The organism is Exiguobacterium sp. s152 (assembly GCF_018618335.1).
GTDB classification, from domain to species: Bacteria; Bacillota; Bacilli; order Exiguobacteriales; family Exiguobacteriaceae; genus Exiguobacterium; species Exiguobacterium chiriqhucha.
In genome coordinates, this window is record NZ_JACSLX010000001.1 from 284707 (window position 1) to 342377 (window position 57671).

A 57671-nucleotide genomic window follows, 5' to 3' on the forward strand; every position below is an offset into this window, starting at 1 on the left:
TGCTGCGAGTGAACGTGACACTTCATACGTGAAGTCGACGTGTCCCGGTGTATCGATCAAGTGAAGGATGTACTCTTCTCCGTCTTTTGCGGTATAGTTCAATTTAACGGCGTTCAACTTGATTGTAATCCCACGTTCCCGTTCGAGATCCATCGCATCGAGCGTCTGTTCTTTCATTTCACGCGCCGTGAGCGCACCAGTTCTTTCGAGAATCCGGTCAGCGAGCGTCGACTTCCCATGATCGATGTGAGCGATGATAGAAAAGTTCCGAATCTTCTTCTGACGATTCTCTAATTCTTGTTTATTCATATATGGGTTCACCTATCCTTCTCATGCATACCGTGTCATTATATCAAAATCCTAAGTTAATGTGTACGACCTACTTCAACAATACCACATATAGTTTTCAGAATAATCATCAAGTGGTTGCTTTTCGAATAAGCGTTTGCTACAATTGTGCTTGTTCTGTTGAATGATTACTTGAAGTAATAAGAACATACACTTTCTTGTTTCAGGGGGTGACAAAACAATGGCAAACATCAAATCAGCAATCAAACGTGCAAAAACTTCTGAAAAGCGTCGCGTCGCGAACTCGCAAGAGAAAGCAGCAATGCGTACAGCAGTGAAACGTGTTGACGCTCTCGTACTCGAAGGAAACAAAGAAGCTGCTCAAGAAGCTTTCGTCCTCGCTACGAAGAAAATCGACAAAGCTGCAGCAAAAGGTCTTATCCACCAAAACAAAGCTGGCCGTGACAAATCACGTCTTGCAGCTCGCATCGCAGCTCTCTAATTAGAGACTAAAACGAAACAGCCGCCTCCATTAGGAGCCGGCTGTTTTTTGGGTCCGCATGACGTAATGGTCGCCAATGCCTGGGATGTCAAAAGCGTCACCGACCGTCTCCAATCCGTTCCGTTCATAAAACCGGACCGCGATGGCTCGGGCGTTACACCACCAGTCGGCATCGAGCTCACGATGGAGCGCCTGCAAGAAGGCAGAGCCGATGCCCCTCCCGGCGACATCGGGAGCGGTCGCCATGCCGCGCAATTGAAACGGCACGCGGTCGCCCGCAAACTCACGGCTTTGCCGCATGACGGTCGCAATCGACACGACACGACCATCTTCGACCCAGGCGAAGTGACGCGTCGTCTCCGCGTCATCCCCTTCAAAATAACACGTCTCTACCGGCAACCCCGGCCGCAACACTTCATGCCGAAGCGGAATCACCGCTTCTAACCCTACTTCCTGTAACCCCATGTCCTCACCTCACAGTAATGTCAATTGGCAGACGAGCGTATCAAACACGATCTGCTTGTCACCCCGTCCCGTCTTCATCGCCTCATCCGCGTCGGCAATCAATGTCAGTGCCCGTCCGAGCTGAGCCTCGGAGAAATTTCGGCTCGCTTGCGAGGCCAGTTTCACCGTATACGGATGCGCCCCGATTTTCGAGGCGATTTGCTTCTCGCCATACCCCTTCTCCGTCAGCTGTTTCGCGAGATACATATTCCGATACTGTCGCGCGAGGAGTGCTAACAAACCGATCAGCTCTTGACCTTGCTTCTCTAAATCACGGACGAGCCGAAGCGCCGCATCCGCACGCCGAGCCACTAAGAATTCGGACAGTTGGAACACGTTGTCTTCGAGTGTCCGCGGGACAAGGTCGTTGACGATCTCAATCGGAATCTCTGCCCCTTCACTCGCGTACAGTTGCAACTTCTCGAGCTCGCGGACGAGTTTGCCCCAATCATCCTGACAGAGGAATAACAGCCGTTCGACGGTCGCCCGCTCCATCTTTTGGCCGCGCCGGTTCAATTCGTCGCCTACGTAGCGCATCAGCTCCGACTGGCTCGGCTTTTTCGCTTCGAGCACGATGGCCCGCTCTTTCAAGCGCTTGACGACTTTTTTCCGTTCGTCGAGCTTCTCCGCTTCGATAATAAAGACGAGTACGGAATAAGGCGCCGGTTGTAACGCGTATTCAGTCAATCGCTCGACGTTTTGCTTTTGCTTCTCTTTTGCCCCCGTCAAGAACTGCGCTTGTTTGACGATGACGGTCCGATACTCGCTAAAGAACGGCACCGTCTCCGCCTCATCGAGCGCCGTGTCGAGTGACGTCTCGTGCAAGTCGAGCTGCATGACATCAAAGTGGTCACCAGATGGGTTGGCCGCTTTGATGATGGCCCGCTCCCACGTCTCTAGCAAATATTTTTCTGTCCCAAACAGGACGTACACGTTTGACAACTTTCCGTTATGCAGCCACGGTTCATTCAAAACACACACCACTTTCACAATTTATTCTTATCTAAACATAGATTATCTTTCACTGATTCGCTATACTTAGGACGGAACCATTTCAAGGAGGGACTCACTATGCATATTAACTCTGTTCGCCCACAAAGCGAAAACCCGTTCGAGAACGACGTACAGTGCAAACGTAACGATGCCATCGATTCAGCAATCGGCTTCATCGTCCCGTTCGGCTTTTTCTTCACCATCTTCGCGATTGGTGTCCTCATCAAGTTCTTGAGCTTATAAGTCAGTCAGAAAGCGATTGCCCCGGGGGAGCAATCGCTTTTTTAGTTTATCATAGTTTTTCATGGCGGTACTGCCTTCGTCACAATCCCACGACACCGATTTCGTTCACAGATGACCATCCCGTCCTCGTCCGTCCGTAATACCCGCTTTCCCTCGAGACGTTGCAGCGTGTCAAGATGCGGATGTCCATAACGATTGTTCCTTCCGACACTGATGATGATCCACTCCGGATTGATTCGGTTCAACAGCGCCTCACTTGACGATGTGTTCGACCCATGATGCCCTAGTTTGAACACATCGACGTCAACGGTCGGAATCATATCTTCCCGCGTGTCCGGCAAATCCCCTGTCAATAAATACGTGAGCGCCCCGACCTGCATGAACAGCGACACCGAGTTCGCATTCTCGTCCTCGCCCGCCTCATCCGGTGCGACGATCCACATCCACGGGTACGGCCTGTCCCCGCTCGACAGGAGCCGGATGGGGACTTGATAGGTCTCCAGCTCGGCCAGTAACTCGTCTCGTTTGCCTTGATCCGCTACTTCCGCCGAGAGCCACACCTCATCGACTTCGATGGACGAGAGCAAACCGGACAGTCCGCCGACGTGATCATGATCGGCATGGGTAAGCAACAAGAAGTTGAGGCGCGTCTCCCCTCGCTTCCATATGTACGGGGCGACGACGTCCGCTCCCGGGTCATAGGTGGACCGTTTCGATTCTTTCGGGTCTTGAAACACTCCGCCGACATCGATGACGCCCGTGACCTCGCCGTATTCGACGACGACGGCATCGCCTTGTCCGACGTCTAAAAACGTGACGCGCGGCTCTTCGACCCATTCAAGGACGCCATGCATGAGCAAGAGCGCAATCACGGCAAGCCCCCAACCACTCCATCGTTTCCACTCAAGGAGCATCAATCCGCCCCACAGGACGACAGCGAGGCCAAGAGCGTGCCAAAACGTAAACTCATGCAACGGGAGCCAAGGTCGCCAGTCGTGATGCAGGGCGAACGTCCCATTCAGGCCATCGAGGATCGGATGCAGGAGTGGTTCAGCGGTCGGCACGATATACGCGAACAGGGCGAGCGGAATGACGATCCAGGAAATTAAGAAAGCGCCGACGACGTTATACACGGGTGCCAACACCGATATAATCGGTTGAACAGGCCATAACAAGATGAGCCCGAACCATTGAGCATATACGGCCAGCCCAAACGGTCCTGTCCAAATCGAACGAGTCACGAGCAAGAACAACGTCATCGCAACCGTCAACTGAAATCCTAAATTCCATAGCAAGTACGGTTGCAAGACGAGCAAGAACGCCGCGCACCAACTGAGCAACCGAATCGGGTCGCGGACACGGTAACCGAACAGTGACAGCCCGAGCAACACGTCGGCGACGAGCACGGCCCGCGCCACTGGCGGCGAAAACCCGGTCAACCATCCGAACAACGTGACCACAACGAGAATCAACATTGTCTTCGTCTCACGTCGCAACGGCAACGGCCGCGTCGTCCAACGCAATCCGAGCACGAGGAGCGCGATATGTGACCCGGAGATGACGAGCAGATGGAGCAGGCCGGTCACCCGGTAAGAGAACGAGGTATCCTCATCGAGTAACCGACTCTCTCCGAACAATAACGCCTCCATATAAAGCGCCACATCCGGCCGATACGTCGTCTCGATTCTCGCGAGCTGTCGTTCCTTCCAACGAAGCATCCGTCCACTCATGCCGTCACTCGGACGACACGCCTCGATGGCGACGTCACTCCCTTTGAACGCAAGTCCGGCCCCGTACGCCCAAGCCGCCTCGTCGAACCCACCCGTATTGCGCAACGGTGCGAACGGGATCTGCGTGAACGTGACGAGGCACGTCTCTCCGGGACGACCAAGCGAGAGGTCACGACCGGTTAATACACCCTTCTTTTCGTCGATTTGTCCATACAGCCGCGCCGATTGGCCATTGTCCCGCCGGCTCTCGATGGCGAACAGAGAGGGTCCGTCCTCCGCCGGCAACGGTTCGGCGTCAGAACGTACGAACACGAACAGGACGAGCAGGACGGCACCGACGTGCGCATAGACGGATTGACCACGCCAAGTGAATGCGATGGCTACAGACAACATGAGGCAGAGGGCGACTGATCCGTGTATCCCGGCAATAAATAGGCTGATTGGCAACAATGGATACAGTGGCATGTCATGGAACCAAGAGATAACCTTCCATGCTTTCTAACGTCTTCTCTCCGAACCCTTTGACGTTGCCGATCTCTTCATATGACTTGAACGGTCCATGCTGTTTCAAATGATTGAGAATCGCCTCGGCTTTGGCCGGACCGATGCCCGGTACGGTCATCAATTCGTCCTTCGTCGCACTGTTGACATGGACCCCGTTCGTCCCCCCGCCCGCTTCTTCAGCGGCCGGCACAACGACCGTCTCCCCTTTTTTCGGGACGCTCACTTTCGTCCCATCGACGAGCAATTGGGCCAAATTCAATTGTTCGGGATCAGCCTCGGCCGTCAAGACGGCGAGAGACAACACATCCCCGACACGGGCCCCTTGCGGCATCGTATACATATCGGGCGCCTCAACCGCCCCGGTCACATAGACGACGATTTCGGTCGGGACGCTCGGCTCGATTTCCGGCTCGGGTGTCGCCACGAACTGTTCGACCACCGGCCTCTCCGGTTCTTTCGAGTAAAACATATAGCCCACCCCAATGAATAATCCGACGAGCAGCACGACGACATACCGTCTCCACTTTTCCATACGTCTCCTCCTCGCGTGAGTCTTCCCTCTAGTATGAGCAAATAGACACCGGTGCGCCCGTTCCGCCTTTGACGTTTCTGACGCGCTTATGACCCTGATGGACGTGTGTCTCATCCGCTTCGAGACGACAAAAAAGAGACAAGCCGAAACTTGTCTCAGTGCTCTTCAAAATGTTGGACTTGACTCGCGAGTGCGGCGGCCTGCCCTTCTAACTCCTGCATCAAGGCGAAAATTTGATCGAAGCTCGCTTGTTGCTCTTTCATCGAGGCCGCGACTTCTTCATTGCCCGCCGCGAGTTCCTCGGTTACGCCGCTCACTTCCTCGACCCGTTTCAAGACGTTCGTGACTTCCGTGCTCGATGCGACCATCTCGCGCTCGATCGTCCCGACGAACGAGGCGACGTGGTCGGTCCGGTCATGGATTCGACTGAACGCCTGCTTCGTCAATCCGAACGCCTCTAGCTGTGCCGTCTGCTCACGACTCGACTCTTCGACCATGTCCGTCAAGCGGGCGACCTCATCGCGAATCGTCTGGACGACCCCGAAAATCGAACGTGTCGCCACGTTACTTTCTTCAGCCAGTTTCTTGACTTCGCTGGCGACGACTGCAAACCCTCGTCCGGCCTCCCCAGCCCGTGCAGCCTCGATGGCGGCGTTCAAAGCGAGCAGGTTCGTCTGGGCGGCGACGTCTTCCACGAGTTTTGCCATTTTTTCAATCTCTTCAGTCTTCCGGGCGAAGTCATCCATCCGATTGACGAGTGATGCGTTGCGCGCGCTCGAGCGCTCTAGAATCGCTTCCTGGTCCGTCAGCGTCTCGATACCGGCCGCGACTTCACGAGTCATCTCGGTCGTCTGTTCAGTCGTCTGCTTCGTCTGGTTCAAACTCGTCTCGAACGAGGTCGCCATGATGCCGACCGATTCGAGCGTCTCTTGCAGTTCCGTTGCAATCGACTGCGCCCCGTTCGCCATCTCATCGACCGCATTCGTGATGTTCGACGTCGTGCTGACCACGGCCTCGTTCTCGGCGGCCGCTGTCTCCGTCATATCGTTCACTTTCATCGACGTGACGCGAATGGACCCGATGACCGTCTGGAGCGACATCGTCATCTCTTGCATAGCCCGCTCTAACCGTCCGATTTCATCACGGCGCGTCGAATCCGGCAACGTAATTAACCGGCCGGCCGCGATCGCTTCCGCCGCCTCAACGTTTCGCTCGAGCGGATGGGTGATTGAGCGAGCGAAGAAGAAGTTATAGACACTGAGTGCGCCGATGACGAAGACCGTCAACAATACCGATACGAGCAAGAGACGTTTCGTCTCGCTCGCCGCCTCGGCCTGAAGCGCCTCATAGAACGTGCCATTTTTCAAGAGGAGTGTGTTCACATCGTTCAATACCCCTTCGAGTTTGGCGGCTTGAATCCGGGCCGCAATTCCGCCAGCCTCGGCCGTCTCCACTTCAGCTTCAATCCGTTCATACTTCGTCGTCGCCCGTTCAAGGTGCGTCGCGAACTCCGGAATCAGATATGTTTGTTCGAGCATCGCAAACGTTTCTCCGTTCGTCGCCCGGATGCGCTCGAGTTGCGTCAGCGTCGATTGACTCATCTGCTCACCGAGCGATGTCCAAAGCGACTGTTCCTGCAAGAGCGACGTCTCGAGCTGTGACAGCTCAATCATTTGCGTGCCGTATTGTTCATTGTACGTCTGTAGACGATTGAGTGTCGTCAAAACGTAACTCATCATCAACACAATCAACAAGACCGTGAACACGGTCGAAAAGATAAACCGTTTCCGTAAACTCATTTCAGCGTCCCCTCCATCAACTGTTTCTGAAACGCCTCAAACTGTTTTGTCTCTTCGTCATCCCACTGGACACGACGAAGAGCGGCCAAACCGACACCGCCTTGATCGATTCCGAGTTCGACGTGGGTGTTGAATGCCTCGTTCTCGAGTCGATTCGCGATTTCAACGATGGCCAAATCAACTTGTTTCAACATCGACGTGATGACCGCGTCCGGTGCAATCATCGATTGATCACTGTCGACACCGATGGCCTTCACACCGTTCCGCTCAGCTGCCTCTAGAACTCCGACCCCTGTCAGTCCTGCAGCGGCGTATAACACGTCCGCTCCGGCTTCAATCTGTTTCTCTGCCAATTCGCGCCCGATTTCAGGTGAGGCAAAATCGTTCGCATAGTCGACGAGCATCGTCACGTCATCGTTGACACTTTTCGCTCCGAGTTCGAAGCCAGTCCCAAACTTTTGAATTAGTTCGTTGTCAACGCCCCCGATAAATCCGATTTTGTTCGATTCCGTCTCGAGCCCCGCGACTGCCCCGGCTAGCGCACTGCCTTCCGTCTCTTTGAACGTCACGGACATGACGTTCGGTAACGTCGATACGGCATCAATCAACGCAAACTGTTGCTCCGGATGTTCGGCCGCTACCGCTTCCAAGTCCTCTTGACAAGCGAACCCGAGCCCGATGATGACGTCATGTCCGTCGGCGACGAGCTGTTCGAACCCGGCCTTGTACGTTTCCGTCTCATCCAACTCACGGTAATCGACGAACCATTCCCCCGTCTCACGGAGTTGTCCCATGCCGCGCATCGCAGCATCGCTGAATGACTGGTCCCCGAGACCAACATCAGACAAGACGACGCCCATCGATTGACGGGTTTCAACGGTTGCTTCCGGTTGGTCAATCACAGACTGACAACCTGGCAACCAAGTCACACATGCGGCCAACAAGCCGATGATGAGTGATTTCTTCATAATCGCTACTTCCTCTCTATAATGGTCTGACATCTCACTTATCGTCAGAAACCGATTGAGTTTGAAGCCTTTCGTTTCAAATTTAGGGGAATTTGAGTGAAACAAAAAAAGCCACAGACGATGACTTGTCTGTGGCTCCCTACTTATTCTTCCGTCGCGGCGAACGTTGACTCGCTCAACTCGCGATTCTCACTCGGCTGAACGTTGCCTTTTCCAGCAAAGTTGTCGAGTAAATCTTTCATATCGATTCCTGACGACGCTTTGAGCGTCTGTTGCAGCGATGCCATCAAGTCGGTGGCGTAACCCGTGACTTTGCCGGCTCCGCCGTCTTTGCCGCTGCCCGTATCGACGACCGTAATCTTGTCGATATTGCCAAGCGGTGCTGCGATTTGTTTCGCATAATCCGGAAGCATCTTGACGACCATGTCGAGGATGGCGGCTTGACCATACTGCTCGAACGCTTCGGCAATCTTTTGTTTCGCTTCGGCTTCAGCGAGACCCGTCAAGCGGATAATGTCGGCTTCAGCTTCCCCTTTGGCCCGTTCCGAATCGGCCTCGGCCACACCGGCGAGGCGGACCCGTTCGGCGTCGGCTTTCGCTTCCGCTTCGATGCGGTACTTCTCGGCGTCGGCTGCGGCGATTTGACGTGCCTTGTCGGCTTCGGCTGATTGCTCGATTGCGTAACGGTCGGCGTCGGCTTTCTTCTTCACTTCTGAATCGTACTGCTTCTCACGACGCATGATTTCTTTCTCTTCGAGCTCGATTTGCTTTTGACGTTCGATGATTTGGACCTGCATCTGTTGCTCGGTGACTTCTTGTTTGGCGCGGGCCTCTTCAAGTTCATACGCTTGGTCGGCGCGGGCCTTGGCGACGTCTTGTTCACGGCGATACGCCGCGATGCGAAGCTGATTCTCTTTCTCGGCTTCCGCGATTTCTGAAGCACGTTCAAGTTCTGCTTTCTTCGCGTCCTTCATCGCTTCTGCTTGTTTGATGCGCGTCTCTTTGTCCGCTTCGGCCGTGGCGATATCGGCATCTCGTTTCACTTGCGCGATTCGCGGCTTCCCGAGTGATTCAAGATAGCCGTTCTTGTCACGAACATCTTTGATGGTGAACGAGACGATAACGAGACCCATCTTGGCCAAGTCTTGTGAGGCGACGCGTTGCACTTCTTGTGAGAACTTATCACGGTTCTTATAAATCTCTTCAACTGTCATTGAACCGAGGATTGAACGGAGGTGACCTTCGAGCACTTCTTTCGCCTCGTTCTCGCGTTCGATTTTCGGTTTGCCGAGGAATTGTTCGGCCGCCGTGGCAATCTCACTGATCGAGCCGCCGATTTTGATGATGGCCGTCCCGTCCGCCATGACCGGTACACCTTGCTCGGTATACACTTCCGGCGTCGTCACTTCGAGCTTGCTCGAGAGAAGACTGAGTGGTTCAGCCTGCTGGAACACCGGCAAGACGAACGTTCCGCCCCCACGGATAATCTTCACGCGGTTGCCCGAAGCGTCGCTATGGACGTTCTTTTTTCCTAAATAGCTGCCGGTGACGATGAGCGCCTCATCTGGTCCGACCGTGCGATACTTCAACACGAAGACGAAAATCAAGGCGAGCAAAATCACCCCGACGATAATACTGGCTAAAATGGCTGTGTTCATACGTTAAAACTCCTTTCGGATTGTCGGTTCGTCATACTCCATGACGACCGCAATGTTTCGTTCGACTTCGATGATGACGACGCGTTGTGTCGTATCGATGGCTTTTCCGTCGACACTCTTGGCCGTTTTCAGTACGGATCCCGTCACCGATTCGACGAGCACTTCTCCAAACCCACCTTCTGGGACCGGGACCGTCAAGCGACCAATCAGGCCGACGAGGGATTCATCGGTCATCCCGATTGATTCTTCCGCGTTCGATAGCGGCAAGAGGACGAATAAGTACAGGAGCGTCGTGAGCGCGAATGAACCGACGAGGGCGACGGCAAGCCCTATCATCGGCGACACGTGGGCAAGCGCATTTAAAATCAATCCGATTCCCGCACCGAGTGCTAAAAAGGATAAGATGACGGCGGGATTGAACCAACCATCAAATACATCGAATGCATCTGAAAAAATCATGTACACGAATGTACCGAGACCCGCGATGATGAGTACCCACCAATACAGCTGATCTAACGATTCCATTACCACTCCTCCTCGGCGCGACGCTGTCGTTCGTACGAAAGGACGCGGCGCAAATGTTCGACTTCGAGCGCGAGCGCCTGTTCAATCGTGTCCCACTCTGCCAACGGTCGGGTCGGCTGATCGACCGACTGTCGGACCCGTCCTAACGTCTGCTCGAGACGTAAGCGATCATAGCGGTCGACCGCCTCCATCCGTTCTTGTCGCAGAAGTGACAAATAGTGATCGACTTCCGCTTGTAACGCAATGATTTGCTCGGTCGCCGCTTCCGACGAATCCTGCATGAGCAAGCGACGCACCCTGACTTGATGGGCGATCAGTTTTGCAATCCGAGCTTCTAGCTCGAGAATATGTTTATAGAGAGATTCTGCCTCATCTTCATCCGTGTCATCGCGCCACCACATCTCCGACTCACCTCGCTTCTTTCTTTACTCACTTGTCTATACGTTTAGAGCGAAACTTTGGTTTCAAAATATCTAAAAAAAATGTAAGATTGATTTGCTAACGTTAGAAAGGAAGTGCTCACATTGGGCAATCAAGTCATTAAATTATCAGCTACCGCCCAGGAGGAACTCATCGCGAGTTATCGGGCCCATTCAGTCAATCCTCCGCCACACGCACGATTCAGTGCCAAAACACCTCAGTGTGTGATTACGGTCTACAATTCGGGTAAAGTCATGTTCCAGGGACGCGATGCCGACACGGAAGCCGCCAAATGGGGAACGAGCATTAAAAAAGAACCGAGCGTTCCGAAAAATGTTCTGCCGGAAGGCTTTTCGGACTGGTCTGTCATCGGGAGCGACGAAGTCGGAAAAGGTGATTATTTCGGACCGCTCGTCGTCGTCGCCGCCTACGTGCCAAAAGAGAAAATCGCTCTCGTCAAAGAGCTCGGGGTCAAAGACTCCAAACTGCTGTCGGATACAGAGATCGTCCGAATCGCCAAAGACTTGCACGTCACCATCACCTATCAGAAGGCGACGTTACACAATCCGGCGTATAATAAAATGCAACGGACGATGACACAAGGCAAAATGACGGCCATCGCCCATAACGCCGCCTTGTCGGCCTTATTACAGAAGCTCGATGCGACACCGGACGCCATTTTAATCGATCAGTTCGCTGAAAAGAACATCTACTATAACCACCTTCGGTCCGAAAAAGCAGTCGTCAAAGACGACGTCTATTTCTCGACGAAAGCGGAAGGACTGCATGTCGCCGTGGCCGCCGCCTCGATTCTCGCTCGCGCCTTGTTCTTAAAAGAAATGGACAAGTTAAGTGCGACACTCGGGGTCACGTTACCGAAAGGCGCCGGCGCCAAAGTCGACCAAGTCGCGGCCGATTTGATTCTTCGTTATGGTCAATCCTGTTTGAACGAGGTCGCGAAAGTTCACTTCGCCAACACGAAAAAAGCAATCCGGTTGAGCGAGTTGAAACGATAGTTCTACATTTGTAGATATGGTATATTGTTTTTAGGGTTTAATGAACTTAAAAATTTTTGGAGGATAGCGTTCATGTTGCATTATAAAACGTACACATTAAGCGACGACCATCCTTGGGTCATCTTCATCCATGGCGCGGGTGGAAGTCTGTCGCATTGGTATCGTCAAATTCGGCCGTTCAAAAAGAAATATAACGTGCTCCTGCTCGACCTACGCGGACATGGCGGCTCTTACAACGCAGAACAGTCGTTGAATCAACCGCTGAACGCGTATACGCTCGATGTCGTTGTCGAAGACGTCGTCGAGGTCATGGACCACTTACAGATTGAAAAAGGCCACATGGTCGGCCTATCGCTCGGGACGATTGTCATTCAAGCGATGTTCGAGCACCATCCGGAACGAATCGCTTCAGTCGTGCTCGGCGGGGCCATCGTCAAGTTCAACGTCCGCTCGACGTTGTTGATTCGCCTCGGTAGCCTCGTACAGAGCTTCGTGCCGTACATGTGGCTATATCAGCTGTTCGCGTGGATTTTATTACCGAAGAAGCGTCATAAGAAATCACGCATGATGTTCGTCCGCGATGCGGCCAACCTGTGTCAACGCGAGTTCATCCGCTGGTTCAAGATGACCGAGAATATGAATCCGTTGCTTCGTCATTTCTCTTCGATCGAGACGAACGTACCGATTCTCTATATTATGGGTGACGAGGACTACATGTTCCTCGAAGCCGTCGAACGGACCGCGAAACATCAGCCGACGGCTCGTGTCCAAGTCGTCACTGACTCGGGCCATGTCGTCAACGTCGACCAACCCGATCATTTCAATTCAATCTCGATGGCATTCATCGATCAACAAGTTGGCTCACTTGCAGCCAGCACGTCTTAATACGAGACGATCCTTCATTGGGTCGTCTTTCTTTTTGAGCGGTTTTCAATTTTTTTCAAATTAATTTTCAGAAAATATTGATTATTGAAAAATATCATGTTACTCTTAGACAAATCTTAACAAACGGAGGAGCTGGCAATGATGAAAACCCATGCGCAACACGGCCTACTGATTATTATTCGACTGAGGGACTGAAAATCGACTCGATGACCGAGACGAATTTTTGGGCCCTTGTTTCGATGGTTTCGGACGAGGCGCTCATGGTATGACCGACGCGCCTATCCCATCCGGATAGGTTTTTTTATTGGATTGACACACATAGAGGAGATGATGGAAGTGAAACAGTACGCAATGGACCGAATGATCAAAATATCAGCAGGAATGGCAAGCGCCGTCCTCGTCACGCTCGGGGTTGGACTCTTGATTGAAACGATTGGGAAGATGGCCGGCATCGAGACACTCGTCTTGATCGGGCAAGTCGCGAAATCATTGCTCGCCCCGGCACTCGGTGCCGGTGTCGCTTATCAGCTCGGCGGCAATACGCTCATTTTGTTCAGCTCGATGATTGCGGCAACCGTTGGTGGTGCGGCGCTCCAAGCGACCGAGAGCGGGCTCGTCCTCGTGCCCGGTCAACCGATCAGCGCCTTGATTGCAGCAGCGGCTGCGGTCTGGTTAGGCAAACGTGTCCTCGGGAAAACGAAATTTGATATGATGGTCGTCCCGGTCACGGCTGTCCTTGGAGGCGGCATCGTCGGAGTCGGCGCAGCAGCCGTCACGACACCGCTCATCAACTCAATCAGCGCCAGCATCACCGCTTCGGTCAATACGTCACCAATCGCGACATCACTCGTCATCGCGCTCGTATTTAGTGTCATGCTCATGTCACCTGCTTCATCGGCCGCACTCGCCATCGCGCTTCAACTCGACCCGGTCGCCAGTGCCGCCGCGTTGATCGGATGTACGGCCCAGTTCGTCGGCTTCACGCTCATGGCATATCGTCAAACAGATCCGGGCGGTTTGGTCGCCTCGTTCTTCGTCACACCGAAAGTCCAGTTCCCGAACGTCGTCAAAAATCCTCGCGTCGTCATGCCGCCTTTCATCGCGGCGATGATCAGCGCGCCGATTGCGACGCTCGTCTTCTCACTCGAAGTCCCTTATGAAATAGCGGGACTTGGGCTCAACTCATTGATTGCGCCGCTCAACATCCTTGCCGCGCAAGGAATGGACGCGTTCCTCATCTTCGTTGGAACGGGAGTCGTCCTTCCGGCCGTCATCACGCTCGTCTTGTATAAAGTGACATGCCTCGTCGGTTGGACAAAGTTTGGCGACTTGGCGCTTGAAGTCCAGTAAACTCAAAAAAGGTGTCCACACGTGGTGGACACCTTTTTAGGTTATGCGCGAACTTCCGCACCGTGCGCCGCTTGAACGGCAGTGAGAATCGCTTCATACGACGCCGTCACTTCTTCATCTTGAAGGGTGCGGGTCGGATCTTGATACTTGAGCGAGAAAGCGATTGATTTCTCATCGACTCCTACGTTCTCCCCGATATAGACATCGAACAAGGCGAGGTCAATCAAGAGCGGTCCTGCTGCCTGTTTGATGGTCGCTTCGACTTGACCGGCCGGGATGTCCCGTTTCAACACGAGCGCCAAATCACGTGTGATGGATGGGAAACGTGGGACGTCTTCATAGATGAGCTCGGCTGACTGTTGCAACACGTCCAAGTCGAGTTCGAACACGTACACTTCTTTCAATCCATACACGTCTTTGGATACGCCTGGGTGGACTTGTCCGACGTAACCGATGACACGTCCATCGATGAGCACGTTTGCGGTACGACCTGGGTGCATATCCGCAATCACGGCCGCCTCATACGTCGCTTCGACACGTAGCGCAGATAAGAGCGTCTCAACGGCTCCTTTGGCGACGAAATAGTCGACCGGGACACGCGTACCTTGTGAACGGTGATCGTACCAAAGTCCTGTCAATACGCCGGCGACGCGTTCCGTTTCACGTGGCAACGTCTCGCCTTGTTCGACATAGACGCGCCCTGTCTCATACAATCGCACGTTCGCTTGTTGACGCGACGTATTGTAACGAGCCGCCTCCAACAGACCTGGGATGAGCGATGTCCGGAGTACCGAACGCTCTTCGCTCATCGGCATTGCCAAGTTCACTTGCGTCAAGTCGGCTCCACTGAAGCGCGAGGCGTTCCCGACGCTCGTGAGCGAGTACGTGATCGCTTGCGACAACCCTGCGCCTTGGAGGACGCGACGGACGCGACGTCGCAACACGTTTTCTTTCGGGAGGTAACCTTTCGAGTGTGACGCCGGAAGGCTCGACGGAAGACTGTCATAGCCGTAGAGGCGTGCCACTTCTTCCGTGATGTCAGCCGGCAACTCCAAGTCCGGGCGACGCGACGGTACGTGGACCGTCAACGTCTCGTCCCCGGTCACATCGAGACCGAGACGTTCCAAGATGCGGACAATCGTCGCTTGCTCGAGGTCCATTCCGAGTCGATGGTTGATATAAGCGACCGAGACATCAATCGTCCGAGCCGCAGATTCTTTGTCCCCAGCGACGACGATGTCGCTAATTGTGCCACCGCTCACTTCGACGATGAGTTCGGCCGCACGGTCAAGGGCCAATTGCAACCGTTCCGGGTCGACTCCTTTTTCAAAGCGGGCACTCGAATCCGAGCGTAAACCGAGCGTACGGCTCGTCTTACGGACCGATGCCGGTGCGAAGTAGGCCGACTCGAGGATGATACTCGACGTCGTCGCATCGACTTCGGTGTTCGCCCCCCCCATGACGCCAGCGATGGCGACAGGCTGCTCGCCGTTCGTGATGACCATCATCGAGGTATCGAGCGTTCGCGTCACGTCATCGAGTGTGACGATTTCTTCCCCGTCATGCGCTTGGCGAACAGCAATCGTCGTTCCGAGTTTCGCCGTATCGAACGCATGAAGCGGTTGACCGAGCTCGAGCATGACGTAGTTCGTCACATCGACGACGTTGTTGATTGGGCGAACACCTTCTGCGATCAAGATGTTTTTCAACCATTGCGGCGAGTCACCGATGACGACGCCGTCGACACGGCGTGTCGCATAGTACGGACAGTTATCTGTCTCGAGACGAACGCTGACCGTGTTCGCGACATCTGTCGTCACGTCGGCAGTCGGTAATGTGTATGGACGCTCGAGGATGGCCGCGACTTCATGAATGATCCCATAAAGGCTCAAGCAATCCGAACGGTTCGGTGTCAATCCGAGCTCGATCACTTCATCGTCGAGGTCTAACAGGCGGATGACGTCCGCACCGACTTCGACCGGTTCGCGGAACGTGTGAATGCCGTCCTGCTCGTCTTCGCGAATTTGTTTTTTCTCGAACCCGAGTTCCTCGAGCGAGCAAATCATCCCTTGCGACTCGACGCCGCGCAGCTTCGCTTTCTTGATTTTTAGTCCTGGGAGACGAGCTCCGACCGTCGCCACGATGACGTGTTGACCGGCGGCGACGTTCGGCGCGCCACAGACGATTTGAACCGGGCTGTCCGCACCGATATCGACCGTCGTCACGTTCAATTTGTTGGCCTCAGGATGCTTCTCGCAAGCGAGGACATGCCCGACGACGAGTCCCGACAAGCCTTCCGACCGGCTGACGACGCTTTCCACTTCAATCCCGTTTTTTGTAATTAAGTCGCCGAGCGTTTGTCCGCTCAAATCGGATACATCAATATATTGATTCAACCATTTTTTTGATAATAACATGTGTGATCCCCCTTAGAATTGCTCGATGAAGCGTAAATCGTTTGTATAGAAGTGACGGATATCGTCCACCCCATGTTTTAACATCGCCATCCGTTCGACACCGATTCCGAATGCGAATCCAGACATCTTCGTCGAATCATAGCCTGCCATCTCAAGCACGCGTGGATGCACCATCCCGCTACCAAGAATCTCAATCCAGCCTGTCTTCTTACAGACGTTGCAGCCTTTGCCGCCGCACTTGAAACAAGAGATGTCGACTTCGACCGACGGCTCCGTGAACGGGAAGAAACTTGGACGGAGACGAATCTCACGCGTCTCACCGAACAACTGCTTGACGAACGATTCGAGCGTCCCTTTCAAATCGGCCATCGAGATATGCTCATCGATGACGAGCCCTTCGATTTGCATGAACTGATGCGAGTGCGTCGCGTCATCCTCATCGCGACGGTACACTTTACCCGGACAGATGATGCGAATTGGTTTCCCTTCGGCTTGGAGCATCGTCCGCGCCTGGACAGGAGACGTATGTGTCCGGAGAAGCGTCTCGTCTGTCACATAGAACGAATCCTGCATATCGCGGGCCGGATGATCTTTCGGGAGGTTGAGCATCTCGAAATTGTATAAATCCGTCTCGACTTCCGGACCTTCGGCAATCGTGTAGCCGAGACCGACGAATAAGTCTTCCATCTCATCGATGATCTGTTGAAGCAAGTGGGTGTGTCCTGGCAGAGACGTCCGACCCGGGAGCGTGACATCAATCGTTTCCGCCGCAAGTTTCGCTTCGAGTTCGACTGCCTTCACTTCCTCGATTCGTGCCTCTAACGTGTCTTGGATTGTCGTCCGGACCGTGTTGACGAGTTCACCGACGGCAGGTCGTTCTTCAGGTGAGAGTTTCCCCATCCCGCGGAGCACCTCGGTCATCGGCCCCTTTTTTCCTAAATATTTGATGCGGATATCGTTCAACTCTTTTTGTGACGACGCCGCTTGAATCTCCTGCAACGCCTCTTGTTGTAATTGTTCCAACTGTTCTTTCATAATTTATTTCCTCCTCTACAAAAAAAGTCCCTTCAGTCGATGACTGAAGGGACGAATAATCGCGGTACCACCCTACTTGGCCGAAATCGGCCCACTTGAGAGCATCGGTATCGGGATGCTACCCCGGTGTTGTCTCCAACACGACTCGAGAGTGAATTCGGCGCCGACCAAGGCATCGGCTCGCAGTCTCGGCCCATGCTCCCTGTACTCGTTCGGTAGTTCGCGTACTATGCTCTTTCAACGTCTATCCATTATTTTGTTCGATGTAATTAACCTATCACGATTCGTCAGTGCTGACAAGGTTATTGTAGCGCGATCCGATACATGAGAATACCGGCCGCGACGGCCGCGTTCAACGATTCGGCATCGCCGAGAACCGGGATATGGACACGGGTATCACATAATTCGAGCACGTCGTGATGCACGCCTTGCGCCTCGTTGCCGATGACGAGCGCGACCTTCTCACTGAACTTGACTTGCTCGTAAGACGTCGCTTTCGCGAGCGCGGTGCCATAAATATGGAAGCCTTCGCTCTTCAATTCAGGCAACGTCTCGAGTAAATCGACCGAGCTCACATTGACGTGGAACAAGGAACCTTGTGTCGCGCGCACGACCTTGGCATTGAACGGGTCGACCGTCCCTTTACCGAGAAGGACCGTGTCAAAGCCGGCCGCGTCGGCCGTTCGAATCATCGTCCCGAGGTTACCTGGGTCTTGGATGCGATCGAGGACGAGCACATGATTCATCTTTCGTTCGACCGGGGCCATCTTGACGACAGCGAAAACACCTTGCGTTTTCTCTGTCTCTGACAATAAGTCAGCCACATGGTCGGATAGTTCGAGGACAGGCATCTCATCAAGGCGCCATGATCCTTTCGGGGTATACGACTCCCCCATAATCAGCTGGACGAGACGTCCGGCACGGATGGCCTCGTCGACCAAATGCTCGCCTTCGACCAAAAATTGTCCGGACTCTTGTCTGCCTTTTTTCGTCATCAAACGCTTTAAGCGCTTAATCGTCTCACTTTTCGTAGACGTGATTTTCGTCATATTATCCCTCTTTCAACCATTGAACCGTTTCGTGGTCGAGTCGTTTCGTGAGCGCTACGACCAAATCGACGGCTGCTTCATAATCTGCTTTGTGAATGATTGAGACATTCGTATGCAAATAACGGACCGGTACCGTGAGCGCGACGGCCGGCATCCCGACACCTGCCAAATGGAAGCGTCCAGCGTCCGTTCCACCGCCCGGCGTCAAATCCAATTGGTACTTGATGTCGTTCTCTTTCGCCACTTCGACGATCAAATCGATGAGGCGCGGGTTCGTGATGGTCGTCGCATCGAAGAAGATGACTTGAACGCCTTCCCCGAGTTTCGACAATCCTTCAGCCGGTGTCATCCCTGGTGTATCTCCTGGAATTCCCGTATCGACGGCGATGGCGACGTCCGGTTTGACCAGGTTGGCAGCCGTGACGGCACCGCGTAACCCGACTTCTTCTTGGACCGTCGCTCCTGTAAAGACGACACCCGGAACTTCGTCGTCTTTCAATCGTTTCGCCGCCTCGATGGCGATGGCACAACCGATTCGGTTATCCCACGCTTTGGCCATCAAGAAGTCTTCATTTTTCATGACCGTGAACTCACAGTGCGGGACGACCGTATCGCCCGGGCGAATGCCCCACTCCGCGATTTGATCTTTCGACGTCGCACCGATATCGAGGAACATGTCTTTAATCTCGACAGGTTTCTTGCGCGCCTCGAGCGGAAGCACGTGCGGCGGTTTCGCACCGATGACTCCAGGGATTTTTTCGCCCGAGCGTGTGACGACGTCCATGCGTTGCGCGAGCAATACTTGATTCCACCAGCCACCGAGCGCTTGGAAACGTAAGAAGCCACCTTCTTCGATTCGTGTCACCATGAAGCCGACTTCATCCATATGGCCGGCAATCATGACACGTGGGCCGTCTGCCTTGCCCGTCACCCGTCCAAACAGACTGCCTAGTCCGTCTTGTTCGAACGCTTCCACGTGAGGCTCCAAGTATTCGCGCATCAATGAGCGGACTTCTCCTTCATTTCCCGGGACACCGGTGGCATCCGTCAAGCGTTTAAGCATATGTAATGATTCGTTCATGGGACATCGCTCCTTCGTTTCGATTAGTAACCTTGATTTTGTCGCTCATGGTTCTTTTCATTTTTTGCCATATACGCCATCACCATCAACTCTTCGTTGATGCCGAGCGTATAGCCAAGTTCGAGATAAGCCGCCATCAGCGTCTCGTACATCGGTTCCGTCTTCGACAAACCAAAGTTCGTCACTTTGCGGAACACGTCTAAAAAAGCGTCAGTCGCATCAAGATACGAGCTACCTGTTGGGAACGAATCGCGTTCATACCCGAGGGCAAGACCGAGCGACAATAAGAAATGAATGCCGTCGACATACTCTTCTAAGATCACGTCTTGAGGCGACGGGCCCTTCGTTGACCAAAATTTAAAACTACGGGTCTCATTGGCGAGTTCACCAAGTTCGACGAGCAAAGCGAGCAGCCGCTCATCAAATTGGTTCCCGGATAGTTGATGTTCTTCTTTGATCCGCTCATCTAATTCACGCTGCCGATCAAATAATGTTGTCCAGTTCACCGGTTGCTCCTCCTATTCTGCATTCAAAGCAGTACTAAAATCATTAAAGACCAGCCGACTGCCAAAATCAATACTTGTATTTGAACGCTTTTTGGGGCATGAACCGCCTTTTTCCGCGTCAAATGAAGTCCGAACAGAGCACCGATCGCACCGCCGGCATAAGCATATAAGACGTTGAAATCACCTTCGCCGAGCGTGTAACGTTTCGCCTGCACGTATGTATAGACGTTCAAGACGATGAGTGCCAACGCGACGATGGCCAAGACAGATGGATTCATAGTCCGCCCTCCTTATCTTAAGTTTAAGGAATTAATCAGAAAAAAGAAAGCGCCGAGATAAGGTCTCGGCGCTGTCGATTGAACGATTACGCGTTCAATTTTGATTTAGCTGTATCAGCAAGTGACGCGAATGCCTGTGCATCTGTCACAGCAAGCTCAGCAAGCATCTTACGGTTGATGTCGATTCCTGCAAGCTTGAGGCCGTGCATCATACGACTGTATGAAAGACCGTTTGTACGTGCTGCCGCATTGATACGTGTAATCCAAAGACGACGGAAATCACGTTTCTTCTGACGACGGTCACGGTAAGCGTACATGAGTGACTTCATGACTTGTTGTTTTGCTACTTTAAATAGAATGTGTTTCGAGCCAAAATAACCTTTGGCAAGCTTGATTTGCTTTTTACGACGTTGACGAGTCGTATAACCGCCTTTTACGCGTGGCATATGGTTTCCCTCCTAAATTCTTTCTGTATTACTTCGCGATCATGTTGCGAATGCGTTTGAAGTCTCCAGCTGAGACGATAGCACCTTTACGGAGCTTACGTTTCGCTTTAGTCGATTTGTTACCAAACAAGTGACTTGTGTAAGCGTGTGAACGCTTGAGTTTACCTGATGCAGTACGTTTGAAACGTTTAGAAGCACCACGGTGCGATTTCATTTTCGGCATGAGTATTTCCTCCCCACTATGACTCGATGATTAATCTTCTTTCTTCGGAGCCAGCACTAAGAACATGCTGCGTCCTTCCATCTTCGGCTTTTGCTCAACTGTTGCCAAGTCGGCACATTCCGCCGCCAATTTTTCCATGACGCGTCGGCCGATTTCCGAGTGTGTGATGGCGCGTCCGCGGAAACGGATCGACGCTTTCACTTTGTTACCATTTTCAAGGAATTTGCGAGCGTTACGCAATTTCGTTTGGAAATCGTTTTCCTCGATTGTCGGGCTGAGGCGCACTTCTTTCAATTGGATGACCTTTTGGTTTTTACGCGCTTCTTTCTCCTTTTTCTGGAGTTCGAAACGGTATTTCCCATAGTCCATGATTTTAGCGACCGGTGGGTTAGCTTTGTCGGCGACCAAGACGAGATCGAGTTCAGCCTCTTCTGCTAAACGTAATGCTTCATTACGCGATTGCACACCGAGTTGTGCACCGTCCGCTCCAATTAAGCGAACTTCACGGGCACGAATGTTTTCGTTGATAAAGAGCTCTTTGCTAATGGTTAGCACCTCCATCGTGCGGTTGCACGAGTTTTAGATTGATAAGACAACATGGCAATAAAAAAAGCGTCGGCAGTTTCCCGCCCACACATCATTTCGGATACAGCAGAGACCAAGGCTCGACTGCTTCACGTACATGATGGACCTGACCGAATCTGTTCGGACGAGGTGAGAAGCGGGCGCTTCTGCTTTGTTGTATTTAATCACTATGTCATCTTAACACCAATAGGATTAAGATGTCAAGAATTCGCGCATGAATAATTGGTAGCTCACACTTTTATGATGATAACAGTCATTTCGCTGTTTCGCAATACCTTTTCCAAGGGAATAAAATAAAAAAGGAGGGATGGACCGTGTCTTGGAGAAAGCAAGTGAAAGACGACCATGATTATCATGACCAAATCAAACACATCGTACAAGAGACGATGCGCCACCATGAGGTGAGTGATGCCAAGCTCGAAGCGATTTTGACGGACTTATTAGAAGAAATGAACCGAATCACATTGAAGATTGTCGACGACCATGAGTCCGCTCGCGACTATATCCATAAACGATGGTATTGAAAAAAGGGCGCTCGCCCTTTTTTCAATACCATTTGTCACGTGGTCAATGTAAATCAATTCGTCAACGACTTGAAGAAGTTGCTGAGTGCATCGAACAAGCGGGCGAAGAAACCTTGGACTTCCTCGGTCTCGAGGAACGCCTGGACGTCTTGTCCGGCACCTTGCAGCCCGTTGCTGATTGCGCCCCAGTCTAGGTTCGCTTGTTGCATGTTTTCAAACAGCGTCGTCAATTGCGTTAACTGCGTATCAGACAATTGGACATTGTTTTGATTCAACACTTGGATGACGATATCGCGAATCTCAATGTTCGTCTCCGGTGCCTTGTTCGCAATCTCAGCTTTGATCTCGTTCATGAGACCGGCCACATCCTCTTGACCGACTGTCTTCCCGATTTCAGACGTGACAGCTAGTTCTTCCTGCGCCAAGTCTTTCCGCTCTTCGGACAATTGGATTCCTGTCTCTTCCGCTGTCTGATCGTACGCTTTCATGATGCCCGTCAAGGCCGACGTCCCGGTGACACGAATCGGAGATGTGATGTAAATGTCGGCATCGGTGACACCAGCGGTCACGAGTGCGTTCGCATACATATCTTCGGTGACCCACGTCACGTTCTCCGTTTTGATATCGAGTCCAGTCCCGTCAGTCAGTTTGATACGGGCTGATGAATACATACCTCCGCCGCGCTGTGCTTGTGGGACGGCATCCCCTAAGTACTTATCTTCATCGGCCGCGGTCGTGATGATCGGTTCAATCCCAGCCGGTGCCTCAACTCGTTCGAGCACCCAATCCCGTTGGCTGGCTGATAATGATTCACCGAGTGTGACAATCGTGTCATCGACGATGGCTTCTGCGTTTACTTTTGGAATCATGCTTGTCGCGACGACCGAACCGATCGTCAACGCCACTAATGGTTTCATATAATTCAAAATGAATCACTCCTTTCTTCTACCTTACGTTTCCATCACTCGTTCCGCATCCGTCTTGAGACCGAAAAAACGACCACCCTTCCGGCGAAGGATGGTCGACCGATTAACGTGAACGGTTCGCGATTTCTTCTGTGAGGGATGCCAAGAACGCATCGAGTGTGGCCGATACTTGTTCTTGCTGTCCGTAGCGGCGGATGTTGACCGCACGCTCATCGCGCTCTTTATCACCGAGGACGAGTGTCATCGGAATCTTCTTCATCTGTGCTTCTCGGATCTTATAGCCGAGCTTCTCGTCACGGAGGTCCGTTTCGACACGGACACCGCGCTTGACGAGCTCTGCCTTCACTTCTGCGACATATTCGTCGTGAACGTGCGAAACAGGAATCAATTTGACTTGAACCGGGGCGAGCCATGTCGGGAACGCTCCTTTATACTCTTCGATCAAGTAAGCGACAAAACGCTCCATCGTCGAGACGACACCACGGTGAAGGACGATCGGGCGATGGTCTTTGCCGTCTGGTCCTGTGTACGTCAAGTCGAATCGCTCAGGGAGCAAGAAGTCGAGTTGGACCGTCGACAACGTCTCCTCTTTGCCGAGCGCCGTCCGGACTTGGACGTCAAGCTTCGGTCCGTAGAACGCCGCTTCGCCTTCCGCTTCGAAATACGGGAGACCGAGCTCATCCATCGTCTCTTTCAATTGACGTTGGGCTGTTTCCCAAATCGCATCGTTGTCGAAGTACTTCTCTTTATCGGCCGGGTCACGGTACGACAAGCGGAAGCGATAATCCTTGATGCCAAAGTCGGCATACACTTCTTGAATCAAATGGACGATATCTTTGAACTCTTGCTTCATCTGCTCAGGTGTGACGAACGTATGCCCGTCGTTTAACACCATGTAACGGACGCGTTGGAGGCCTGTGAGCGCCCCTGACATCTCGTAACGGTGCATACCGCCGAGCTCGGCGATGCGAAGCGGGAGTTCGCGGTATGAGCGCGGCTCATGTTTATAGATCGTCATGTGGTGAGGACAGTTCATCGGACGAAGGACGAGTTCTTCGTTGTCCATCTCCATTTTCGGGAACATATCGTCTTGATAGTGATCCCAGTGACCCGATGTCTTATACAGGTCGACCGAACCGAGGACCGGTGTGTAGACGTGCTGATACCCGAGCTCGAGCTCTTTGTCGACGATATAACGTTCGACCGTACGACGAATCGAGGCACCTTTCGGGAGCCACATCGGCAAACCCTGGCCGACTTCTTGCGACACGAAGAAGAGATCGAGTTCTTTCCCGAGCTTGCGGTGATCGCGCTCTTTCGCTTCCTCTAGCAGACGCAAGTGTTCCGCGAGTTGCTCTTTCGTCGCGAATGCCGTTCCATAAATCCGTTGGAGCATTTTGTTATCCGAGTCGCCGCGCCAGTATGCGCCAGCCACACTCATCAACTTGAACACTTTCAATTTCGATGTCGACGGGACGTGCGGTCCGCGGCACAAGTCGAAGAATTCGCCTTGATGGTAAATCGTAAGCGTCTCGCTCGCCGGGATATCTTCAATCAATTCGATTTTGAGCGGGTCTCCGAGCTGTTTATAGCGCTCGAGCGCTTCGTCGCGCGAGACGACTTCGCGAGTGATGTCCAAGTTCTCATCGACGATTCGTTTCATCATCTTCTCGATTTCTGGAAGGTCTTCCTCGTTGATGCGGCGGTCCATCTCGATATCATAATAGAACCCGTTCTCGATTGTTGGTCCGATGCCGAGGTAGATGCTACCTTCTTCGCCGTACAACCGTTTGATGGCTTGGGCCATCAAGTGGGCTGACGAGTGGCGCATCAAATCGATGCCGTCTTCTGAGTCAGGCATGACGAGCTCGATTTTGCCGTCCTGTTCAATCGGACGACGGTAATCGATCATCTCACCGTCGATTTTTGCCGCGATTGCTTTTTTACGAAGCCCTGGACTGATTGAACCTGCTACTTCTTCTGCTGTGATTCCGGCCTCAAACTCTTTGACGGCCCCATCTGGAAATGTCAATTGAATCATGTGTCAACTTCCCCTCTCTACATTTAAAAATAAATAAAAAAAGCCCATCCCTATGAAAGGGACGAGCTTTGATTCTCGTGGTACCACCCTCGTTCCCAAGCAATCCGCTTGGCTCGAACACACGATAACGAGTGTGAATCGCCGCACGATTGACCCGTACGGTGCTCGGAGGGAGTAAGGCGATCGGCGTGTTTAGGAAGCTCTCACCAGCCTTCCCTCGCTTTGAAACCCGTTACGACGTCTCATGTCCTCTTCAATGCATCGGTTATATGCTTATTAGTATAGTCAACTCGTTCCAGAAATACAATCCCTTTACCGCCGTCGATTCTCACCTTTTAACTCAATTTGCGTCGTCGTCGTCGAGATGCGCTGCATAAGCCGCTGCGCCTTCATTTTGTTCTGTGGCGAACCGTCGATTGAGAAGTGGGTCTCGAGCTCTTCTCCGCTAAAGTTCGAGCTGTAAAGCGTCGGCAAGCGATGCATCATGCGATACTGTAAAATGATCCCGAACAGTTCATCCCGTACCCACGGACTGATTGCCTCGGCCCCGATGTCATCAATCAATAGCACCGGCACGTGTTGGAATGACGTCAAAAACGAATCGAACGAGTCGGTCCGGATTTTCCGTTTTGCTTCCGAGACGAATCCCGGGGCGTGGACAAGGATCGTCTCGATGTCCGCCACTTTCAGCTCATTAGCAATCGCCGCGAGCAAGTACGTCTTCCCGACGCCGAAGCTACCGTGAAGGTATAAACCGTTCACTTTTTGGCGAGTCTTCATGCCTGAGACGAACCGCATCGATTCACGGAGTGCGATTTTACGGGCGTCATCGGACCAGTCGAATGATTCAAAGCTCGCCTCTCGCACTTCCTCCGGCAAGAATAGACTCTTGAACTTCCGGTCCATCTCTTTTTGGCGCCGTGCTTGACGATGCTTCACCGTCTCTTCATAACGGATTGCGATTTGACCGAGGTCGACATAGAGCACCGGCTGATGGCCCGGGATGACGGCTTGCTCCTCGACGAGCTTCTTACCGTCCATCTGTTCCGCATATTCACTGAGCTTCGTAAAGCCGACTTCGACCGCCGTCTCGTCTAACTCCGGATGCGCCTTTAAAAAAGCGACGACTTCTGGATGTTCGAGGGTGCGCCGGCGAATCGATTCGTACGCTTCCCGCACTTCTTTCCGGTTCATCATTTGGGCGAGCGTTTGATTGATGCGTTCCATGTCTCTCATCCTTTCTCTTTCAATTCATTCAACAGCTTAACGAGTTCCGCGTCGTCTGGGACCGATGCCTCGAGCTCTTGTTTTCGTTTTTGATCGTACGTCCGTTGCTCTTTCGCCTCGTCTTCGAGCCATTTCGGCATCTCGGTCTTGTCTTTGCGTCTCGAGCCGACGGTCGTCCGCTGTTGCACATTTTCCCGTTTCTGCTGTTTCTTCTCGATGAGCGCATCTTGTGTCGCTTCTTGTTCCAACGCGTCTTTGGCGTTTAAATAGCCCGCCGTCTTCCAACTCGTCGCGATCCGCATGACATAGTTCTCACTGAGCCGCGTCTGCTTCTTCACTTCGATACAGTAATAGAACAATGCATTGATGACACTTGGTGCGAGCCCGAGCGTATCGACGAGATCGATAATGAGTTGCTCATCACTCTTCGACAGTTGTGGCGTCTTCCGTAACGTCGACACGTATTGATGCGGATGCGCTTCTTCCATGACCGTCACGTCATGCAAATCACCGATTTCTGCTTTTACCGTCTCGTCCAACTTCACTTTCCGATGTCGCGTTTGTTTCTTCTTCAACTGCAACACCATTTGGCGGCAGCCGTCGCGTTTCTCTTGCTCGCTGAGTGGTAGATACGCCTCGTGGACGAAATACTCCTTCAACATCTCGGCCATCGTCTCTTCATCGATTTGTGAGACGTAGGCAAGCTTCGTGATCGTCTCATCGAGCTTCTTCGTGAAAAAGCCGACGGGGAAGTTCGTCAGTTTTTTGACGATTTCCATATCGAACGTATAGTTGATCTCGATTTTGGCGCGGTCGGGTTTCTCGTAGTTCTTTTGGGTGAACGCCATGTGATTGACACCTTTGACGTCGAACACTTCATTAAAGTCTTTCGTCACCTCGATAATCCCGGCCGGCAATGGATCGATCGTGAATCGTCCTTGCAACTGTTTGAAGCGCACTTCCCCGACTTTATAGAAAAGAAAACTCGACAACAGTCCGTCGTTCAAGAACGTATGGGGTGCGAGCGGGACACGCAATTGATATACGTACTGAGTCAAACGCTCGTCTTTCGTCTTATACGTCCGGACGAGACCAATCGCCTCGAGCCGAAACAGACAGTCCGTCAGCTCGTTAATCGAGTAATCTAGCATTTCACAGAGCGCGCTGTGCGACATATAATTCGATTTCATCTTCCCGGGCTTCAGCTCGCTCCAAAGCGTCTGATACATCGCAAGTGCCTTCACACCGATGACCGGCTGATATAAGTGGTACAACGACTGATACGACTCGCGATCGATGAGCCCAGTGCTCATAATCAACAGTTCGTCAGTCCCGTACAAGATTCGTTCTTTTTCCATGATAGGTCTCCCCTGAAAAAAGGCGACCAGCAGGCCGCCCCTCTAGTTGGTCGATTTTTCTTGCTTCATTAAATCTTCAAGTTCTTTAAAGAACACAGAGATATCTTTGAACTGGCGATAGACGGACGCGAAGCGGACGTAGGCAACTTCATCGACACGTGCCAATTCATTCATCACGAGCTCACCGACTTGCTCACTCGGAATCTCGGACTGACCGAGCGCGCGTAACTGTTGTTCGACTTTCGTGACCACGCCTTCGAGTTGCTCTAGCGTGACCGGTCGTTTTTCGCACGCCCGAATAATCCCGCGAAGTACTTTCTCCCGGCTGAACTCTTCCCGATTCCCGTCTTTTTTAACGATGATGAGCGGGGTCTGTTCGACCGTTTCAAACGTGGTGAAGCGATAGCCGCACTCCTCGCATTCGCGACGGCGACGAATCGAATAGAAATCTTGTACTGGTCGGGAGTCGAGCACTCTCGTTCCATTATGATCGCATTTAGGACAACGCATGCTCAGCCCTCCTTATCGTTCAACAGATTGATTCCCGATGGCGCGGAGCGGGAACTTCACTTGTAGCGCCTCATAGTATGCGGTGACGATTTGACCAAGGTCCGGTCCGAGCATCTGGTCACGGTTCAACGTGAAGTCGACAGCCGTGCGTCCGCCATCCACTTGAATGACTGTCGCCAGTGCATCCCAGCCGTCACCGTAAAACGCCACTTCGCCCCGGTCTGCATCGACCCGGCGAACCGTTTGTCCTTGTGCTTCAATCCGTTCGCGGAGCCATGTGAGCACGGCGGTCGGCGATGCTGCTACGTAACGTGTGCGTAGCGCCTCATTTTTATGCAAATCGTCCGTCTGGACATGTGTTTGAAACTTATCCAATAATCCCATTATCCACCTCGACACCTTATTTATATAGGTTAAGCATATCAAAATTAAGCGGTTAACAAAACAATTAAAAGGGCTGACCGAAATTCGGCCAGCCTCAAAAGGTCAATCTGATTATTTGCTGATTGCAACTTGTGCTTCCGGAACACGAATCGGCCCCATTCCGCGATCAAGTTTAACGTCCTCACGAACTTTTGCTTCCAAGCCTTCCGCGATGTACTGCGAAGCTGTGGCCGGATCAATTCGGTCCCCACATGTGAACACATCGACTGATGCGTAGCCATGCTCTGGGAAACTGTGAATCGTTAAGTGTGATTCTGAGATGATAACGACTCCACTTACACCGTGTGGCGCAAATTTGTGGAAAGCGACTTCGCGGACTTCAGCGCCCGAACGAAGTGCTGCATCGACGAACAAGCGCTCGATGTAGTCAATATCGTTCAATTTGTCGGGATTGCACTCCCAAAGTTCTGTAATAATGTGACGTCCCATAGTATCCATATTAGTGGATCCCCCTTTACATCAATGGTCTCAAAGTAGTTGATGATCACTCACTTTGTGCCTGAATCGCCCACAACCACGGGGGCAAGTTAGTCCAAAGAGGTCCTAACCCTTTAAGTTGCGTTTGTCAGACCAATTGAAGTTCACGAGTTAGAGTGTATCGCGTTTGGGACGTCGATACAAGACATTTGTTTCAATTCCTTAAAAATATTTTTGTGTAAATATATTTCTTCAGACGTGGGTTTCTTGTTGCCCGATTTGCAAGTAGCTCGCGACCATATCCAACAGGTCGACGACACGGCACGAATAACCCCATTCGTTATCGTACCAGGCGAGGACTTTGACGTGATTGCCCCCGAGCACCATCGTCGAATCGGCATCGATAATCGACGAACGCTCATCCCCGTTGAAGTCGATTGAGACGAGTGGTTCGTTCGAGACACCAAGGATGCCCGTCATCTCTCCGTGAGCGGCACGCTCGAACGCCTCATTCACTTCATCGACCGTCACGTCCCGTCGTAACTCGACGACGAGGTCGACGAGTGAGACGTTCGGTGTCGGGACGCGAAGCGCCATCCCGTTCAATTTCCCTTGCAGTTCAGGCAAGACGAGTCCGATGGCTTTGGCAGCCCCGGTCGAAGTCGGTATAATGGAACTACCACAAGCACGGGCGCGCCGTAAGTCTTTATGTGGATTATCGATATTATTTTGATCATTCGTATAGGCGTGCACGGTCGTGATGAGCCCCGTCTCGATGCCGAATGTCGAGTCCAATACTTTCACGACCGGGCCGAGACAGTTCGTCGTGCACGAAGCGTTCGAGATGATGTGATCGTGCTCCGGTAAATAATCACGATCGTTCACCCCCATGACAATCGTCCGCAGCTCACCTTTCCCTGGCGCCGTCAAAATGACTTTTTTCGCACCGGCCGTCAAATGTTTTGCTGCCCCGACGTCTGAATTGAATTTCCCCGTCGCCTCGATGACGATTTCGACGCCGAGCTCGTTCCACGGCAACCGCTCCGGATCACGCTCGGAGACGAGCATGATGCGTTTCCCATCGACTTCAAGCGCATCCCCATGCGCCCTCACCGTGAGTGTGAACGGTCCGTGGACCGTGTCGTGCTTAATCAGATGGGCGAGCGTCTCCGCCGGATAGCTCGCATTGATGGCGACCACGTCGTGACGCCCTTCAAGCATCAATTTCCGGAACACCATTCTTCCGATTCGACCAAATCCATTGATTGCAACTTTCGTCCCCATGTAAAGTCCCCCTTTTTTCTGCGTTACGACACCATTATAACGGAAAAATGGAAGCGTTTTCACTATGAATCGTCACATTTCTTTCGCTTTTTTACAGTTTCAGATTTGAAAAAGAGGGAAATTTGGTGTAGAGCTTGGAAAGGAGCTAGGACAGCATGTTCGATTGGACCGATTTAGACAAATTTATCATCTCGTTTTTCATCATTTTGCCGATTGTGACGATTATCCATCAATTCGGCCACTTCTTCTTCGCGAAACTATTTGGGGGTTCGCTCGATATGGAGATTGGGACCGGTAAAAAATTATTCAAAGTCGGACGCCTGCAGTTCAACCGCGTCTATTTCTATGACGCGTGGTGTCAATTCAGCGACTTGAAGTATAGCAACCGCTTGACCCGCAGTCTCGTCTACGCGGGCGGTTCGATTTTTAACTTATCGAGCATCTTGCTCGTGAACGCCTTCATCTTGATGCGAGAGATTGAACCGACGCTCTATACGTATCAATTCGCGTATTTCTCGTTTTATTACGTCTTCTTCTCGCTCTATCCGATTTATTATTCGAACGGTCACCCAAGTGACGGCCGAGCCATCTTCGATACGTGGAAGAAAGGCCGACCGGACTCAGACCCGTTGAACTGAACAAAAAAAGAAGGCGCTCAGCCGCCTTCTTTTTTCATGTCTTCGAATTGTTCGACGAGGTGGGCCACTTGGGCCGACAAATCGCCTAAAGCACCGTTATTGTTGATTAAAAAATCAGCTTGTTGCTTCTTCTCTTCAATCGGCATTTGGGCATGGATGCGCGCGAACGCTTCCGCTTTCGTCAAGCCGTTCCGCTCCATGAGACGCATCAACTGAATCTCTTCGCGGCAATAGACGACGACCGTATAGTCGACGAGGTCGCGCATCGTCCCTTCGAACAAGAGCGGGATGTCGAAGATGACGACGGTCCGCCCAGCCGCCTCGTAGCCACGCATCTCTTCGAGCATCTCCTCACGAATCGCCGGATGCATGAGTTGATTCAGCAACTGGCGTTTGGCGTCATCATGAAAAATCTCACGCCCGAGCGCTTGACGGTTCAACGTGTCACCGGAGAAACATTGTGGGAACGCCTCACGAACGGCCGCGAACGCCTTACCTCCCGGCTCGATGACGATTCGCGCCATCTTGTCGGCATCGATAATCGGGATGCCTTGCTTTCGAAACAGGCGGGATACGGTCGACTTCCCTGTCGCAATTCCACCTGTCAAACCAATCTTCAACATCGTGTCCACCTCTTACTGTTGGCAGTGCGGACAGTAGTGCGTGCCCCGTCCGCCCAATTTCATCTTTTCAATCGGTCGACCGCAACGTTTACACGGCTCACCGGTCTGACCATACACGTAGAGCGTCTCTTGATACGTCCCGCTCGCACCGTCGGGATTCGTATAACTTCGAATCGTGCTCCCGCCGCGCTCAATCGCTTCCGTCAACACCGCCACAGCCTCTTGGTGCACTAAACGTACCTCGTCTAGCGAGAGCGAGGCGGCCGGCCGGGTCGGATGGACACCGGCCCGGAACAACGTCTCATCGACATAAATATTACCGAGGCCGACGAAAATCGACTGGTCGAGGAGTGCGGTCTTGATGGCCCGGACGTTCATCCGCTTCAATCGGGTGTGGAGCGTCTCCGCCGTCACTTCCGGATCGAACGGTTCAAGCGCGAGCAACGACAACGGCGGTGTCACATACAAGTCGTCATTCGTCTTCAGTTCCATCGTGCCGAACTTTCTGACGTCGTTGTAATGGAGCGTCGTCCCGTCCGTGAACGTGAAGACGACGTGCGTATGTTTGACCGGATTGACCATTTCGTCATGCGGAAAGAATTTCCCTTCCATGCGGAGATGCGAAACGAGATATCCGTTCGTCAATTTGAACAAAATAAATTTCCCGCGCCGTTCGACGTCTTGAATCGTCTCACCGAGCAACTGTTGAACCCAAATCTCCGGTTCGTGTCCCCGAATGATTTTCGCGTCGAGCACCTCGACATTTGCAATCGTTTTTCCGGAGACGAACGGTCGCAATCGGCGACAGACCGTCTCCACTTCTGGTAATTCAGGCATATTGATTTCCTTTCTCGATCTTATTTCGTGTCGAACCACGTCTCACCGAACGAACCGTCCGCGCGGAGCGGGACGTCCAATGTGATTGTGTGCTCCATCGCTTGTTTGACGATTTTTTCGAGCGCTTCCGTCTCTTCTTTCGGCCCTTCGAAGATGAGTTCATCGTGGACTTGAAGCAATAGTTTCGACTTAAGTCCCGACTCTCGGAGCGCCACGTCGACGTCAATCATCGCTTTCTTGATAATATCGGCTGCCGTCCCTTGAATCGGCGTATTGATGGCCGTCCGTTCGGCGAAACCGCGCAAGTTGAAGTTGCGTGAATGGATGTCCGGGATATTGCGGCGGCGTTTCAACATCGTCTCGACGTAGCCGTGTTCCCGGGCCCGTTCGATGGCAGCATCCATGAACCGTTTCACTCCTGGGAATTGCTCGAAGTACGTATCGATGAACGTCTGCGCTTCTTTTCGGCTGATACCGAGGTTTTGCGACAGCCCATAATCACTGATGCCGTAGATAATCCCAAAGTTGACCGCTTTCGCTTGACGACGCATGAGCGACGTCACTTCTTCTTTGGCGACCCGGAACACGTTGGCTGCCGTCGACGTATGAATATCCTCGTCATGCAGGAACGCCTCGAGCATCTTCTCATCTTGTGACATGTGGGCCATGATGCGGAGCTCGATTTGCGAGTAGTCGACCGCATAGAGTACCCAGTCTGCCTCGCTCGCTGTGAACGCTTTACGAATGCGACGTCCTTCTTCCAAGCGAATCGGGATGTTTTGCAAGTTCGGGTTGACCGAAGATAACCGTCCCGTCTGCGTCAACGTCTGCGTGTAACGGGTATGGATTTTCCCGTCGTCCTTGATGACTTTTTGTAGCCCTTCGACGTACGTCGACTGCAACTTTCCGAGTTCACGGTAATGCATGATATGTTCGACGATTGGGTGAAGCGGTGCGAGTTTTTCCAGTACGTCCGCCGCCGTCGAGTATCCCGTCTTCGTCTTCTTGACCGGCGGCAACGCCAACTTCTCGAATAGGATGACGCCGAGTTGCTTCGGTGAATTGATATTGAACGTTTCGCCAGCGAGGCTGTGAATTTCGGTCTCGAGTTGAAGCAAGCGTTCGCGGAGATCGTCTTCCATCACCTTCAATGTCGCCACGTCGACGTGAATCCCGGCCCACTCCATCTCAGCGAGCACCGAGGCGAGCGGCCGTTCCAAATCTTCATACAGCGATGTCTGTTCGTTTTGGACAAGCTCGTTACTGACGTTCACGAACAACGTCAAGATGGCCATCGCCTTCTCCCCGAGGTGTTGCTCGAGGACATCTTGTTCCGGCACGTGCAGTTTTGCCCCTTTTCCATACACGGGCTCATCTTCCGGCAAGGCGTATTCGAAATGGGCGGCAATCGAGTCGAGCGTCGTCCCGCCTGACAAGTTGAGCAAATAGCCAGCGACGAGCAAGTCCTCGTAGCCTCGGAGCGACACGCCGTGGCGTTTCAATTGAATGATCGTCTGTTTCGCATCGAGACAAATCGTGGCCCGGTTTTCATCCGCCAGCCATTCGCGGACAGCCGGCACGTCTAAGAGCGACACGTCACCGACGGTCACCCCGGCTTTTGAAGCGATGGCCACGCCAATGACCGATTCTTCGAAATAATCGTCGCGAAGTTGCTCGAGGAAGAGGACCGCTTCTGTCAAGTCTTGCTCGTCAATCCCGATATGGTTCACATCACGCACTTCCACGGCTTCCTCGCTCGCCGCGTCGAGACTCAGTTTCCCGAGAAGCGACTTGAACTGCAGGCTCATGAACAGCGGCTTCACTTTTCCAGCGTCATACGGATGGAACGTGAGCTCGTCCATGGTAACGTCAATCGGCACGTCGGTAAAAATCGTCGCCAATTGTTTCGACATGAGCGCTTCCCGCTCGTTCGCCTCGACCTTCTCTTTTTGCTTCCCTTTCAGTTCATGCGTATGTTCATATAGGCCTTCCACAGAACCGTAAGCTGTGAGCAATTTGAGGGCCGTCTTCTCACCGACACCGGGGATGCCGGGGATGTTATCGGATTTATCGCCCATCAGACCTTTCAAATCAATCATTTGAAGCGGGGTCAGTCCCTCGTATCGCTCGTGGAACGCCGCTGCGTCCATCGTCTCGACGTCAGTGATGCCGCGCTTTGTCAAATAGACGGTGACACGGTCGTCAATCAACTGCAGTAAATCCTTATCACCCGTGACGACCGTCACTTGGTCGAACGCGGTATTTTTTGAAAGCGTCCCGATGATGTCATCGGCCTCGTACTGGTCGAGTTCGAGCACTTTTATACCGAACGCCTCGCAAATCTCACGGACAATCGGGAATTGCTCGCGGAGCTCACCCGGTGTCTTTTGCCGTCCGCCTTTATAGTCGGCATACGTGTCGTGGCGGAACGTCTTTTTCGACGCATCGAACGCGACCGCGAAATGTGTCGGCTGTTCGTCTTCCATCAGCTTCAATAACATCATCGTGAACCCGTACACGGCGTTCGTGTTTCGACCGCTCGCATCCGTCATCGGAGGCAACGCGAAAAAGGCACGATACGTGAGTGAGTTTCCGTCAAGGAGTAGTAGTTTATTCATTGGACAACCTCCATTCTATCTGGTTCCATCATATCATACGGGTACATGCGTTCGAAAAAAAAGACCCTTTTCTAGGTACTAGAAAAGGGTCGATCTTCCCGATCGAGTGGAGATGAGCACCAATCGGGACACGAGATGATGAAGAGGTCTCATCCATAGAGTAGCATCGCTTTGTAAAGCCGGTATGAATTCACCATGAATTCCTTGTTAAGCACTCGGGAATTTGATGGTGAACGTCGTTCCTTCGCCTTCGACGCTATCGACTTGAATCGTCGCGTGATGGAGATCGACGATATGCTTGACGATGGCAAGACCAAGACCCGTCCCGCCGGAGTTTCGGCTCCGCGCCTTATCGACCCGGTAGAACCGTTCAAAGATTCGGCCCACTTCTTTCGGCGCGATGCCGATGCCGTTGTCTTTGACAATCAAATAAGAGCCGTCCGGTCTCTTCTCGACCGCAATCTCGACCTGGCTACCTTCCGGCGAGTAATTGATCGCATTGGCGACGAGATTCAAGATGACTTGTTTGATTCGGTTCATGTCCGCCTGCAAGACGACTTCCCCATCATGACGCGACTCCAAGTGAATCGATTTCTGCTCCGCTTTTTGACTGAGCACGAGACAGACTTCCTCGACGAGCTGATTGAGTTGGACCGGGGTGAACTCCAAATGGAAGTCTTCCCGTTCGAGCCGCGACAGTTCGAGCAAGTCCTCGACGAGCATCTGCATGCGCGTCGCTTCCTTTTGAATGATATCCAAGAATTGATCGCGTAGTTCCGGCACTTCTTTCGCCCCGTCGAGCAGCGTCTCGCTGAAACCACGAATCGACGTGAGCGGCGTCTTCAGTTCATGACTGACGTTCGCGACGAAATCCTTGCGCATCTTCTCAAGTCGCTTCAACTCGCTGATGTCGTTAAAGAGAAGCGTCGTCCCGCGCAACATGCCTGTATCACTGAAAATCGGTGCGGCCGATACCATATACGTCTTTTGGTTGAAACCGGACCGAATCGATAGTTGTCGGCGATGCGGCTCCTCTGTCAAATAGACGTCTTCAATCAGCGTCTCAACGTCCGGGCTCGGCAAGATCCCATGATAAAACTGACCGATCATCAACTCATCATATTGGAACATGTCGCGATACGAGCGGTTGACGAGCGTCACGATGCCACGTTCGTCGACCAAAAGTAACCCTGCTCCCATATACTCGATGAGCGACTCAAGCCTTGCCCGTTGAACCGATTCCCCGAGTGAGATTGTCTCCAAGTTGCGGGCGAGCACGTTAATCGACCCGGCCAGGCTGCCCGTCTCCTCATCGTTTCGCAACTCGTAGACTCGGGCCCGATAGTTCCCGTCCGCCAGTTCTCGCAAGACGATGGTCGCCTCGTCGATTGGTCGGATGAATTGGTTCGTCAGGTTGTGTAACACGAAAAGGATTAAGAAGAACGAGAAAATCAAGGCTAGCGCGATGGTCAGCCAAATCCGGTCATACACCCCTTCCAAATCGGAGACGTAACGGATAAAACTCAAATATACCGTGTCATCGGATGACAGTTCGATCGGCTTCGTGAACTGAATCAAGTCCTCGCGTGTCTCGTTGCCGAACGTCCCGCCTTCCGGAATCGACGAGGCATCCATCCGGAAATCAAAGGAACCGACCCGAAACGGTGTCCCGGCGATGACTTCCATCCGACGATTGAGGAGCAAGATATCGAAACTGCTCTCATCATCGATTTGACCGACGTAGTCTTGGATGTCCGCAAGGTCGCCTCCGTCTAAATAGAGCGCGGCCAACTCAGCGTCTTCTTTCAACCGGTCGCGTTCAGAATCCAAATAAAAGTCTTTGAACAATTGACCGAGCACGATTCCGAGGGTCAATAAGACGCCCGTCACGAGCAGGATGAGCGTCGTCAAAAACCGCGAGCGGTACGTCTTCATTCGGCCATCGGCTCTTCCATCTTATAACCGAGGCCGCGAATCGTCTTGATATAGGTCGGTTTTTTCGTCACCGGCTCAATCTTCTCGCGGAGGTGGCTGATGTGGACGTCCACGATGCGCGTATCTCCGACGAAGTCGTAATTCCAAATCGCCGACAAGAGCTGGTCGCGCGTCAAGACGCGTCCTTTGTTCTTGGCCAGGTAGGCCAACAGTTCGAACTCTTTCGGTGTCAATTCGAGGCGTTCGCCGTTCTTGAACACTTCATAGTTCGACGCGATGATTTTCACGTCGCCAATCTCGATGACGTCCGTGTCCGTCGCCCGCGCTTCTTGTGGGGCCGAACGGCGTAGGATAGCTTTGACCCGGGCTACGACTTCCCGTGGGCTGAACGGCTTCGTCAAATAGTCATCGGCACCGAGTTCGAGGCCGAGCACTTTATCGAACTCATCGTCTTTCGCCGTCAACATGAGAATCGGTGTGTTCACTTTTTGTTGGCGGAGCCGTTTACAAACCTCAAGACCGTCCATCTCAGGCAACATCAAATCGAGGACAATCAAGACGGCATCTTGTTTCTCGGCCAGTTCAAGTCCGGTCTTTCCATCGTGCGCCGTCTCGACTTCGAACCCGGCTTGTTCTAAATTAAACTTTAATAACGTCGCAATCGACACCTCGTCATCGACAACAATTACTTTATCAGCCACGCTTAGTTCCTCCTCTAATCTATCTGTTCAGTCATGTACACTACCTATTTTACAAATCAATGCCACGTACGACCAACCTCAAAGCAAATCTTTACAAAAACAAAACAAATCCACGTTCTGCTTTCAGTGTAGCATGTGCCACGCATACAAAAAACCTCGTCTGCCATGGCAGACGAGGTAAGCCCTCAGTTGAGGACGTTCAGGACGGAGCGGACCGAGTCGGCTGATCGCTGTAGCGCCGCCGTTTCGGCTTCCGTCAATTCAAGTTCGAGCACACGTTCGATCCCGTTCGCACCAAGAATCGTCGGAACTCCGAGATACATGTCGTGGAAACCGTATTCGCCGTCGAGATACGCGATGGCCGGTAAAATACGCCGTTGATCTTTGAGAATCGCTTCGACCATCTCGACGATGGCCGCGGCCGGCGCATAGTAGGCCGATCCGTTCCCGAGCAGTTGGACAATCTCACCGCCGCCTTTACGGGTCCGATTGACGATCGCTTCGATGCGGTCGGTCGGCAACAATTTCTCGAGCGGGATTCCCCCCGCATACGAGTAGCGGATGAGCGGGACCATGTCATCCCCGTGCCCACCGAGCACGAATCCAGAGACGTCCTTCACGGATATATTCAACTCCGCAGCGACGAACGTCCGGAACCGGGCCGTATCAAGCACACCGGATTGACCAATGACACGCTCTTTCGGGAAGCCTGACTCTTTGAAGGCGGCATACGTCATCGCGTCGACCGGGTTCGTCAAGACGATGATAATCGCATCCGGTGAGTAACGGGTCACTTCTTTCGTGACCGCCCGCATCACTTTGGCGTTCGTCGAGACGAGGTCGTCCCGGCTCATGCCTGGCTTGCGCGCGATTCCCGCTGTGATGACTACGATATCCGAGCCCGCCGTTTCGGCATAGTCCGACGTCCCTGTAATCCACGAGTCAAACCCTTGAATCGGCGCCGTCTCTTGCATATCGAGCGCTTTTCCTTTCGTCGGGTTCTCGTTTTCTTTGATATCGAGCAAGACGACGTTACCGAGTTCTTTTTGAGCCAAATACAGTGCCGTCGTGGCCCCCGTGAATCCGCTACCGATAACCGAGATTTTATTGCGACGAATCATTGTGCTCTCCCCCTTGGTTTAGCTGATGTCTTACATGTTTTTAATTAATTCATCCGCAAACTCTGAACACTTCACTTCTGTCGCGCCGTCCATGAGACGAGCGAAATCGTATGTGACGACTTTCGAGGCAATCGTCTTTTCCATCGAGTTGATGATGAGGTCAGCCGCTTCGTTCCAGTTCATATGACGAAGCATCATTTCACCTGACAAGATGACCGATGATGGGTTGACCTTGTCGAGGCCGGCATACTTAGGTGCCGTACCGTGTGTCGCTTCGAAGATGGCATGGCCCGTCACGTAGTTGATGTTTGCTCCAGGGGCGATTCCGATTCCACCGACTTGGGCAGCGAGTGCATCCGAGATGTAGTCACCGTTCAAGTTCATCGTTGCCACGACATCGAACTCACGAGGACGTGTCAAAATCTGTTGCAAGAAGATATCAGCGATTGAATCTTTTACGATGATTTTGCCTTCTGCTTCTGCTTTCGATTGCGCTTCATTCGCAGCCGCTTCGCCTGACTCTTCTTTGATACGGTCATACTGCGCCCATGTGAAGACTTTGTCGCCGTACTCTTCTTCTGCAAGCTCATAGCCCCAGTTTTTGAAGGCGCCTTCTGTGAACTTCATGATGTTCCCTTTATGGACGAGCGTGAGCGATTTACGGTTGTTCGCGATGGCGTACTCGAGAGCCGCACGAACAAGACGTTTTGTACCTTCAGACGAGATTGGCTTGATCCCGATTCCAGACGTTTCTGGGAAACGGATTTTGTTGACGTTCATCTCTTCTTTCAAGAATGAGATCAACTTCTTCACTTCGTCGCTACCTGACGCGTATTCGATTCCTGCGTAGATATCTTCTGTGTTCTCACGGAAGATGACCATGTCTGTATCCTCTGGGCGTTTGACCGGTGAAGGGACGCCTGTGAAGTAACGGACCGGGCGCAAGCACGTGTACAAGTCAAGTTCTTGACGGAGTGCTACGTTGAGTGAACGGATTCCGCCGCCGACCGGTGTCGTCAATGGACCTTTGATGGCAATCAAATATTCACGGATTTGATCGAGTGTCTCGTTTGGAAGCCATTCGCCTTTTTGGTTGTAGGCCTTCTCCCCAGCGTACACTTCCATCCATTCGATTTTCTTCTCGCCGCCATATGCTTTTTCGACAGCCGCATCGAAGACGCGCACTGATGCGTTCCAAATATCAGGTCCTGTGCCGTCGCCGATGATAAATGGAATCGTCGGTACGTTTGGTACGTTTAATACACCGTTTTCAACTGTAATCTTTTCGTTTTGTGTCAACATAATGAATCCCCCTAAGTACATTTATGTAGGCCGACGCGAGCGCCGACCTACGTCAATTGTTAGTTTACCAAAGTTTATGTCTAAATTGTGACTCGAACTTCTCGTTCGGCGTCAATTAACGCTCGTTCACCGGGACGTATGACCGGTTCGTCTCGCCGATGTATTCAGCGCGAGGACGGATCAAACGGTTGTCCGCGTACTGCTCGAGGATGTGGGCAATCCAGCCCGACATGCGTGAGACAGCAAAGATTGGCGTGAACAACTCTTCGTCGAGACCGAGCGCGTAATATGTTGACGCCGAATAGAAATCGACGTTCGGTTTCAAGCCTTTTTCCGTCTCGACGAGATGATCGATTTTCTCAGACATCTCGTACCATTCCGGTTCGCCGATTTGGGCCGTCAATTGGCGGCTCATCTCTTTCAAATGTTTCGCGCGTGGGTCGCCGTCCTTATAGACACGGTGACCGAAGCCCATAATCTTCTCACGGCGTTCGAACTTGCCGCGGACGTAGTCTTCGACTTTGTCGACCGATCCGATTTCATGAAGCATCTTCATGACCGCCTCGTTCGCACCACCGTGGAGCGGGCCTTTAAGGGCGCCCATCGCCGCCGTCACACCTGAATAAATATCCGACAATGTGGCGACGCAGACGCGGGCCGTGAACGTCGAAGCGTTCAATTCATGGTCGGCGTGAAGGATGAGTGCCTTGTCAATCGTCTTCTCGGCGACCTCGCTCGGCTCTTCTCCATTCAACATGTACAAGAAGTTGCCCGCATAAGACAAGCCCTGTTTTGGTGCAACCGGTTGTTCGCCTTTACGAAGACGAGCAAATGCCGTCACAATCGTGGCGATTTGCGCTTGGAGACGAATCGCTTTGCGCATGTTCACTTCCGGACTCATATCTTCAGACTCTTCATCATAAAGCGCGAGCTGTGAAAGTGCAGTCCGAATCGTCGCCATCGCATTGGCCGATTTCGGTGCCCGTTCGAGCGTCGCGATGACGTCTTCTGGCAATTTGGCTTCTTTCACGAGCGCTGCTGAGAGCTCGGTTAATTCATCTGCTTTCGGAAGGCGGTCGTTCCATAATAGGAAAATAACCTCTTCGAATGTGGCATGATCTGCCAAATCGTCAATCGTGTATCCTCCGTAAGTCAATTGTCCGTCGATAATCGAACTGACTTTTGAGGCCGCTGCCACAATTCCTTCTAAACCTTTTGTCGTTGACATCAATAACTCCCCCTCAGTCTTTAAAAGTGATCGACCGCATATACAGTCTGTGTGTAGGGAATAAGGGCGAGGAGTCGAAGACTCTCCCCAATCCGTTTCGAGCTCGCTCCACCCTGTCCTTTATCTAGTATAAACAATTTACTGAAAAAAAGAAATGTAAGCGTATCCAGCCGTCAAAAAATGTCAAAACCATTTTTGTAACAGGCTAAATCCACCTAAAATCAAGGCGGCGATGCCGGCTCCGACGAGCGGTCCGACCGGCACGCCTTTCATGAAACCGACGGCCAGGATGGTCCCAGCGAGCAATGCCGTCGTCACGACGGGGTCGACCCGCATCAATTGAACCCCTTGGCCGGCGGCGAGCGCGACGAAGATTCCAGAGGCGAACGCGATGATGCCGACTGGACCTTTAATACTATTCCACAATTCCCGGAATCCGATGTCGCCTGTCGCAATCGGCACGAGGACGGCAATTGTAATAATCGTTACGCCCCAATGGATGCCTTTTGAGGCGAGCGTCGGGAACAATTGGTCGCCGAATCCGACCGCTTTAATAATCAAGAGGACACTGCTGGCGATGATGACCGACTGGTTATGGGAGATAACCCCAATCAATACGAGCAACAGCAAGAATAAATAGGCACTCATCACACACTCTCTTTCTGAATGGAAAAAGAACCGACCTCATGAAAAGGTCGGTTCGATTGGCATTCGATTACGCGTTGTAGATTTTACCAGTAAGTGGGTCGATTGAAATCATCTGTCCGTCGCGGAACGTTGATGTCGCTGATTCGACACCGACGATAACCGGCTTGCGGAGTGATGGTCCAACGATACCGGCATGGCTCGTCAATCCACCGTCTTCTGTGATGATTCCAGCCGCTTTTTCAATCGCTGGCATCATTTCTTTATCTGTGAATGGTGCGACGAGGATCATGCCCTCTTTCGCTTTCGCATTCGCTTCGTCTGCATTGTTCGCAACGACGACTTCACCGACGAGACCACGCTCACCGATGCCGCGTCCGTTTGCGAGGGCGTGACCGACGATATGAACTTTCATCATGTTCGTCGTACCAGCTGTCGCAGCCGGGATACCAGCCGAGATGACGACGAGGTCACCGTCTGTAACGAATCCAGCGTGACGAGCTGCTTCTGAAGCTTGTACCAGCATCTCATCCGTGTTGTTCGGCATCGTGTCAGCCACGATTGGGTACACGCCCCAAACGAGGTTCAATTGACGTGCCACACGCTCTGACTCTGTGACCGCGATGATGTTCGCCTCTGGACGATACTTCGCTGTACGAGCAGCCGTGTAACCTGATTGTGTCGGTGTCAAGATCGCTTTCGCGTTCAAGTTGATTGCCGTGTGGGCAACCGCTTGTGAGATCGCATCCGTTACCGTGTGCTCACTGCGTTTCTGACGATCTTTGAGCAAGTTTTTGTAGTCGAGCATTTGCTCAGTACGAACAGCGATTGCTGCTTGCATTTGAACTGACTCGATTGGGTAGTCCCCTGCTGCCGTCTCACCTGAAAGCATGACTGCGTCCGTACCATCGAGGATGGCGTTGGCAACGTCAGATGCTTCCGCACGTGTTGGACGCGGGTTGCGTTGCATTGAATCAAGCATTTGTGTGGCCGTGATGACCGGTTTCCCGAGGTCGTTACATTTCTTGATCAATTCTTTTTGAACTGGTGTGACTTCTTCTGTTGGGATCTCGATTCCGAGGTCACCACGAGCGACCATCAAACCGTCAGAAATCGCCAAGATTTCGTCGATGTTGTCGACACCTTCTTGGTTTTCGATTTTTGGATAGATTTTGATGTGTGACGCGTTGTTGCGCTCGAGAAGTTGACGAATCTCAACGACGTCAGACGCACGGCGGACGAACGATGCCGCGATGACATCGATGTCTTGAGAAATACCGAACTCGATGTCGGCGATGTCTTTGTCTGTAAGGGCAGGAAGGTTCACTTTGACGTTAGGCAAGTTGACACCTTTCTTCGTCTTGATGATGCCTTCGTTTTCGATGACGCAACGAAGGTCACGGTTCGGGAGTTTCTCAACGACAAGGAGACCAATGAGTCCGTCGTCGAGCATGATGCGTGACCCGACTTCAACGTCTTCGTACAAGCCTTCGTACGTGACTGAGAAACGATCTTTCGTTCCGACGATTTCTTCTGTCGAGACGATGATGACTTCTTTTCCTTTTTCGAGGAGTGCTTTTCCTTCTTCAAACGTATGTGTACGAATTTCAGGACCTTTCGTGTCAAGAAGTACTGTCACGACTTTACCGGCAGCTTTTGATGCTTCGCGAATGTCACGGATACGTGCGCCGTGCTCTTCATAGTCACCGTGTGAGAAGTTGAGACGAGCGACGTTCATTCCGGCTTCAATCATTTCCGGAAGACGTTTCTCTGAAGCTGGTCCAATCGTACATACAATTTTCGTTCTACGCATAAATAAAAACCTCCTAGGGGATGTATTGCATTTACACACAGAAAACGGGGGGTCGACCGACCTGATCCCGTCTCTGTGGAGTTCACTGCTACTCGTTAAATCGAAAGTTGGTTCGAAAGATCGATCAACTGCATATCGAGCGTGTGTTTGTTATGGTCGAGCGCTTCATCGATATCAAGATCCATCATCTTACCGCCACGAATACCGACGACACGTCCGGCTTTGCCTTCGAGTAAAATCTCGACGGCATATGCACCCATGCGGCTCGCAAGCACACGGTCAGCAGCAGTCGGGGAACCGCCGCGTTGGATATGTCCAAGAATCGTTACACGCGTCTCTGAGTTTGTCTTCTCAGCGATCATTTTTCCGATTTCTTCGGCACTGCCTGCGCCTTCGGCGACAACGACGATTGAGTGTTTCTTACCGCGCGCCACACCATGGTTGATGCGGTCGACGATGGCACTCAAATCTTCTGGACGTTCTGGGACGAGGATTGACTCGGCACCACCGGCAAGACCGGCATAAAGTGCGATGTCACCTGCATCACGACCCATTACTTCGATGACGTACGTCCGCTCATGCGACGACGCCGTATCACGGATTTTATCAATCGCGTCAAGCGCCGTATTGAGCGCCGTATCGAACCCGATTGTCGCGTCCGTTCCTGGGATATCGTTGTCGATCGTTCCTGGAAGCCCGATTGTCGGGAATCCAAGTTCCGTCAACTTCTGGGCGCCACGGTAAGAACCGTCGCCCCCGATGACTACAAGCGCGTCGATATTGAATTTCTTCAACTGCTCGACCGCTTTGGCACGGCCCTCTTCCGTTCTAAACTCAGGGCAACGGGCAGAACGTAAGAAAGTTCCTCCACGCTGGATGATATCACCGACAGAACCGAGGTTCAATTCAACGAGATCTCCTTCGATTAGACCTTGATAGCCGTTATACACACCGTACACTTCTAGACCTTCGAAAATCGCTTTTCGGGTCACGGCACGGACTGCAGCGTTCATTCCGGGGGCGTCTCCCCCACTTGTCAATACCGCAATACGTTTTAAATTCACGTCACTCACCTCTTATGTGTTTTAACGAAATCTGAAAATAAAATACCATGTCTGACCTTTGTTTTACAACACAAGTATGTGAAAAAAAAGCATGGGGTGTGCTCAAAAGCAGTCAACCCGTGAGTGATTTAACGTGAACGCAAAGCGATTGTTAACGTTTTCACGAGCCAATTGTGCCAATTTCATGATATTTGGTAGCGCGCCCTTGCAACAACTCGTTTTGAGTCCGTCCTCGCAACTCAGTCATGTGTTGTGCTAATACAGGCTTTAAGAGCGATGACTGTAATGACACATCGATATGGGCCCCACCGAACACCTCGGTGACGACTTCATCGACAATCCCTAAATTCAACAAATCTTGTGCAGTAATCTTCATCGTTTCCGCAGCGCGTTCCGCAAGCTTCGCGTCTTTCCAAAGCAGGGCAGCCGCGCCTTCTGGTGAAATGACCGAGTACGTGCTGTTTTCAAGCATGAGCAACCGGTCGCAAACACCAATCCCGAGCGCACCGCCCGATCCGCCTTCCCCGATGACAATCGAGATAATCGGAACTTTCAACGTCGCCATTTCAAACAAGTTGCGGGCAATCGCTTCGCTTTGTCCACGCTCTTCGGCCGCTTTCCCAGGGTAGGCGCCTTTTGTATCGATGAACGTAATGACCGGACGATTGAACTTCTCTGCTTGCTTCATGAAACGAAGTGCTTTGCGATAGCCTTCTGGATGAGGCATCCCGAAGTTGCGTTTCATGTTCTCTTTCGTGTTCCGCCCACGTTGATGACCGATAATCGTCACCGGGACACCGTCGAGTGTGGCCAATCCCGCTACAATCGCAGCGTCATCGTAGCCGTGACGGTCACCGTGCAACTCAATGAAATCCGGGAACAGGCGATCGATATAATCGAGCGTCGTCGGCCGTTTCGGATTTCGCGCCAGCTGCACGCGATCCCACGGTTTCATATTCCCATAAATGTCTTTTTCTAATCGATGGAGCTTCGCTTCAAGGTGACGGATCTCACGGGATAAATCGATTCCTTTCGTCTCCGCCGTCTCACGCAACTTCCCGAGCTGTTCATTTACTTCTTTGATTGGATCAAACATGATGGACCTCCCCGCCGTGTAACTCAATCATCTTCTTCAAGAACGAACGCATCTGTTCACGATGAACAACGGCGTCCAGTTGACCCGCTTCTAATAGAAACTCGGCAGTTTGGAAGTTGTCTGGCAATTTTTCACGAATTGTCTGTTCGATGATGCGACGACCGGCAAAGCCAATCAACGCTCCCGGTTCGGCAACGTTCACGTCACCAAGCATCGCGAAACTCGCCGACACGCCACCTGTTGTCGGATGCGTCAAGTAGGCGACATACAGAAGACCCGCCTCGTCATGTTCTTTCAAGGCGATTGACGTATTGGCCATCTGCATCAAGCTGACCATGCCTTCTTGCATGCGGGCACCACCCGAGGCCGTGAACAGGACGACCGGCAATCCGTCTTTCGTCGCGGTCCGGACCGCCGAGGCGATCGCTTCTCCGACGTAGGCGCCCATCGACCCCATACGGAAGCGGGCATCCATGACGCAGACGACGACCGGCAGACCGTCGATTGTGGCACGACCGCAAACGATTGCTTCTTCAATCCCAGTTCGTTCCCTGTCTTTTTTCAATTTATCTTCATAATCTGGAAAATCAAGCGGGTTCTCTTTAACGAGCGGTCCCGCAAATTTTTCAAACGATTGACCATCGACCAACATGTGAATCCGCTCATCTACACTGAGCGGGAAATGGTAGCCGCAATCACACACTTTATGATTCTCGTTTAACTGTTTCGTGTAATGCATATATTTACAAGATGGACATTTCGTCATCAAGCCTTGTGGTGCATCAATCTTTGGTTCTCGTTGACGCAATGGCATATATCGTTTAGGTTTCTTGAAAAAAGCAGTCATCGCTTCCCCCTCGTTCATTCCGGCATCCCCGCCCCACGCCACATCTCCAACAATCGTCTACGTTCGTCTTCCGTATATAGGTCGCCTGCGTCCGTGCCGTCATAAAACCGGTTAACTTCGCTCCAGATTCGAATGAACAGTTCATTCTTTAATCCGAAGATAAGGTTTTGCCTGAAGGCGCGGTCCGTCTCAACGCTCGACTCAAGCAACGCGATGCGTTCCGGGGTCGGTTCGACCTCCGTCAACGCCAAGCGCTCAAGCAAACGCAACATATCAACGATGTCCGACGCCTTCGTCTGTTTCGTGACGATGAACTCTGACAAGATTTCAATGTAACGATGCCGATCCTGTTCGCACAAAAACGTGCCGCCGCCGTGTTTCGTCTCAACAATCCCAAGGAAGCTGAGAGCCCGTAATGCTTCACGGACTGAGGCACGGCTGATGGACAGCGTTTCAGCGAGTTCCCGTTCTGACGGGAGACGGTCGCCCGGCTCGAGTGCGGCCTGGACGATTAACGTTCTGATTTTAGAAATGTTTTCGTGAAATGAGGATGCGTGTTTTCCATGCATCTGACCGTTCAACTCCCTTTTGGATGGCATTATCTCTAAAGTGGTCAGACCAATTAAACAGATTATACCACTTTTTATGACTTGGTACTAGTTCTCGTGCCGGGCAATTTCGAGTCGACCCGTTTCAACACGACATCCGTATCGCCGAACCGCTGCCTCAATCCTTGCAACAATGCTTCTGTCGGATTGACGGCATATGTCGAGGCGAGTTGTTTCACTTCTTTCGAATCAGAGAATCGGCAAATGACGGGGACATCCCCTGGCGCTGTTCGCAATAGTTCTTCAAGATCGGCGAACGAATCCAGACGCAATCGGACGAACAACGCTTGGCCGTGGAGAGGCCGGACGCGTTCGACGACGAGTTGGCGACGCCCGTCCCGCTCATTCGGATGCACCTCGAGCAAGAGGACGTTCCCGACATACAGTGAACGAGAGAATTGGGTGAACACGCGTGGAAAAATCACGACCTCGTCTTGCGAGACGCCGTCATCGACCATGACGACACCCATCTCTTCATTCTTTTTCGTCTTGAACGTACGAATCGCATCGACGTAGACGACGATGAATCCACGTTCGCCGTTCAACACTTCATCGATCGTCACCGTCTCAATTGAGAGCGGGGCGACCGTCGTCAACGGCGAATGGACGATCCACGTCCCGAGTGCTTCCCGTTCTTCTTCGGACCAATTCGGCTCGATTGGTGCCGAGCGCTTCAAACCGAGTGCGGACAGCTCATCTGGGAGCAGATGCGTCTCTGTCTCCTCGCGAAGCCGTTCAACGGCCTCGAACGCACGGTGGCGATCGCCGTGATACATCCGGTCGAGGGCACCGGCTCCGAGCAGGCGCCGCAACTTCGGCTGGTCTTTCGAGCCCCACTCCATCAGTTCGAGCAGACGTTTTACGTCGGTGAATTCGGAATGGTGTTCAATCAACCGTTCGACGTCGCGTTTCGTCAAGCCTTGGACCGCCTTCAACCCGAGACGGACCCCTGGCCCTTCTAAAAAGGCCCCGGCTTGGCCATGAAGGACGTCCGGCGGATAGACGGGAATTTTCCCTTTTCGCAGCATGCGAACGAGTTGGTTCGTCTTGTCGTACGTGACGAGATAAAAAATCCGTTCGAAGTGCGCCTTCACGAAAGCCAAGCGATAACTGATCAAGCTGTAGGCCACCGCGTGTGAACGGTTGAAGCCGTAGCCCGCGAACTTCTCAATCCACGAGAATACTTGTCGCATCGAGTCGCTGTCGAACCGCTCCGACGAACGTTCCAAGAATCGACTCTTCTCGACGTCGATGGCCGCCACATCTTTCTTGGCGATGGCACGGCGAATCAAATCGGCCTCGGCATACGAGTAGCCGGCAAGTTCTCGCAGGAGGCGCATGACTTGCTCCTGATAGACGAGCACGCCGTTCGTCGTACGCATAATCTCACCGACGACCGGGTGGACCGGCTGATGCGGCATGCCATGCTTTCGCTTCGCATACGTATCGATAAACTGCATCGGACCTGGACGATAGAGCGACATCGTGACGACGATATCCTCGAACGTGGTCGGCTTCACTTGCCGGAGCGCTTGTTTCATCCCTTCCGATTCGAACTGGAAAATCCCGTCCGTGTCACCGCGAGCGAGCACCCGCAACGTCTTGGCGTCATTCAATGGAATTGTCTTCAGCGAGAACAGTTCATCCGTCTCGCGAATGAGCGTCTCCATCTGACGGAGTCTCGTCAAGTTGCGCAGACCGAGCAAATCGATTTTCAACAGGCCGAGCGCTTCGAGATCCTTCATATTATATTGGGTCACTTGCTCCCCTGCTGTCGGCTGTAACGGGGTGACGTCATCAAGCGCGTCGCGACTGAGTACGAGTCCGGCCGCGTGGACCGAGGCTTGACGGGGCAATCCTTCGAGCTGGGCGGCGATGTGTAACAGTTGCGACCGCTTCTGACTGCCGGCAAACCATTTCATCTTTGTCGGATTGGCCAAAATCCCGGCCAACCCGTCGTCTTTCACTTGTTTGCTGGCCGCCTGCCCTTCTTCAAGCGTCAGCCCGAGCGCCCGCGCGACATCACGTAGCGCCGCTTTCGCGCCGAACGTCGCGAGCGTCCCGATTTGGGCGGCGTGGTTGGCCCCGTATTTATCGAGGACATAGCGGACGACCTCATCGCGCCGCTCGTCTTCGAAGTCTAAATCGATATCCGGCATCGTGATTCGTTCCGGGTTCAAAAAGCGTTCGAATAACAGCTCGAACCGGACCGGGTCGACCTCGGTGATGTGAAGCGCGAAACTGACGAGTGATCCGGCCGCGGACCCACGCCCAGGACCGACTTCAATGCCTTGCTCCTTAGCGTAGCGGACGATATCCTCGACGATGAGGAAATACGAGGCGAAACCGGTCCGCGCTATGACGTCGAGTTCATAGCGGGCTCGTTCGATATATTCCTCTTGGAACAAGTCGAGCGCCTTCAATCGTTCGGCGACGAGACGCTTCAGTCGGTCGATCGCATGTTCAATCTCTGGAATCGACGAGGTCGCCTCCGGCAAGCGTGTGACCGAGATGAGGGATTCGAACTCGTCCAACGCCTCAAGCTCGATCGGTTCGAACCAATCGTTCATTTCGCTCGGCAGTCTTACGTACTTTCCTTTCCGATGCACATCTTCTTGTGAGATGAGCTCGCCTTCACCGATGGCGACGATGGCGCGATACGCCTCGAAATCCTCCGGTCTCATGTAACACGTGTCCGGGGCCGGTACGAGTCGTGTCCCCAGTTCGTCACGCATCTCGCGTAATTGCCGGAGCATCAGCGTCTGTTCCGTCGATTGCGGCGCCGGCAACCCGAGCCACAGTCTGTCTTCATTCACGTAACCGAGCAAATGGTTATAGAGGCGGCGGCGGTGAACCGGGTCGTTCGTTTTCCAGTTCTCCGGTAAGATGAGCACGGCCAGTTCGGTCGCTTCGGTCAAGCCATCGGCCTGGACGATGCGATACAGTTCGGGCACTTGTTCATCTGTCAACGCATAGACGAGAACGGAGACATCGAATCCATCCATTCGCAGCGTCGTCCGTAATCCGATAACGGGTTTAACCGCATAGCGTTCACATAATCGGACGAATTGCGGCAAGCCGTATAACGCATCGTCGGCCAAGGCGACTGCTCGACTCCCCCGTTCGGCCATCTGGGCGACATACTGTTCGAGCCGAATCGTACTTTGCATCAAGCTATAAGCCGATCGTACATTTAAGTGGATCACAAGAGTCCCCCTTTCTTTTTTCACAATTGTCAAACTCATTTTGGCACTTGTCTGATACAATAATTATAGACAAAACTTCTCCTAAAAGGGGGTATAAACCGTATGATTATTAATCGGGGTAAAATCGCACGTGACAAGCTAGAGAATTTACAGAACGGCCAGACCGTCTTCGCCGACAGTCCGGAGATTATCGAACGACTCCGACGTTATATCACCGAGTATCAACTCGATGTCGTCGAGGATGTGACCGACCGTGGTACGTGGTTCATTCCACAAGAAGAGGATAAACGCTGAAGAGAGCTGACCAACCGGTCAGCTCTCTTCTGTTTCGAACGTGAACGGGGCCGCGACTTCATCGAGCGCCGCGATCACCTCGTCCATCTCTTCCCACTTGTCAATCGTGGCACCGGCGGCCATCGGATGACCACCGCCGCGATAGCGTTTCGCCACTTCGTTGATGACCGGTCCTTTCGAACGGATCCGGACACGAATCTCGTCCTTGTTCTCGACGAACATGACCCAACACTTCAGCCCTTCGAGGCCAGAGAAGCTGTTGACGAGCAACGACGCCGCTTCCGGTGTCGCATGGAACGTGCGCAAGACGTCTGCATCGATTTTGACGTAGCCAACACCCGCGTCGGTCACAATGACGTTTTGTAAGACATAGCCTTGGAGTTGCAACGTCGCCAAATTCGTCTTATACATTTGACGATACAGCCGGTTCGTATCGATACCATGGTTAATCAGTTCGGCCGCGACTTCGAACGTACGTGGCGTCGCGTTGCGGAACTGGAACCGTCCCGTGTCGCCTACGATTCCGGCGAACAACAAGAATGCGGACGCCTCGTCAAGTTCAAGCCCCCAAATCCCTGCAAGTTCAGCAATCATCTCTGAGGTTGAACTAACGGTCGTGTCGACGATTTGATGGGTCGCATACGCATCCTCGTCAGGGTGGTGGTCAATTTTGACGACGGTTTTGCCGGTCAAGGCGTGCGGCCCATCGATTCGTTCATGGTTAGCCGTATCGAGCACGATGACGAGCGCCTCTTGATACATCTCCGGTTCGACATGCTCCATCTTACCTAAAAACTCTAAATCACGGACGATACCGCCGACGACATAGACCTGTTTTTCCGGATAGGCGACTTCAAGAATCCGCTTTAATCCGAGCTGACTCCCGAGCGCGTCAGGGTCGGGACGGACGTGTCGATGAATCATAATCGTGTCCGCCGCTTCAATCAATTTCAATATCGTTGCTGCCTCTGGCCAATGTGCCATTGCCATTCCTCGCTTTCTTGAACACTATTCTATGGTATGATGATAACAGATTACACGTCTGAAAGGGGTTTCTTCACTTGGGTCAATTAGTTATGATCGGACTCATTCTGTTTTCGTTAGGTGCTTACTTCGTTTCCAAACGACGCGCTTATTTGACGAAGACACCGTACCGGAAAGCACTGTTCAACACGCAAGCGCTCATCTGGCTGAGCATGTTTCTCGCACTCTTCGCCATCAACCAAATGGTTGGCGGACTCGGGCTCGGCTCGACGATCGGTTGGATCGTCAGCATCGCTATGCTCGTCTTGGGTGTCGGCAACGCCATCGTCGGGTTCATTCGCTATCGTAAAATCTATCCGCTCGCTAGCGAAGAGCCAATCAACCAATCATAAGAGAAATAGAAACGAGCTGATGATGGCATCAGCTCGTTTTTTTGTTAGCGGTCAATCAATTGCGCTGTGACGAGCGCCTTGGCGACGAGTTGGGTGCCTTGTGTCATCTCGACATCGACTTTCCCGAACTTCCGGCCAAGGTCGAACACGTTGGCCGAGACGCGAATTTGGCTCTCGATTTGAATCGGTTTCATAAAGTAGACCGTAATATTTTCGACGACGAGGTCGCCTTTTTTCATATGACGTAGACTGCGGGTCGCTCCTTCGACGAGCAACGTCGTCAACACCCCTGACGATGCCGTCCCCATGTGGCTCGTCATCTGTGGCGCGACCTCGACGGTGAACGCCGTCCCGTTCGAAGCTGGGTCTTCTTTCAACTGATTCGTGATCATATTGTCGAACGTCTCGCCGACTTGCGGTTGGCGGTTGGCGAGTTGGAGCGCCTTCAACACGTCTTGGCGGCTGATGATACCGAGCAGACGGCCATAGTTGTCGACGACCGGGAGCATCTCGATGCCTTCCCAAACCATTTGGTGAGCCGCATTGGTGACGCTCGTCTGAACGCCGACCGTGATTGGGCTCTTCGTCATCACTTTCTCGATTTCGGTGTCGTGCGGACGGTCGAGCAAGTCTTTCGCCGTGATGACGCCGACGACTTTCATCTGCTCGTCGATGACGGGATAACGGTTATGTTTCGTCCGTTCGTTCAGTTCGTGCCACCGTTTGACCGTATCGTCCACTTTCAAATAGAACGTGTCGTGCAGCGGGATGACGATATCCGAGACGAGTAGAATCTCTTTTTTAATCAAGCGGTCATAGATGGCCCGGTTGATCATCGTCGCGACGGTGAAACTGTCATACGACGTCGAGATGACCGGCATGTGATACTTATCGGCCATTCGTTTCACTTCATCGGTCGTGTCGAATCCCCCCGTGATCAACACGGCGCCACCGGACTGGAGCACAAGTTCATGCGCCTTTTCCCGGTTTCCGATGATGACGAGTGAGTCGACGTCGATATATCGCATCATCGCCTCAAGCTTCATCGCCCCGATGACGAACTTCGAGAGCGTTTTATGGAGCCCGTCTCGGCCACCGAGCACTTGTCCGTCGACGATATTGACGACTTCTGCGAACGTCAGCTTCTCAATATTCTCTTTATGTTTACGCTTGATGCGAATGGTGCCGACCCGTTCAATCGTCGAGACGAAGCCTAAATTCTCCGCTTCTTTGATGGCCCGATACGCCGTTCCTTCTGATACTGCCAATTCCTTCGCGATTTGGCGGACCGAAATTTTAGATCCGACATCGAGCGACTCGATATGTGCTATGATCTGTTCATGTTTTGTTGTCATGTCACGAGTCCCTTTCCTCAATACATTTTCTGTCATCTTCAGTATACTGTATCAGTCTTCCTTCTTCAAACTGTACTACTGAAAATGTGACATTTCCTTTCCGTTTTGGAAAACGGTATAATGAAACAGAACGCCAATGAACGAGAAGGAAGGGAAACGAGTTGAATCAACGAACCAACCATATTGCACAATCTTTGGCCACTAAAGGGTTAGACGCTGCTTTTGTCACGTCGAAAGCATCGGTCTTTTATTTTTCGGGAGTATATGCCGAGGCACATGAGCGGCTCATCGCCATCCTCGTCTTAAAGAACGGCACGACCGCTCTCGTCTGTCCGGCACTTGAAAAAGGCATTGTCGAGGCGAGCGACTGGAATGGCGATATCGTCACGTACATGGACCACGAAAATCCATGGGACAAAGTCGTCAAACTGTTCCTCGACCAACAGATTATCCCCGAGCGCATCGGGATTGAAGGCGAGCATTTGACCTACAACCGTGTCGAACAGCTCCGGGCCGGCTTTGCCGGTCTCTCGATCATCGACTTGACCGAAGAGCTTCAGGCGCTTCGCATGATCAAGTCTCCGGACGAGGTCCGCCTGATGAAACGCGCCGCCGAACTCGCTGATATGGCGATTGAGGCAGGAATTCGCGCCTTGCGTGAAGGCGTGACCGAGCTCGAGGTCATCGCCGAGATCGAATATGCGATGAAGAAACAAGGTGTCCGCGAGATGTCGTTCGACACACTCGTCTTGTTCGGCGAGAACAGTGCCGATCCGCACGGCGTACCCGGCAATAACCGCTTGAAGAAAGGCGACTTCGCCTTGTTCGACCTCGGTGTCATTTGGCAAGGCTATGCCTCGGATATCACGCGTACCGTCGTCTACGGCGAAGCGAGCACGAAGCAACGTGAAATTTATGAGACCGTCCTTAAGGCCGAAGAAGCCGCCATCGAGATGGCGAACGTCGGGACGACGCTCGGGTCAATCGACATTGCGGCTCGCCAAGTCATCACGTCGGCCGGCTACGGCGAATACTTTACGCATCGCGTCGGACACGGAATCGGCATCGAGGTGCACGAATTCCCGTCGATGGCTGCTAACAATGATATGACGGCCCAAGTCGGGATGACGTTCACCGTCGAACCAGGAATTTATCTCCCTGGCGTCGGCGGCGTCCGCATCGAGGACGATATCGTCATGACCGAGAATGGTCCGATCTTGTTGACGAGTTACCCGAAGACGCTCCAAGAAATCAATTGAGTCACAAAAAAGACCAGCCGTACGCGGCTGGTCTTTTTCACGGTCAATAAAAGAGTCTGAACATGACGTCACGTTGCGGCACATCATTCCGTTCCATCGTTTCCAGAAATGCCCGCTTGTCATAACGGACCGACTGCGGATGGATGGCGAAGCCTGTCTGATCCCACTCGAGGATGCCGTAACGGGCCAAATCGTCACGGGCGACACCGAGCGCACCGGGATTGAAATAATGTTTCGTGTCGTCATGGAACACATGCTCCGGATGATGGTGCCCGAAACAGATGACGTCCGCTTCATAAGACCCGTACAGCGACTGCATGTTCGAGAGCGTCGCCTCGACGATGTCATGGAACGGCTCCTCGGTGATCGGCACGTCCCGCTTCTCGCTCGGGATATGATAATGAATCCCATATACCCGCGTATCCTCGACAACGCGTTCAATCGTACGCGGCAACTTGAAGAGCGCGTCCGCATAGTCAGGCCTGAGCGTGCGCGCCACCCACTCATGATGCGGACGGGTATGGGCATAACTGTCGGGGTGACCCGTCCCGGCCATAAGCGATAAGACGGCCTCATCATGGTTGCCGGTGATCAAGTGTACACCACGGTCGAGCAGACGCGCCATCACTTCGTTCGAGTCGGGCCCCATCGCGATCATATCGCCCAAACTCCAAATCTCGTCGACCTGCTGGCAATCGAGCTCGGCCAGCACCGCGTCGAGCGCTTGGACGTTTCCATGGATATCGGTCAACATGGCCAATTTCATGCGGTTTCCCCCTTATTTTCGGTATTGATGGACGACGTTGACGCCTCCGGTCACATCGATGATGGCACCTGTGACCATATCGGAATTGCGGGCGAGCAGGAATAGAATCATGCGGGCGATGTCTTCGCCCGTCCCGTGTCGTCCGACCGGGGTCTGGTCGTCCGGTTCGGCCGCTTCGATTCGCATTTCTTTTTGCGCGCCGACGATATTGCCCGGGTTAATCATATTGGCTGTGATGCCGTGTGCCGCTTCCTCGAGTGCGACCGATTTCGTCAAACTGACGAGCCCGGTTTTGGCGGCCGCGAAAGCCGACCGATGAACCCAGCCCGGTGCCGTCCCACTCTCCGGGAAGCCATATGTGATGATGCGGCCGAATCGTTTTGCCCGCATACTCGGGATAGCCCGGCGCATCAGCCAAAACGAGGCTGACAAATTGCCGCTGATGACCTCGTCCCACTCCTCGTCCGTCAAATCGACGAGACACTTCCGTTCGAAGATGTAAGGCCCGGCGTTCAAGATGAGCGCGTCCGGCTCTCCGAATTTGGCCACCGCCTCTTCATAGCCACTCAGAACAGCTTCGCGGTCCGTCAACGGGGCCTCGACCATATGTAACCGTTCATGTTGCCAATTGATCGGCTTCCGCTGCAATACACTGACGTGCCAACCTTCCTCCAATAATCGTTCCGTCACAATGCGGCCGATCCCTTTCGCACCGGCCGTGATGACTACATGTTTCATCGTCATCCCTCCTCTGTATCATCTTACCCGTTCCGCTTGCCCATTTCCAAACTTCAACCTGTTCCATCAGAAAGTTGTGAAAATTTCACACATTTCTGAAAGAACCGGGCGTGAATTGAAGCAGAAGTGGTATACTATACATGTAAGCCGCACGTACATTTCAAGCGAAAGGTTGGGATTTACATGGCAATTGTCTACAAACATATTCTATCTGCCGTCGACGGCTCGAAAGAGGCCGAACGTGCATTTGAAACAGCAATCGACGTCGCACTTCGAAACGATGGCAAACTGTATATCGGACACGTCATCGATACACGGACATTCGCCACGGTTGAAGCGTACGACCGGACGATTACCGAGCGTGCTGAGACGTATGCGAAAGAACTGCTCGAGGACTACGTCAATCGCGCGAAAGAACGAGGTGTCAAAGAAGTGGAGACGGTCATCGAGTACGGCTCTCCGAAAGTGACGATCGCTAAAAAAATCGCACCGAATCACGACATTGATCTCATCATCTGTGGAGCAACCGGGTTGAACGCCGTCGAACGCTTCTTCATCGGTAGCGTCTCTGAAAGCATCGTCCGCTACTCGAAGTGTGACGTTCTCATTGTCCGCCAATAACAAGCCAAGGGCCAGCGCGCACGCGTTGGCCCTTTCGTGTGGGGTTGCTTATGATATCGGGTTGTCGGTCGGCCGAAGCGTCTCAGCCGCCAGATTGCTGAACTCGCGAAGATAATCGAGATAGCGGTCGCCCCCATAGTTATAGCGTTTGTTATACATCCTGACAACGACGGCTCGATAGGCGGGAATGACCAATAGCAATGGTCCGGTGTTCCCGAGGATTTGATACGACCCTGTCGGTACAGCCTCCCCTAGTTCGCTCCACGCTTTCGGCACGCCTTGGACATACCAGAACAGCCCGTTTGTCGGGAACGTTGAATTGGCATACTCGGGACTTTGAATCGAGGTCGCGAGACGAATCACTTCTTCCGGCACAATCTGAACGCCTCGATGACGTCCGTTATTCAAATGAAGATTGCCCCATGCAGCGAATTCTCGCGCAGTCGTATGTAGATTCGACCCCATCCCATCATCAAAAGGATACAACTTATACGACGCTTCCTCGTCAGGAACGTCCACGACTTTGACAAGACTCGGTGCCGCACGAGTCGCCCATTCCGTTCGTGAGAGTCCCATCGGCTGAAACACCCGCTCTCTTAATAAGTGAGTGAAATCATATCCGTACAACCGTTTAAACAAATTCGTCACGATTTCGACGTTCACACCCTGATATGCCCATCCCTCACCTGCATCGAACTCACGAAATACCAAA

At 52.7% G+C, this 57671-nt stretch carries 57 protein-coding genes and 1 pseudogene (2 of these 58 only partly in view); 11 read left to right on the forward strand and 47 right to left on the reverse strand.

Annotated features, from left to right (window positions below; genetic code table 11):
- Window positions 1-309, reverse strand: the 5' portion of a protein-coding gene (lepA, locus tag KNP72_RS01500) for a translation elongation factor 4 (protein WP_214717459.1). It extends 1515 nt beyond the left edge of the window; 309 of the gene's 1824 nt are visible here — the first part of the coding sequence; the start codon lies at window positions 307-309; its stop codon lies beyond the left edge, outside the window.
- 220 nt (window positions 310-529) lie between these two features.
- On the opposite strand from lepA, the gene rpsT reads away from it, so the two are divergent.
- The gene (gene rpsT, locus KNP72_RS01505) at window positions 530-790 is read left to right on the forward strand and encodes a 30S ribosomal protein S20 (protein ID WP_021065661.1); all 261 of its coding nucleotides are present in this window, start codon (window positions 530-532) and stop codon (window positions 788-790) included.
- Between the two features lie 30 nt (window positions 791-820).
- On the opposite strand, the gene KNP72_RS01510 is transcribed toward rpsT, so the two are convergent.
- Both KNP72_RS01510 and holA read right to left on the reverse strand, forming a co-directional pair.
- Window positions 821-1255, reverse strand: a complete 435-nt coding sequence (locus KNP72_RS01510) for a GNAT family N-acetyltransferase (RefSeq protein WP_214717460.1) — start codon at window positions 1253-1255, stop codon at window positions 821-823.
- A 9-nt stretch (window positions 1256-1264) separates the two neighbouring features.
- Entirely contained in the window at window positions 1265-2275 is a 1011-nt protein-coding gene (holA, locus tag KNP72_RS01515; RefSeq protein WP_286038505.1) for a DNA polymerase III subunit delta, read from the reverse strand.
- Between the two features lie 90 nt (window positions 2276-2365).
- On the opposite strand from holA, the gene KNP72_RS01520 reads away from it, so the two are divergent.
- Window positions 2366-2530, forward strand: coding sequence for a YqzM family protein (locus KNP72_RS01520; RefSeq protein WP_016508105.1), 165 nt, complete (start codon window positions 2366-2368; stop codon window positions 2528-2530).
- A 59-nt stretch (window positions 2531-2589) separates the two neighbouring features.
- Here KNP72_RS01520 and KNP72_RS01525 read toward each other — a convergent pair whose 3' ends face one another.
- From KNP72_RS01525 to KNP72_RS01555, 7 genes are all read right to left on the reverse strand, one after another.
- Window positions 2590-4725 carry a ComEC/Rec2 family competence protein gene (locus KNP72_RS01525; protein ID WP_214831889.1) on the reverse strand — a complete coding sequence of 712 codons (2136 nt, stop codon included), beginning with the start codon at window positions 4723-4725 and terminating at the stop codon, window positions 2590-2592.
- A 1-nt stretch (window position 4726) separates the two neighbouring features.
- Window positions 4727-5296 (reverse strand): helix-hairpin-helix domain-containing protein, encoded by a 570-nt coding sequence (locus KNP72_RS01530; protein WP_214717467.1) that lies wholly within the window; start codon window positions 5294-5296, stop codon window positions 4727-4729.
- A 155-nt stretch (window positions 5297-5451) separates the two neighbouring features.
- The gene (locus tag KNP72_RS01535) at window positions 5452-7095 is read right to left on the reverse strand and encodes a methyl-accepting chemotaxis protein (protein WP_029595200.1); all 1644 of its coding nucleotides are present in this window, start codon (window positions 7093-7095) and stop codon (window positions 5452-5454) included.
- A complete protein-coding gene (locus KNP72_RS01540) occupies window positions 7092-8063 on the reverse strand; it encodes a BMP family lipoprotein (RefSeq protein ID WP_029595199.1) in 972 nt (323 codons plus the stop codon). Before KNP72_RS01540 ends, KNP72_RS01535 begins: the two co-directional genes overlap by 4 nt.
- A 143-nt stretch (window positions 8064-8206) precedes the next feature.
- Complete coding sequence (locus KNP72_RS01545; protein WP_214831890.1) at window positions 8207-9721, reverse strand: flotillin lipid rafts scaffold protein FloT; 1515 nt, start codon at window positions 9719-9721, stop codon at window positions 8207-8209.
- Between the two features lie 3 nt (window positions 9722-9724).
- The gene (locus tag KNP72_RS01550; protein ID WP_021065653.1) at window positions 9725-10246 is read right to left on the reverse strand and encodes an NfeD family membrane protein; all 522 of its coding nucleotides are present in this window, start codon (window positions 10244-10246) and stop codon (window positions 9725-9727) included.
- Window positions 10246-10647: a hypothetical protein gene (locus KNP72_RS01555; protein ID WP_128122213.1), complete on the reverse strand. Its 402-nt coding sequence runs from the start codon at window positions 10645-10647 to the stop codon at window positions 10246-10248. The genes KNP72_RS01550 and KNP72_RS01555 overlap by 1 nt, the downstream gene beginning before the upstream one ends.
- Before the next feature lie 123 nt (window positions 10648-10770).
- Here KNP72_RS01555 and rnhC point away from each other — a divergent pair, with 123 nt between their 5' ends.
- The 3 genes from rnhC to KNP72_RS01570 all read left to right on the forward strand — a co-directional run bounded on the left by rnhC (window position 10771) and on the right by KNP72_RS01570 (window position 13917).
- Window positions 10771-11682, forward strand: coding sequence for a ribonuclease HIII (rnhC, locus tag KNP72_RS01560; protein ID WP_214717479.1), 912 nt, complete (start codon window positions 10771-10773; stop codon window positions 11680-11682).
- Window positions 11683-11754: 72 nt separating this feature from the next.
- Window positions 11755-12567, forward strand: coding sequence for an alpha/beta fold hydrolase (locus tag KNP72_RS01565; RefSeq protein ID WP_021065650.1), 813 nt, complete (start codon window positions 11755-11757; stop codon window positions 12565-12567).
- A gap of 327 nt (window positions 12568-12894) precedes the next feature.
- A complete protein-coding gene (locus tag KNP72_RS01570) occupies window positions 12895-13917 on the forward strand; it encodes a PTS sugar transporter subunit IIC (protein WP_034796886.1) in 1023 nt (340 codons plus the stop codon).
- A gap of 41 nt (window positions 13918-13958) precedes the next feature.
- Here KNP72_RS01570 and pheT read toward each other — a convergent pair whose 3' ends face one another.
- The 9 genes from pheT to infC all read right to left on the reverse strand — a co-directional run bounded on the left by pheT (window position 13959) and on the right by infC (window position 21513).
- Window positions 13959-16334: a phenylalanine--tRNA ligase subunit beta gene (pheT, locus tag KNP72_RS01575; RefSeq protein WP_214831892.1), complete on the reverse strand. Its 2376-nt coding sequence runs from the start codon at window positions 16332-16334 to the stop codon at window positions 13959-13961.
- Between the two features lie 12 nt (window positions 16335-16346).
- Complete coding sequence (gene pheS / locus KNP72_RS01580) at window positions 16347-17369, reverse strand: phenylalanine--tRNA ligase subunit alpha (RefSeq protein ID WP_214717486.1); 1023 nt, start codon at window positions 17367-17369, stop codon at window positions 16347-16349.
- A 302-nt stretch (window positions 17370-17671) separates the two neighbouring features.
- Window positions 17672-18418: a TrmH family RNA methyltransferase gene (locus KNP72_RS01585; protein WP_214831894.1), complete on the reverse strand. Its 747-nt coding sequence runs from the start codon at window positions 18416-18418 to the stop codon at window positions 17672-17674.
- Between the two features lies 1 nt (window position 18419).
- Window positions 18420-19499 (reverse strand): M42 family metallopeptidase, encoded by a 1080-nt coding sequence (locus KNP72_RS01590; protein ID WP_214717491.1) that lies wholly within the window; start codon window positions 19497-19499, stop codon window positions 18420-18422.
- A 23-nt stretch (window positions 19500-19522) separates the two neighbouring features.
- Window positions 19523-20005 carry a dUTP diphosphatase gene (locus KNP72_RS01595; protein WP_214831896.1) on the reverse strand — a complete coding sequence of 161 codons (483 nt, stop codon included), beginning with the start codon at window positions 20003-20005 and terminating at the stop codon, window positions 19523-19525.
- A 23-nt stretch (window positions 20006-20028) separates the two neighbouring features.
- Complete coding sequence (locus KNP72_RS01600) at window positions 20029-20283, reverse strand: hypothetical protein (protein WP_128122206.1); 255 nt, start codon at window positions 20281-20283, stop codon at window positions 20029-20031.
- A gap of 86 nt (window positions 20284-20369) precedes the next feature.
- Window positions 20370-20729 carry a 50S ribosomal protein L20 gene (rplT, locus tag KNP72_RS01605; RefSeq protein WP_021065642.1) on the reverse strand — a complete coding sequence of 120 codons (360 nt, stop codon included), beginning with the start codon at window positions 20727-20729 and terminating at the stop codon, window positions 20370-20372.
- Between the two features lie 28 nt (window positions 20730-20757).
- Entirely contained in the window at window positions 20758-20952 is a 195-nt protein-coding gene (rpmI, locus tag KNP72_RS01610; RefSeq protein ID WP_021065641.1) for a 50S ribosomal protein L35, read from the reverse strand.
- A 30-nt stretch (window positions 20953-20982) separates the two neighbouring features.
- The gene (infC, locus tag KNP72_RS01615) at window positions 20983-21513 is read right to left on the reverse strand and encodes a translation initiation factor IF-3 (RefSeq protein ID WP_021065640.1); all 531 of its coding nucleotides are present in this window, start codon (window positions 21511-21513) and stop codon (window positions 20983-20985) included.
- Between the two features lie 338 nt (window positions 21514-21851).
- Between infC and KNP72_RS01620 the strand changes: the two genes are divergently transcribed.
- Complete coding sequence (locus KNP72_RS01620) at window positions 21852-22061, forward strand: hypothetical protein (protein WP_021065639.1); 210 nt, start codon at window positions 21852-21854, stop codon at window positions 22059-22061.
- Between the two features lie 53 nt (window positions 22062-22114).
- Here the strand turns inward: KNP72_RS01620 and KNP72_RS01625 are convergent, their stop codons facing one another.
- The 8 genes from KNP72_RS01625 to KNP72_RS01660 form a co-directional block, all read right to left on the reverse strand.
- On the reverse strand, window positions 22115-22978 hold the full coding sequence (locus KNP72_RS01625) for a DUF1002 domain-containing protein (protein ID WP_214718335.1): 864 nt from the start codon (window positions 22976-22978) through the stop codon (window positions 22115-22117).
- A gap of 112 nt (window positions 22979-23090) precedes the next feature.
- Window positions 23091-25028, reverse strand: coding sequence for a threonine--tRNA ligase (thrS, locus tag KNP72_RS01630; protein WP_214717492.1), 1938 nt, complete (start codon window positions 25026-25028; stop codon window positions 23091-23093).
- A 312-nt stretch (window positions 25029-25340) separates the two neighbouring features.
- A complete protein-coding gene (gene dnaI / locus KNP72_RS01635) occupies window positions 25341-26255 on the reverse strand; it encodes a primosomal protein DnaI (protein ID WP_021065636.1) in 915 nt (304 codons plus the stop codon).
- Between the two features lie 5 nt (window positions 26256-26260).
- Complete coding sequence (locus KNP72_RS01640; RefSeq protein WP_214717494.1) at window positions 26261-27613, reverse strand: DnaD domain protein; 1353 nt, start codon at window positions 27611-27613, stop codon at window positions 26261-26263.
- A 42-nt stretch (window positions 27614-27655) separates the two neighbouring features.
- The gene (gene nrdR / locus KNP72_RS01645) at window positions 27656-28123 is read right to left on the reverse strand and encodes a transcriptional regulator NrdR (RefSeq protein WP_021065634.1); all 468 of its coding nucleotides are present in this window, start codon (window positions 28121-28123) and stop codon (window positions 27656-27658) included.
- Window positions 28124-28135: 12 nt separating this feature from the next.
- Window positions 28136-28507 carry a hypothetical protein gene (locus tag KNP72_RS01650; RefSeq protein WP_214717496.1) on the reverse strand — a complete coding sequence of 124 codons (372 nt, stop codon included), beginning with the start codon at window positions 28505-28507 and terminating at the stop codon, window positions 28136-28138.
- A 111-nt stretch (window positions 28508-28618) separates the two neighbouring features.
- Complete coding sequence (speD, locus tag KNP72_RS01655) at window positions 28619-29005, reverse strand: adenosylmethionine decarboxylase (protein WP_029595188.1); 387 nt, start codon at window positions 29003-29005, stop codon at window positions 28619-28621.
- A 231-nt stretch (window positions 29006-29236) separates the two neighbouring features.
- The gene (locus KNP72_RS01660) at window positions 29237-30268 is read right to left on the reverse strand and encodes a glyceraldehyde-3-phosphate dehydrogenase (protein WP_214831897.1); all 1032 of its coding nucleotides are present in this window, start codon (window positions 30266-30268) and stop codon (window positions 29237-29239) included.
- A 155-nt stretch (window positions 30269-30423) separates the two neighbouring features.
- Between KNP72_RS01660 and KNP72_RS01665 the strand changes: the two genes are divergently transcribed.
- Complete coding sequence (locus KNP72_RS01665; protein WP_214717500.1) at window positions 30424-30906, forward strand: site-2 protease family protein; 483 nt, start codon at window positions 30424-30426, stop codon at window positions 30904-30906.
- 17 nt (window positions 30907-30923) lie between these two features.
- Here the strand turns inward: KNP72_RS01665 and coaE are convergent, their stop codons facing one another.
- The 15 genes from coaE to dnaE all read right to left on the reverse strand — a co-directional run bounded on the left by coaE (window position 30924) and on the right by dnaE (window position 50550).
- Window positions 30924-31529 carry a dephospho-CoA kinase gene (gene coaE, locus KNP72_RS01670; RefSeq protein ID WP_214831898.1) on the reverse strand — a complete coding sequence of 202 codons (606 nt, stop codon included), beginning with the start codon at window positions 31527-31529 and terminating at the stop codon, window positions 30924-30926.
- 12 nt (window positions 31530-31541) lie between these two features.
- Window positions 31542-32366: a DNA-formamidopyrimidine glycosylase gene (gene mutM, locus KNP72_RS01675; RefSeq protein ID WP_214717504.1), complete on the reverse strand. Its 825-nt coding sequence runs from the start codon at window positions 32364-32366 to the stop codon at window positions 31542-31544.
- A gap of 20 nt (window positions 32367-32386) precedes the next feature.
- Entirely contained in the window at window positions 32387-34984 is a 2598-nt protein-coding gene (polA, locus tag KNP72_RS01680) for a DNA polymerase I (protein ID WP_214831899.1), read from the reverse strand.
- A 207-nt stretch (window positions 34985-35191) separates the two neighbouring features.
- Window positions 35192-36919, reverse strand: coding sequence for a two-component system histidine kinase PnpS (gene pnpS / locus KNP72_RS01685; RefSeq protein ID WP_214831900.1), 1728 nt, complete (start codon window positions 36917-36919; stop codon window positions 35192-35194).
- Window positions 36916-37620, reverse strand: coding sequence for a response regulator transcription factor (locus KNP72_RS01690; RefSeq protein WP_214717510.1), 705 nt, complete (start codon window positions 37618-37620; stop codon window positions 36916-36918). The genes pnpS and KNP72_RS01690 overlap by 4 nt, the downstream gene beginning before the upstream one ends.
- A 185-nt stretch (window positions 37621-37805) precedes the next feature.
- Window positions 37806-38741, reverse strand: a complete 936-nt coding sequence (gene mdh / locus KNP72_RS01695; protein WP_214831901.1) for a malate dehydrogenase — start codon at window positions 38739-38741, stop codon at window positions 37806-37808.
- A gap of 30 nt (window positions 38742-38771) precedes the next feature.
- On the reverse strand, window positions 38772-40040 hold the full coding sequence (icd, locus tag KNP72_RS01700) for an NADP-dependent isocitrate dehydrogenase (protein ID WP_029595182.1): 1269 nt from the start codon (window positions 40038-40040) through the stop codon (window positions 38772-38774).
- 118 nt (window positions 40041-40158) lie between these two features.
- The gene (citZ, locus tag KNP72_RS01705; protein WP_214831903.1) at window positions 40159-41271 is read right to left on the reverse strand and encodes a citrate synthase; all 1113 of its coding nucleotides are present in this window, start codon (window positions 41269-41271) and stop codon (window positions 40159-40161) included.
- A 183-nt stretch (window positions 41272-41454) separates the two neighbouring features.
- The gene (locus KNP72_RS01710) at window positions 41455-41919 is read right to left on the reverse strand and encodes a DUF441 domain-containing protein (protein WP_021065622.1); all 465 of its coding nucleotides are present in this window, start codon (window positions 41917-41919) and stop codon (window positions 41455-41457) included.
- 67 nt (window positions 41920-41986) lie between these two features.
- Entirely contained in the window at window positions 41987-43729 is a 1743-nt protein-coding gene (gene pyk, locus KNP72_RS01715) for a pyruvate kinase (RefSeq protein ID WP_214831904.1), read from the reverse strand.
- 95 nt (window positions 43730-43824) lie between these two features.
- Entirely contained in the window at window positions 43825-44793 is a 969-nt protein-coding gene (pfkA, locus tag KNP72_RS01720) for a 6-phosphofructokinase (RefSeq protein WP_214831905.1), read from the reverse strand.
- Between the two features lie 160 nt (window positions 44794-44953).
- Window positions 44954-45889, reverse strand: coding sequence for an acetyl-CoA carboxylase carboxyltransferase subunit alpha (locus KNP72_RS01725; RefSeq protein WP_214717521.1), 936 nt, complete (start codon window positions 45887-45889; stop codon window positions 44954-44956).
- Entirely contained in the window at window positions 45882-46736 is an 855-nt protein-coding gene (gene accD, locus KNP72_RS01730) for an acetyl-CoA carboxylase, carboxyltransferase subunit beta (protein WP_214832261.1), read from the reverse strand. Before accD ends, KNP72_RS01725 begins: the two co-directional genes overlap by 8 nt.
- Before the next feature lie 14 nt (window positions 46737-46750).
- Window positions 46751-47305 (reverse strand): FadR/GntR family transcriptional regulator, encoded by a 555-nt coding sequence (locus tag KNP72_RS01735; protein WP_021065617.1) that lies wholly within the window; start codon window positions 47303-47305, stop codon window positions 46751-46753.
- 74 nt (window positions 47306-47379) lie between these two features.
- Complete coding sequence (gene dnaE / locus KNP72_RS01740; protein WP_353048436.1) at window positions 47380-50550, reverse strand: DNA polymerase III subunit alpha; 3171 nt, start codon at window positions 50548-50550, stop codon at window positions 47380-47382.
- 102 nt (window positions 50551-50652) lie between these two features.
- On the opposite strand from dnaE, the gene KNP72_RS01745 reads away from it, so the two are divergent.
- Window positions 50653-50844, forward strand: a complete 192-nt coding sequence (locus KNP72_RS01745; RefSeq protein ID WP_021065615.1) for a YtzJ family protein — start codon at window positions 50653-50655, stop codon at window positions 50842-50844.
- Between the two features lie 18 nt (window positions 50845-50862).
- Here the strand turns inward: KNP72_RS01745 and KNP72_RS01750 are convergent, their stop codons facing one another.
- Window positions 50863-51828, reverse strand: a complete 966-nt coding sequence (locus KNP72_RS01750; protein ID WP_214717527.1) for a DHH family phosphoesterase — start codon at window positions 51826-51828, stop codon at window positions 50863-50865.
- Between the two features lie 77 nt (window positions 51829-51905).
- Here KNP72_RS01750 and KNP72_RS01755 point away from each other — a divergent pair, with 77 nt between their 5' ends.
- The gene (locus tag KNP72_RS01755; RefSeq protein ID WP_251128808.1) at window positions 51906-52220 is read left to right on the forward strand and encodes a YtpI family protein; all 315 of its coding nucleotides are present in this window, start codon (window positions 51906-51908) and stop codon (window positions 52218-52220) included.
- A gap of 44 nt (window positions 52221-52264) precedes the next feature.
- On the opposite strand, the gene KNP72_RS01760 is transcribed toward KNP72_RS01755, so the two are convergent.
- Window positions 52265-53575, reverse strand: coding sequence for a DRTGG domain-containing protein (locus KNP72_RS01760; RefSeq protein ID WP_021065612.1), 1311 nt, complete (start codon window positions 53573-53575; stop codon window positions 52265-52267).
- A gap of 161 nt (window positions 53576-53736) precedes the next feature.
- On the opposite strand from KNP72_RS01760, the gene KNP72_RS01765 reads away from it, so the two are divergent.
- Window positions 53737-54834 carry a M24 family metallopeptidase gene (locus KNP72_RS01765; RefSeq protein WP_214717529.1) on the forward strand — a complete coding sequence of 366 codons (1098 nt, stop codon included), beginning with the start codon at window positions 53737-53739 and terminating at the stop codon, window positions 54832-54834.
- A gap of 43 nt (window positions 54835-54877) precedes the next feature.
- Here the strand turns inward: KNP72_RS01765 and KNP72_RS01770 are convergent, their stop codons facing one another.
- Together KNP72_RS01770 and KNP72_RS01775 are read right to left on the reverse strand one after the other, a co-directional pair.
- On the reverse strand, window positions 54878-55600 hold the full coding sequence (locus KNP72_RS01770; protein WP_214831907.1) for a metallophosphoesterase family protein: 723 nt from the start codon (window positions 55598-55600) through the stop codon (window positions 54878-54880).
- A 12-nt stretch (window positions 55601-55612) separates the two neighbouring features.
- Window positions 55613-56338 (reverse strand): SDR family oxidoreductase, encoded by a 726-nt coding sequence (locus KNP72_RS01775; protein ID WP_214717531.1) that lies wholly within the window; start codon window positions 56336-56338, stop codon window positions 55613-55615.
- 183 nt (window positions 56339-56521) lie between these two features.
- Here KNP72_RS01775 and KNP72_RS01780 point away from each other — a divergent pair, with 183 nt between their 5' ends.
- Window positions 56522-56959 (forward strand): universal stress protein, encoded by a 438-nt coding sequence (locus KNP72_RS01780; protein ID WP_021065608.1) that lies wholly within the window; start codon window positions 56522-56524, stop codon window positions 56957-56959.
- 48 nt (window positions 56960-57007) lie between these two features.
- Here the strand turns inward: KNP72_RS01780 and KNP72_RS01785 are convergent.
- Window positions 57008-57671 (reverse strand): annotated as a pseudogene (locus KNP72_RS01785) (serine hydrolase domain-containing protein); it runs 386 nt beyond the window's last position.

What these genes read in the sequence shown, in the direction of transcription:
- KNP72_RS01780 (WP_021065608.1), top strand. Translation starts at nt 56,522, where the DNA reads ATGGCAATTGTCTACAAACATATTCTATCTGCCGTCGACGGCTCGAAA.
- KNP72_RS01520 (WP_016508105.1), top strand. Translation starts at nt 2,366, where the DNA reads ATGCATATTAACTCTGTTCGCCCACAAAGCGAAAACCCGTTCGAGAAC.
- KNP72_RS01535 (WP_029595200.1), bottom strand. Translation starts at nt 7,095, where the DNA reads ATGAGTTTACGGAAACGGTTTATCTTTTCGACCGTGTTCACGGTCTTG.
- rplT (WP_021065642.1), bottom strand. Translation starts at nt 20,729, where the DNA reads ATGCCACGCGTAAAAGGCGGTTATACGACTCGTCAACGTCGTAAAAAG.
- KNP72_RS01585 (WP_214831894.1), bottom strand. Translation starts at nt 18,418, where the DNA reads ATGACGAAAATCACGTCTACGAAAAGTGAGACGATTAAGCGCTTAAAG.
- KNP72_RS01525 (WP_214831889.1), bottom strand. Translation starts at nt 4,725, where the DNA reads ATGCCACTGTATCCATTGTTGCCAATCAGCCTATTTATTGCCGGGATA.
- mdh (WP_214831901.1), bottom strand. Translation starts at nt 38,741, where the DNA reads ATGATTCGTCGCAATAAAATCTCGGTTATCGGTAGCGGATTCACGGGG.
- KNP72_RS01660 (WP_214831897.1), bottom strand. Translation starts at nt 30,268, where the DNA reads ATGGGGACGAAAGTTGCAATCAATGGATTTGGTCGAATCGGAAGAATG.
- KNP72_RS01625 (WP_214718335.1), bottom strand. Translation starts at nt 22,978, where the DNA reads ATGAAACCATTAGTGGCGTTGACGATCGGTTCGGTCGTCGCGACAAGC.
- KNP72_RS01745 (WP_021065615.1), top strand. Translation starts at nt 50,653, where the DNA reads ATGATTATTAATCGGGGTAAAATCGCACGTGACAAGCTAGAGAATTTA.
- pyk (WP_214831904.1), bottom strand. Translation starts at nt 43,729, where the DNA reads ATGCGTAGAACGAAAATTGTATGTACGATTGGACCAGCTTCAGAGAAA.
- KNP72_RS01600 (WP_128122206.1), bottom strand. Translation starts at nt 20,283, where the DNA reads ATGAATCCATCTGTCTTGGCCATCGTCGCGTTGGCACTCATCGTCTTG.
- pheT (WP_214831892.1), bottom strand. Translation starts at nt 16,334, where the DNA reads ATGTTATTATCAAAAAAATGGTTGAATCAATATATTGATGTATCCGAT.
- KNP72_RS01565 (WP_021065650.1), top strand. Translation starts at nt 11,755, where the DNA reads ATGTTGCATTATAAAACGTACACATTAAGCGACGACCATCCTTGGGTC.
- coaE (WP_214831898.1), bottom strand. Translation starts at nt 31,529, where the DNA reads ATGTTGAAGATTGGTTTGACAGGTGGAATTGCGACAGGGAAGTCGACC.
- polA (WP_214831899.1), bottom strand. Translation starts at nt 34,984, where the DNA reads ATGAATAAACTACTACTCCTTGACGGAAACTCACTCACGTATCGTGCC.
- KNP72_RS01760 (WP_021065612.1), bottom strand. Translation starts at nt 53,575, where the DNA reads ATGACAACAAAACATGAACAGATCATAGCACATATCGAGTCGCTCGAT.
- KNP72_RS01555 (WP_128122213.1), bottom strand. Translation starts at nt 10,647, where the DNA reads ATGTGGTGGCGCGATGACACGGATGAAGATGAGGCAGAATCTCTCTAT.
- KNP72_RS01570 (WP_034796886.1), top strand. Translation starts at nt 12,895, where the DNA reads ATGATGGAAGTGAAACAGTACGCAATGGACCGAATGATCAAAATATCA.
- pnpS (WP_214831900.1), bottom strand. Translation starts at nt 36,919, where the DNA reads ATGAAGACGTACCGCTCGCGGTTTTTGACGACGCTCATCCTGCTCGTG.
- nrdR (WP_021065634.1), bottom strand. Translation starts at nt 28,123, where the DNA reads ATGCGTTGTCCTAAATGCGATCATAATGGAACGAGAGTGCTCGACTCC.
- KNP72_RS01590 (WP_214717491.1), bottom strand. Translation starts at nt 19,499, where the DNA reads ATGAACGAATCATTACATATGCTTAAACGCTTGACGGATGCCACCGGT.
- KNP72_RS01550 (WP_021065653.1), bottom strand. Translation starts at nt 10,246, where the DNA reads ATGGAATCGTTAGATCAGCTGTATTGGTGGGTACTCATCATCGCGGGT.
- KNP72_RS01530 (WP_214717467.1), bottom strand. Translation starts at nt 5,296, where the DNA reads ATGGAAAAGTGGAGACGGTATGTCGTCGTGCTGCTCGTCGGATTATTC.
- mutM (WP_214717504.1), bottom strand. Translation starts at nt 32,366, where the DNA reads ATGCCTGAATTACCAGAAGTGGAGACGGTCTGTCGCCGATTGCGACCG.
- KNP72_RS01665 (WP_214717500.1), top strand. Translation starts at nt 30,424, where the DNA reads ATGTTCGATTGGACCGATTTAGACAAATTTATCATCTCGTTTTTCATC.
- citZ (WP_214831903.1), bottom strand. Translation starts at nt 41,271, where the DNA reads ATGTCAACGACAAAAGGTTTAGAAGGAATTGTGGCAGCGGCCTCAAAA.
- rpsT (WP_021065661.1), top strand. Translation starts at nt 530, where the DNA reads ATGGCAAACATCAAATCAGCAATCAAACGTGCAAAAACTTCTGAAAAG.
- KNP72_RS01725 (WP_214717521.1), bottom strand. Translation starts at nt 45,889, where the DNA reads ATGTTTGATCCAATCAAAGAAGTAAATGAACAGCTCGGGAAGTTGCGT.
- dnaI (WP_021065636.1), bottom strand. Translation starts at nt 26,255, where the DNA reads ATGGAACGCATCAATCAAACGCTCGCCCAAATGATGAACCGGAAAGAA.
- KNP72_RS01735 (WP_021065617.1), bottom strand. Translation starts at nt 47,305, where the DNA reads ATGCATGGAAAACACGCATCCTCATTTCACGAAAACATTTCTAAAATC.
- accD (WP_214832261.1), bottom strand. Translation starts at nt 46,736, where the DNA reads ATGACTGCTTTTTTCAAGAAACCTAAACGATATATGCCATTGCGTCAA.
- rpmI (WP_021065641.1), bottom strand. Translation starts at nt 20,952, where the DNA reads ATGCCGAAAATGAAATCGCACCGTGGTGCTTCTAAACGTTTCAAACGT.
- KNP72_RS01770 (WP_214831907.1), bottom strand. Translation starts at nt 55,600, where the DNA reads ATGAAATTGGCCATGTTGACCGATATCCATGGAAACGTCCAAGCGCTC.
- KNP72_RS01545 (WP_214831890.1), bottom strand. Translation starts at nt 9,721, where the DNA reads ATGAACACAGCCATTTTAGCCAGTATTATCGTCGGGGTGATTTTGCTC.
- KNP72_RS01510 (WP_214717460.1), bottom strand. Translation starts at nt 1,255, where the DNA reads ATGGGGTTACAGGAAGTAGGGTTAGAAGCGGTGATTCCGCTTCGGCAT.
- infC (WP_021065640.1), bottom strand. Translation starts at nt 21,513, where the DNA reads ATGGAGGTGCTAACCATTAGCAAAGAGCTCTTTATCAACGAAAACATT.
- speD (WP_029595188.1), bottom strand. Translation starts at nt 29,005, where the DNA reads ATGGATACTATGGGACGTCACATTATTACAGAACTTTGGGAGTGCAAT.
- KNP72_RS01640 (WP_214717494.1), bottom strand. Translation starts at nt 27,613, where the DNA reads ATGGAAAAAGAACGAATCTTGTACGGGACTGACGAACTGTTGATTATG.
- KNP72_RS01710 (WP_021065622.1), bottom strand. Translation starts at nt 41,919, where the DNA reads ATGAGTGCCTATTTATTCTTGCTGTTGCTCGTATTGATTGGGGTTATC.
- KNP72_RS01750 (WP_214717527.1), bottom strand. Translation starts at nt 51,828, where the DNA reads ATGGCACATTGGCCAGAGGCAGCAACGATATTGAAATTGATTGAAGCG.
- thrS (WP_214717492.1), bottom strand. Translation starts at nt 25,028, where the DNA reads ATGATTCAATTGACATTTCCAGATGGGGCCGTCAAAGAGTTTGAGGCC.
- KNP72_RS01540 (WP_029595199.1), bottom strand. Translation starts at nt 8,063, where the DNA reads ATGAAGAAATCACTCATCATCGGCTTGTTGGCCGCATGTGTGACTTGG.
- KNP72_RS01775 (WP_214717531.1), bottom strand. Translation starts at nt 56,338, where the DNA reads ATGAAACATGTAGTCATCACGGCCGGTGCGAAAGGGATCGGCCGCATT.
- pheS (WP_214717486.1), bottom strand. Translation starts at nt 17,369, where the DNA reads ATGAAAGAACAGTTGGAACAATTACAACAAGAGGCGTTGCAGGAGATT.
- KNP72_RS01650 (WP_214717496.1), bottom strand. Translation starts at nt 28,507, where the DNA reads ATGGGATTATTGGATAAGTTTCAAACACATGTCCAGACGGACGATTTG.